At 42.6% G+C, this 57671-nt stretch carries 51 protein-coding genes, 3 tRNA genes, 1 rRNA gene and 1 other annotated feature (1 of these 56 cut by a window edge); of the genes, 14 read left to right on the top strand and 41 right to left on the bottom strand.

The window, feature by feature from the left end; all coding sequences use genetic code 11:
• Positions 1-1019, bottom strand: partial view of a family 43 glycosylhydrolase gene (locus tag A5878_RS03440; protein WP_167823073.1) — the 5' portion only. The gene continues 652 nt to the left of window position 1, outside the view; 1019 of the gene's 1671 nt are visible here — the first part of the coding sequence; it begins with the start codon at positions 1017-1019; the stop codon falls past the left edge of the window.
• 199 nt (positions 1020-1218) lie between these two features.
• On the opposite strand from A5878_RS03440, the gene A5878_RS03435 reads away from it, so the two are divergent.
• The 3 genes from A5878_RS03435 (at position 1219) to A5878_RS03425 (ending at position 4755) form a co-directional block, all read left to right on the top strand.
• Positions 1219-2118, top strand: a complete 900-nt coding sequence (locus A5878_RS03435; RefSeq protein ID WP_086294601.1) for an AraC family transcriptional regulator — start codon at positions 1219-1221, stop codon at positions 2116-2118.
• Positions 2119-2372: 254 nt separating this feature from the next.
• Complete coding sequence (locus A5878_RS03430) at positions 2373-3581, top strand: MFS transporter (protein ID WP_086294600.1); 1209 nt, start codon at positions 2373-2375, stop codon at positions 3579-3581.
• A gap of 1 nt (position 3582) precedes the next feature.
• A complete protein-coding gene (locus A5878_RS03425) occupies positions 3583-4755 on the top strand; it encodes a glycoside hydrolase family 5 protein (protein ID WP_086294599.1) in 1173 nt (390 codons plus the stop codon).
• A gap of 80 nt (positions 4756-4835) precedes the next feature.
• Here the strand turns inward: A5878_RS03425 and A5878_RS03420 are convergent, their stop codons facing one another.
• The 3 genes from A5878_RS03420 to A5878_RS03405 all read right to left on the bottom strand — a co-directional run bounded on the left by A5878_RS03420 (position 4836) and on the right by A5878_RS03405 (position 7234).
• The gene (locus tag A5878_RS03420) at positions 4836-5546 is read right to left on the bottom strand and encodes an MgtC/SapB family protein (RefSeq protein WP_086294598.1); all 711 of its coding nucleotides are present in this window, start codon (positions 5544-5546) and stop codon (positions 4836-4838) included.
• Positions 5547-5776: 230 nt separating this feature from the next.
• Positions 5777-6478 carry a glucosamine-6-phosphate deaminase gene (gene nagB, locus A5878_RS03410; RefSeq protein WP_008377071.1) on the bottom strand — a complete coding sequence of 234 codons (702 nt, stop codon included), beginning with the start codon at positions 6476-6478 and terminating at the stop codon, positions 5777-5779.
• Between the two features lie 153 nt (positions 6479-6631).
• Positions 6632-7234, bottom strand: a complete 603-nt coding sequence (locus A5878_RS03405) for a LysM domain-containing protein (protein WP_074536355.1) — start codon at positions 7232-7234, stop codon at positions 6632-6634.
• 234 nt (positions 7235-7468) lie between these two features.
• On the opposite strand from A5878_RS03405, the gene A5878_RS03395 reads away from it, so the two are divergent.
• Positions 7469-7858 carry a DUF1093 domain-containing protein gene (locus A5878_RS03395; protein WP_086294597.1) on the top strand — a complete coding sequence of 130 codons (390 nt, stop codon included), beginning with the start codon at positions 7469-7471 and terminating at the stop codon, positions 7856-7858.
• Between the two features lie 317 nt (positions 7859-8175).
• Here the strand turns inward: A5878_RS03395 and glnA are convergent, their stop codons facing one another.
• The 6 genes from glnA to A5878_RS03360 all read right to left on the bottom strand — a co-directional run bounded on the left by glnA (position 8176) and on the right by A5878_RS03360 (position 13893).
• The gene (gene glnA / locus A5878_RS03390) at positions 8176-9516 is read right to left on the bottom strand and encodes a type I glutamate--ammonia ligase (protein WP_005225167.1); all 1341 of its coding nucleotides are present in this window, start codon (positions 9514-9516) and stop codon (positions 8176-8178) included.
• 59 nt (positions 9517-9575) lie between these two features.
• Complete coding sequence (locus A5878_RS03385; RefSeq protein ID WP_005225166.1) at positions 9576-9956, bottom strand: MerR family transcriptional regulator; 381 nt, start codon at positions 9954-9956, stop codon at positions 9576-9578.
• A 290-nt stretch (positions 9957-10246) separates the two neighbouring features.
• Positions 10247-11491, bottom strand: coding sequence for a GTPase HflX (gene hflX, locus A5878_RS03380; protein WP_008377064.1), 1245 nt, complete (start codon positions 11489-11491; stop codon positions 10247-10249).
• On the bottom strand, positions 11488-12405 hold the full coding sequence (gene miaA / locus A5878_RS03375; RefSeq protein WP_086294596.1) for a tRNA (adenosine(37)-N6)-dimethylallyltransferase MiaA: 918 nt from the start codon (positions 12403-12405) through the stop codon (positions 11488-11490). Before miaA ends, hflX begins: the two co-directional genes overlap by 4 nt.
• A complete protein-coding gene (locus tag A5878_RS03370) occupies positions 12402-13151 on the bottom strand; it encodes a glycerophosphodiester phosphodiesterase (protein ID WP_086294595.1) in 750 nt (249 codons plus the stop codon). Before A5878_RS03370 ends, miaA begins: the two co-directional genes overlap by 4 nt.
• Positions 13152-13374: 223 nt before the next feature.
• Positions 13375-13893 (bottom strand): hypothetical protein, encoded by a 519-nt coding sequence (locus A5878_RS03360; protein ID WP_005231097.1) that lies wholly within the window; start codon positions 13891-13893, stop codon positions 13375-13377.
• A gap of 175 nt (positions 13894-14068) precedes the next feature.
• Here A5878_RS03360 and clpP point away from each other — a divergent pair, with 175 nt between their 5' ends.
• Positions 14069-14659: an ATP-dependent Clp endopeptidase proteolytic subunit ClpP gene (clpP, locus tag A5878_RS03355; RefSeq protein WP_005225161.1), complete on the top strand. Its 591-nt coding sequence runs from the start codon at positions 14069-14071 to the stop codon at positions 14657-14659.
• A gap of 62 nt (positions 14660-14721) precedes the next feature.
• On the opposite strand, the gene A5878_RS03350 is transcribed toward clpP, so the two are convergent.
• The 3 genes from A5878_RS03350 to A5878_RS03340 all read right to left on the bottom strand — a co-directional run bounded on the left by A5878_RS03350 (position 14722) and on the right by A5878_RS03340 (position 18865).
• The gene (locus tag A5878_RS03350) at positions 14722-15315 is read right to left on the bottom strand and encodes a gamma carbonic anhydrase family protein (protein ID WP_256925760.1); all 594 of its coding nucleotides are present in this window, start codon (positions 15313-15315) and stop codon (positions 14722-14724) included.
• Between the two features lie 62 nt (positions 15316-15377).
• A complete protein-coding gene (locus tag A5878_RS03345) occupies positions 15378-17135 on the bottom strand; it encodes an ABC transporter ATP-binding protein (RefSeq protein ID WP_086294594.1) in 1758 nt (585 codons plus the stop codon).
• Positions 17132-18865, bottom strand: a complete 1734-nt coding sequence (locus A5878_RS03340) for an ABC transporter ATP-binding protein (RefSeq protein WP_010747462.1) — start codon at positions 18863-18865, stop codon at positions 17132-17134. Before A5878_RS03340 ends, A5878_RS03345 begins: the two co-directional genes overlap by 4 nt.
• Before the next feature lie 401 nt (positions 18866-19266).
• On the opposite strand from A5878_RS03340, the gene A5878_RS03335 reads away from it, so the two are divergent.
• Positions 19267-19479 carry a DNA-directed RNA polymerase subunit epsilon gene (locus tag A5878_RS03335; protein WP_005225157.1) on the top strand — a complete coding sequence of 71 codons (213 nt, stop codon included), beginning with the start codon at positions 19267-19269 and terminating at the stop codon, positions 19477-19479.
• Between the two features lies 1 nt (position 19480).
• On the top strand, positions 19481-21160 hold the full coding sequence (gene rnjA / locus A5878_RS03330; protein ID WP_086294593.1) for a ribonuclease J1: 1680 nt from the start codon (positions 19481-19483) through the stop codon (positions 21158-21160).
• A gap of 144 nt (positions 21161-21304) precedes the next feature.
• Here rnjA and A5878_RS03325 read toward each other — a convergent pair whose 3' ends face one another.
• The 10 genes from A5878_RS03325 to ezrA form a co-directional block, all read right to left on the bottom strand.
• Positions 21305-21505 (bottom strand): cold-shock protein, encoded by a 201-nt coding sequence (locus A5878_RS03325; protein ID WP_005225155.1) that lies wholly within the window; start codon positions 21503-21505, stop codon positions 21305-21307.
• 199 nt (positions 21506-21704) lie between these two features.
• Entirely contained in the window at positions 21705-22397 is a 693-nt protein-coding gene (gene radC / locus A5878_RS03320; protein ID WP_010747461.1) for a DNA repair protein RadC, read from the bottom strand.
• Between the two features lie 81 nt (positions 22398-22478).
• On the bottom strand, positions 22479-23153 hold the full coding sequence (locus tag A5878_RS03315) for an HAD family phosphatase (protein ID WP_086294592.1): 675 nt from the start codon (positions 23151-23153) through the stop codon (positions 22479-22481).
• On the bottom strand, positions 23146-24459 hold the full coding sequence (locus tag A5878_RS03310; protein ID WP_086294591.1) for a folylpolyglutamate synthase/dihydrofolate synthase family protein: 1314 nt from the start codon (positions 24457-24459) through the stop codon (positions 23146-23148). The genes A5878_RS03315 and A5878_RS03310 overlap by 8 nt, the downstream gene beginning before the upstream one ends.
• Before the next feature lie 147 nt (positions 24460-24606).
• The gene (locus A5878_RS03305) at positions 24607-27252 is read right to left on the bottom strand and encodes a valine--tRNA ligase (protein WP_086294590.1); all 2646 of its coding nucleotides are present in this window, start codon (positions 27250-27252) and stop codon (positions 24607-24609) included.
• Between the two features lie 434 nt (positions 27253-27686).
• Positions 27687-27921 (bottom strand) — a binding site (T-box leader).
• Between the two features lie 57 nt (positions 27922-27978).
• Complete coding sequence (tpx, locus tag A5878_RS03295) at positions 27979-28470, bottom strand: thiol peroxidase (RefSeq protein WP_010747457.1); 492 nt, start codon at positions 28468-28470, stop codon at positions 27979-27981.
• Between the two features lie 65 nt (positions 28471-28535).
• The gene (locus tag A5878_RS03290) at positions 28536-29189 is read right to left on the bottom strand and encodes a redox-sensing transcriptional repressor Rex (RefSeq protein WP_005225148.1); all 654 of its coding nucleotides are present in this window, start codon (positions 29187-29189) and stop codon (positions 28536-28538) included.
• A gap of 154 nt (positions 29190-29343) precedes the next feature.
• Complete coding sequence (thiI, locus tag A5878_RS03285) at positions 29344-30552, bottom strand: tRNA uracil 4-sulfurtransferase ThiI (protein ID WP_086294589.1); 1209 nt, start codon at positions 30550-30552, stop codon at positions 29344-29346.
• Positions 30553-30599: 47 nt separating this feature from the next.
• The gene (locus A5878_RS03280; protein ID WP_074934654.1) at positions 30600-31742 is read right to left on the bottom strand and encodes a cysteine desulfurase family protein; all 1143 of its coding nucleotides are present in this window, start codon (positions 31740-31742) and stop codon (positions 30600-30602) included.
• A 186-nt stretch (positions 31743-31928) separates the two neighbouring features.
• Complete coding sequence (ezrA, locus tag A5878_RS03275; RefSeq protein ID WP_005225145.1) at positions 31929-33650, bottom strand: septation ring formation regulator EzrA; 1722 nt, start codon at positions 33648-33650, stop codon at positions 31929-31931.
• A gap of 358 nt (positions 33651-34008) precedes the next feature.
• On the opposite strand from ezrA, the gene A5878_RS03270 reads away from it, so the two are divergent.
• On the top strand, positions 34009-35358 hold the full coding sequence (locus A5878_RS03270) for an aspartate kinase (protein WP_005237529.1): 1350 nt from the start codon (positions 34009-34011) through the stop codon (positions 35356-35358).
• 71 nt (positions 35359-35429) lie between these two features.
• Here A5878_RS03270 and A5878_RS03265 read toward each other — a convergent pair whose 3' ends face one another.
• The 3 genes from A5878_RS03265 to A5878_RS03255 form a co-directional block, all read right to left on the bottom strand.
• Positions 35430-35960 (bottom strand): HAD family hydrolase, encoded by a 531-nt coding sequence (locus A5878_RS03265; RefSeq protein WP_086295800.1) that lies wholly within the window; start codon positions 35958-35960, stop codon positions 35430-35432.
• Between the two features lie 96 nt (positions 35961-36056).
• Positions 36057-36917, bottom strand: coding sequence for a Cof-type HAD-IIB family hydrolase (locus A5878_RS03260; protein ID WP_005225142.1), 861 nt, complete (start codon positions 36915-36917; stop codon positions 36057-36059).
• Between the two features lie 8 nt (positions 36918-36925).
• A complete protein-coding gene (locus A5878_RS03255; protein WP_016610430.1) occupies positions 36926-37756 on the bottom strand; it encodes a DUF72 domain-containing protein in 831 nt (276 codons plus the stop codon).
• Positions 37757-37844: 88 nt separating this feature from the next.
• Here A5878_RS03255 and A5878_RS03250 point away from each other — a divergent pair, with 88 nt between their 5' ends.
• The gene (locus tag A5878_RS03250; protein ID WP_005225140.1) at positions 37845-38813 is read left to right on the top strand and encodes an asparaginase; all 969 of its coding nucleotides are present in this window, start codon (positions 37845-37847) and stop codon (positions 38811-38813) included.
• A gap of 50 nt (positions 38814-38863) precedes the next feature.
• Here the strand turns inward: A5878_RS03250 and A5878_RS03245 are convergent, their stop codons facing one another.
• From A5878_RS03245 to A5878_RS03220, 6 genes are all read right to left on the bottom strand, one after another.
• A complete protein-coding gene (locus tag A5878_RS03245; protein ID WP_086294588.1) occupies positions 38864-39622 on the bottom strand; it encodes an acyl-ACP thioesterase domain-containing protein in 759 nt (252 codons plus the stop codon).
• Positions 39623-39637: 15 nt separating this feature from the next.
• A complete protein-coding gene (locus A5878_RS03240; RefSeq protein WP_086294587.1) occupies positions 39638-40468 on the bottom strand; it encodes a fructosamine kinase family protein in 831 nt (276 codons plus the stop codon).
• 16 nt (positions 40469-40484) lie between these two features.
• Positions 40485-41264 (bottom strand): tyrosine-protein phosphatase, encoded by a 780-nt coding sequence (locus A5878_RS03235; RefSeq protein WP_086294586.1) that lies wholly within the window; start codon positions 41262-41264, stop codon positions 40485-40487.
• A gap of 158 nt (positions 41265-41422) precedes the next feature.
• Positions 41423-42811 (bottom strand): L-cystine transporter, encoded by a 1389-nt coding sequence (locus tag A5878_RS03230; protein ID WP_008377011.1) that lies wholly within the window; start codon positions 42809-42811, stop codon positions 41423-41425.
• A gap of 345 nt (positions 42812-43156) precedes the next feature.
• The gene (locus A5878_RS03225; RefSeq protein WP_086294585.1) at positions 43157-44485 is read right to left on the bottom strand and encodes an aminopeptidase C; all 1329 of its coding nucleotides are present in this window, start codon (positions 44483-44485) and stop codon (positions 43157-43159) included.
• Between the two features lie 119 nt (positions 44486-44604).
• Complete coding sequence (locus tag A5878_RS03220) at positions 44605-45621, bottom strand: acyltransferase family protein (protein WP_008377006.1); 1017 nt, start codon at positions 45619-45621, stop codon at positions 44605-44607.
• Positions 45622-45785: 164 nt separating this feature from the next.
• Between A5878_RS03220 and A5878_RS03215 the strand changes: the two genes are divergently transcribed.
• Both A5878_RS03215 and A5878_RS03210 read left to right on the top strand, forming a co-directional pair.
• Positions 45786-46175, top strand: a complete 390-nt coding sequence (locus A5878_RS03215) for a GntR family transcriptional regulator (RefSeq protein WP_005225133.1) — start codon at positions 45786-45788, stop codon at positions 46173-46175.
• Positions 46172-47560 (top strand): hypothetical protein, encoded by a 1389-nt coding sequence (locus A5878_RS03210; protein WP_179190616.1) that lies wholly within the window; start codon positions 46172-46174, stop codon positions 47558-47560. The genes A5878_RS03215 and A5878_RS03210 overlap by 4 nt, the downstream gene beginning before the upstream one ends.
• Positions 47561-47653: 93 nt before the next feature.
• On the opposite strand, the gene A5878_RS03205 is transcribed toward A5878_RS03210, so the two are convergent.
• Positions 47654-47727: transfer RNA gene (locus A5878_RS03205), tRNA-Asn, on the bottom strand.
• A 193-nt stretch (positions 47728-47920) separates the two neighbouring features.
• Between A5878_RS03205 and A5878_RS03200 the strand changes: the two genes are divergently transcribed.
• A tRNA-Thr gene (locus A5878_RS03200) sits at positions 47921-47993 on the top strand.
• Between the two features lie 377 nt (positions 47994-48370).
• On the opposite strand, the gene A5878_RS03190 is transcribed toward A5878_RS03200, so the two are convergent.
• The 3 genes from A5878_RS03190 to A5878_RS03180 all read right to left on the bottom strand — a co-directional run bounded on the left by A5878_RS03190 (position 48371) and on the right by A5878_RS03180 (position 52309).
• Positions 48371-51124: an FtsX-like permease family protein gene (locus A5878_RS03190; protein ID WP_086294582.1), complete on the bottom strand. Its 2754-nt coding sequence runs from the start codon at positions 51122-51124 to the stop codon at positions 48371-48373.
• Positions 51124-51825, bottom strand: a complete 702-nt coding sequence (locus A5878_RS03185; RefSeq protein WP_086294581.1) for an ABC transporter ATP-binding protein — start codon at positions 51823-51825, stop codon at positions 51124-51126. The genes A5878_RS03190 and A5878_RS03185 overlap by 1 nt, the downstream gene beginning before the upstream one ends.
• A gap of 70 nt (positions 51826-51895) precedes the next feature.
• The gene (locus tag A5878_RS03180) at positions 51896-52309 is read right to left on the bottom strand and encodes an Rrf2 family transcriptional regulator (protein ID WP_086294580.1); all 414 of its coding nucleotides are present in this window, start codon (positions 52307-52309) and stop codon (positions 51896-51898) included.
• 511 nt (positions 52310-52820) lie between these two features.
• On the opposite strand from A5878_RS03180, the gene A5878_RS03175 reads away from it, so the two are divergent.
• On the top strand, positions 52821-53666 hold the full coding sequence (locus A5878_RS03175; protein ID WP_086294579.1) for a helix-turn-helix domain-containing protein: 846 nt from the start codon (positions 52821-52823) through the stop codon (positions 53664-53666).
• Positions 53667-54970: 1304 nt separating this feature from the next.
• Here A5878_RS03175 and A5878_RS03165 read toward each other — a convergent pair.
• On the bottom strand, positions 54971-55405 hold the full coding sequence (locus A5878_RS03165) for a universal stress protein (RefSeq protein WP_005225130.1): 435 nt from the start codon (positions 55403-55405) through the stop codon (positions 54971-54973).
• A 394-nt stretch (positions 55406-55799) separates the two neighbouring features.
• Here A5878_RS03165 and A5878_RS03160 point away from each other — a divergent pair, with 394 nt between their 5' ends.
• Positions 55800-56156, top strand: a complete 357-nt coding sequence (locus A5878_RS03160; protein ID WP_086294577.1) for an iron-sulfur cluster biosynthesis family protein — start codon at positions 55800-55802, stop codon at positions 56154-56156.
• A 48-nt stretch (positions 56157-56204) separates the two neighbouring features.
• On the opposite strand, the gene A5878_RS03155 is transcribed toward A5878_RS03160, so the two are convergent.
• The 4 genes from A5878_RS03155 to A5878_RS17615 all read right to left on the bottom strand — a co-directional run.
• On the bottom strand, positions 56205-56855 hold the full coding sequence (locus A5878_RS03155; RefSeq protein WP_086294576.1) for an HAD hydrolase-like protein: 651 nt from the start codon (positions 56853-56855) through the stop codon (positions 56205-56207).
• 168 nt (positions 56856-57023) lie between these two features.
• Positions 57024-57097, bottom strand: a tRNA-Asn gene (locus tag A5878_RS03150).
• Positions 57098-57108: 11 nt separating this feature from the next.
• Positions 57109-57224, bottom strand: a 5S ribosomal RNA gene (gene rrf, locus A5878_RS03145).
• Positions 57225-57483: 259 nt separating this feature from the next.
• A partial coding sequence (locus tag A5878_RS17615) for a hypothetical protein (protein ID WP_218776194.1) occupies positions 57484-57671 on the bottom strand: 188 nt, incomplete at its 5' end.

Raw genomic sequence — 57671 nt, 5'->3', positions numbered from 1 at the left:
GGTTCATTGTCAATTGGAACACCAGCTAATCCTTTAAAAGTCATTTTTGCCAAATTGCTTCCATCTTCCAATTCCAACCAATTGTCCTCGGTCCAGTGCATCCTTTGAATAGAAGCTTCTCTTCCAAGAGGATTCAACAGCTGCCCCTCTAAGGGTCTTGCCATTAAATGAGCCATGAACCATTCATCAGTATGGGTATGGACGAGCGAACCATGTCCTGCTTTTTGCATCACTGAATGAGGATTGACCATTTCAAAATGCCCAGCATCAGGGTCCCCCAAAGAAAACAGATGCCTTGGAGAAGAAGTAAGGATCGGTTCGCCTGAAGGATGCGCTTCATAAGGGCCAAAAATAGTTTCTGCGCGACCGACTTCCACACCATGAGCATAGCCCGTGCCTCCAGATGCCAGCAATAAAAAGTACGCCCCTTGATGCTTGTAGATTTGGGGTGCTTCCGCACACCCTCTGGTGGTGAACCCTTGCGTTACGCGATGCCAAGGGGACAGTAATTTACCTGAAGGCAAGTCGATCTCTGCAAGAACAATATGTCCCGGCGCTTGATAACCTTCTCTTGTTTCCCATTCCAAAATCGTTAAATAATGCCGCCCATTCTCGTCATGAAACAGCGCTGGATCAAAGCCAATTGAGGTAAAATAAATCGGTTCTGACCATGGTCCTCGGATGTCAGTCGCCCAAATGGCATAGGAATCAGCATTAAATTCACGTCCTGCCATGTTGACCATATGTGAATACGCCAGCCAAAATCGTTTTGTTTGTGGATCATAAGATAAATGCGGTGCCCAAATACCAGCTGGTGTATTGGTTCCACGTAAATTCACTTCTTCATTGTTCAAGGCATAGCCAACAAGTTGCCAATTCGCAAGATCCTTTGATTCGAAAAGTTGAATCGCAGGTGTCCAATGGAAGGTTGAAGTTGCGATATAATAACGCTCATCCACACAAATGATAGAGGGATCAGGCGCCATTCCAGGAATAACTGGATTTTTGATGATTGTCATAAGCTTCCTTCCTATTCTTAACTTTTTATTCGTTTTGCAACCAAACGACAGTTTTTTTATCATCGTTTGCAGGCGAATGCGATAAATTGAAACCGTTTTATTTGGTTGCTACATTTATCTTACGAAACTTTTAGGGTAGAATGAATATCAAAAAAAAGCCAATACTTACCATTTTTCATTTTTAAGGAGGTCGTTCTGAATGAACCCAACACCTAAATGGCTAGAACAGCTGGTCAAATTACCCGATATCGATATCAATTTAAAAACCTTTGGTGGACACAAGCAACGTGTTTCCCAAGGATGGTGTGCACCACAAGAGACCCACTTTGCTTTTGAGATCATGATGATCATTGATGGAGAGCAGCGAACAATTTTTGAAGGCAGGCAGTTTGATTTTGTGGCAAATGATGTGATCCTGATACCGCCTGGTACCGCTCATGAAAATACTTGTCTCGTAGCAGAAGGTTTAGAGTATTTTTGTATGCATTTCGATCTTGATGATCCTGAGATTCAGCAACAGTTGTTGATGTATTGTCCTTTACTATTAAAAAAGACGAATCCCGCCTACCAAGCGATCGTTGCGATCCTTCAGCAATACATTGCGTTTTTGGCAAGCGGATACTTTGGAATGAAAGAAAAAATCGCCATTGAGATCTTACTGTTAGAACTGATGCGTGCCTTACTAGACTATATCGAAGATGAAAAAAATCAGTTAGCGCATACAGATAACACTTCCCTTGTTTTAGCAAAAGCGATCGCTGAAGCGATCCAACAAAATTTTCGTACGTACACACAAAGCCCAACGGAAGAAAACAAAGCCTTGCTTTCCATGAGTTATACAGCCAATTCATTGAACATTAGTAATAGTACGATGCTGACGGTTTTCAAAAAAGTTTATGCTAGTAGTCCAAAACAGTACTTAGATCAATTACGTTTCAACCAGGCAAAATTCTATCTCCATCAACCCAAATTGACCATCGCCGAAATCGCTGAGATCATTGGCTATCAAAATGCCGCCCACTTTACGAGACAATTCAAAAAATGGGCAAACATATCGCCGAATAAATACCGTAAGCTCCAGTTAGAAGCAGCAAAATAAGTAATCGACAAATAATGATTCGAGAAAAGCGACTGCTACTTCTTCCTCTGAGGATGCAAAAAAAGCTTTTTTTTCGCATAATAAATGAAAAATGGTAAATTTTCCCTTTTTTTTGATATTTCAAGTCCTGTCTGCATTCTTTATGATTAATACCAAGAAATCGTTTGCAGGAATAAAAACAGTTAGTTGCAAAAGAGCAAGATGAGTGGGTATTCTCAGCACACTTGCTTTGCACTACATTAAGGGGAATATGTATGATTTCAGAAAATTCAATGTCAATCAAAAGTCGGTTGCCGTTAAAAATCGGAATTTTGAGTCTTTCATTGGTCGTACAAGCTGCTGGTGCAGTAGCAGCAGCCGTACCTTTTATTATGAACGATTTTTCTGACCGAACCACCGCACAAGTCCAATCTATTTTGACACTGCCCTCAATGGCAATCTTGATTTTCATTCTGCTAAGTTCATGGTTTATCAAAGCACTTGGCAAAAAGCGAACGGTCTGTTTAGGCTTGATGATCGCTTTAGTCGGTGGCATCTTACCGGCATTTACAATGAACTTTGGCTTGATTTTATTTGCCCGTATTTTGTTTGGCGCAGGTCTGGGACTCTTTAACTCAATGACCGTCTCCTTGATCGGCGACAACTTTACAGGTGCCGAGCAAAAAAATTTATTAGGTATTCAATCAGCCGTGATGACTTTAGGGAATAGCCTAGCGACGTTCGCTGCGGGCCTACTGTTAGCGATCTCGTGGCAAGCTTCATTCTTAGTGTACTTGGTCATCTTACCGATTCTCTTTCTTTTTCTTTTCGGTTACCGCAACGTCAATGAAAAGCCAGTAGAAACAACGCAGCCATCAACCACCGCTACAAAAAGAAGAAAGCTGCCATTAAGCGTAACTTTAGGTATTTTGACTCTCTTTTTATTCTTCATTAGTTTGATGGTCGTCATTACTTCTTCTGCATTACTGATTCATGAAATGGCGCTGACGAATCAAGGATTTCTTTCCACCGCATTAGCGATCGCCGGTATTTTTAGCAGCTTGGTCGCATTAGCATTTGGTCAAATCACCAAATTATTAAAGCGCTTTACGCCAGTTGTCGTCATCAGTTTCGCAATGGTTGGTTTTTTCACGATAACCTTTGCACCTACGATGACCGTCTTTTTCATTGGTCTATTAGTGGTTTATCTTGCCAATCTTGTCGTTCCTTATGTATACAGTGTCATTCTTAGCGATGTAGATCCAGAAGCCAATAACTTAGTTGTTTCTTTGGCAATGGTCGCTTGTAATCTTGGTGCTTTTTCCTCCCCCTATGTCATAAACTTTATCAGTCAACTACTTGGCATGACAACGGCAGTCATGCAAGTCAGAATCGCTGCCGGAATCATGGCTATCATTGCTCTGATTTTTCTATTTCTCGCTTTCAACAAAACGACCACACCTATTAGTAAGGAGGAACTATAAGATGGAACAAAAACTTAGAGGCGTCAACCTAGGCGGTTGGCTTGTATTAGAAAAATGGATGGCACCTAGTCTCTTTCAAGGAACACCTGCCGATGACGAGTATTATTTAGCCTATGATCTACCAGAAGCTGAATACCAAGCACGGTTGTTGATTCATCGTGAAACATTCATCACTGAAGCTGATTTCTTGCGCATTTCAGCAGCTGGCTTCAATACCGTTCGAATACCTGTCCCTTATTTTATTTTTGGTGATCGTGCCCCCTTTATTGGCTGTATCGACTATTTGGATAAAGCCTTCGCTTGGGCGAAGGCTTATGACCTAAAAATCTTGATCGATCTTCATACCGCACCCTTCAGCCAAAATGGTTTTGACAATGGTGGTCTCTCGGGTGTAGTCAGATGGGCACAAATGCCCGAAGAAGTGGCATTCGAATTAACGGTCTTGGAACGTTTGGCGCAAAGATATGCAGATCACGAAGCATTGTGGGGCATTGAAGTATTAAACGAACCGATCACAGATGGTGAAGTATGGCACAGCATGAATCCCATGGATCGTTTTCCACCTCGTGATCTTGCGTTAGTAAAAGGTAGCGCACCAATCTCTTTAGACTTTTTGAAAACTTTTTATCAAGATGCCTATCGAAGAATGCGCAACTATTTAAGCAATGACAAAGTGATCGTCTTTCATGACGGCTTCCAATTGCATGCTTGGAAAGAGTTTTTCGCCCAAAACGATTTTCACAATGTCATGTTAGATACGCACCAATACGTTATGATGGCAGAAATGGCCGGCACAGAGCAATCCTTGGAAGCCTACGTGTCTTTCATTGATGGCTTAGCCAAAGAGATCGCCACGGTTGCACAATATGTCGAGGTTTTTGTTGGAGAGTGGTCCTTGTTCAACTCCTATGCTGTTGGTACAGATACCAAAGGCGGCATCAATCCAATACAAGAAGAATTCAGCAGTAACCGTAGTTTGACAAAAAGTGAATTAGAAGAAGTTTATCAAACTTTGTGGCGTGCTTCAATCACAGCTTGGAACCAAGGAGCCGGACATATGTACTGGACCTATAAGTTATCCATCGATACGATCAATGAGCCTGCTTGGTATGGCTGGGATTCCTGGGATGCTAGTCGCGCTATGGCAAAAAACTGGATCGATCCACGTTTCTAAAACAGAACAAAAAAGCGAGATTGGAACGAAGCAAACGATACCTGTTTGCGTTACGTTTCAATCTCGCTTTTTTGTTGCTTTTAAGCAATATCCACCAAGCGGATCTTCGTGACATTTTTGTAGACAGACAATTCTTCGATCACTTCAGAAAAGCCTAGCCCTCGCGGGAGATCAATCGTATAAATGTTGGTATAAATGCGATAGTCTTCCATGAATTTGACATCAAAATTGACATCTTCGATCACGATATTTTTCTTTTGGAAGTACTCCGTCAAAAACTCTTTGGTCTCGGTGCGATGGATGTACTGGATCTCTAATTTTTTTGCTGTTGGTACGCGGACGATCCGCTTAACGATCGTCAATGCAAAGAAGATCCCGATAAAACTGCTTAATGCGATGGTGTAAAAGCCCATCCCGATGGCAATTCCTAAACCGGCGATCGCCCATAAGGAAGCAGCCGTCGTCAACCCCGTCACCGAGCGCTTCGTCACAATGATCGTTCCGGCGCCTAGAAAACCGACCCCGCTGACGACTTGTGCGATCAATCGTGCTTCGTCTGAGCGAATCACGCCTGCTAAATCTGGATGATTCAGCGCATCTCGCATGGCACCTGTGGCGATCTCCACTTGGATCAAGGCAATGACACAAGCCCCCATACAAACCAAGATATGGGTTCTAAGACCAGCTGGTCGGCTTTTGTATTGCCGCTCGTACCCAATCGCTCCTCCCATGATCATTGCCAGCAGCAATCTCAGCGCTACTTCAGGAATGGATAAATGCATATCAACCATTTGCATCCCTCTTTTCTTCGTATTCTCTCTTTTAACTATAGCATCTCTGATGGAAAAAAGGAAAAAACATCGCTAGAGCGGCCAAATAAAAAAAGCCTCCTCAGAAATAAGCAAGATAGATCCGAACCATCGCTCGCAGCTGCGCTGGCATTACTGCACAAGCGCAGGGGGAAGCTGCAAGGATGGCGCGTTTTCCTTCTGACTTATTTCTGAAAAGGGCTGATTTTGTTTTACAGGTTGCTGGCAGCAGCCTCATCGATGATCACGATCACGTCATCATGCTTTTGTAAAACTGAAGCTGGTAATTCGTTGGTTACGGGTCCTTCGATCATTTTTTGGATCGCATCCGCTTTGACTTCGCCAAATGCCATCAAAATGATCTTTTTGCTTTGCATGATTGAACCGATCCCCATGGAAATTGCCGTCGTTGGGACGTCTTCGACTTTATCAAAATAGCGTTTGTTGGCATTGATGGTTGATTCAGTCAAATCAACGACTGAGGTCGTTCCTTCAAAGGATGCACCAGGTTCGTTGAAGCCGATATGTCCGTTTTGACCAATACCCAAGATTTGGATATCAACTGGGTGATCCGCAATCACGCCATCGTAGCGTTGACATTCCGCTTCTAAATCTTCCGCTTTGCCGTTTGGTACGAAGGTTTCTTTGAATGGTTTTTTGTTGAATAAATGTGCATTCATGAAGTAACGATAGCTTTGTTCGTCTTCGCCGCCTAATCCAACATATTCATCTAAGTTGACTGAAGTCATTTCTGAAAAATCAACTTCACTGGCAGTCATTTCTGCATAAAGGGTTTCTGGCGTGCTTCCTGTTGCTAAGCCTAGGACCTTGGCGCCATTTGCCATACCTTCTTGAATCAATTCAAAAGCTTTCTTTCCGCCTTGAGCAGCATCTTTAACGCGAATAATTTCCATGATCAGCGCTCCGTTTCTATTTGGTATAGTCCAATAATACCACAGGTTGTGTTTGATTACAATAATTAGTCTAGACCAGATGACGATTTTTTCTCGCCAATCAAAAAAAGACGAGCTCTAAAATGCGCTCGTCTCTACTCGTATTCTACTTGCTTACCAATTCGTATAAACATCAATACCGCTATGACCGACACCTGTGTCATAGACTTTATAGGCACCTAAAGATGATTGACCAGTCGATCCTTTCGGTTGATTATCACTGGCAACAACGATGTACCCATCGGCATCACGGATGGTTCCGTCTGATGCTACATGGCGACCAGGGATATTCAATCCGCCTCCTGGCAAGACTTTTTGTGAGTAGTACGATTCTCTCACACCATTGAAATAGTTGATCCCATCCACTGGATTCAAGACACCAGAACCAGCACCAGGAACGCTTGAACGAGTTTGACTCACGTTAGCAGTCGCTGTAGACTCACTTTTTTCTGTGCTTTCTTTCGTACTTGTTTCTTTGTTTTCTACTGATTGGCCATCGTTAGAAACCAACAATGTTTCGCCATCAAAAATCATATTTGGATTTTCGATCGAATCATTTAAAGCTAAAAGGTCTTCGACCGTTGTTTGATAAGTAGCAGCGATCCCAGATAGAGTGTCTCCTGGTTCGACAACATGGGTTTGTTCTGCTGCTGACACAACTGTTCCGCCAACGAATAAACCAAATCCTGCAACAACTGTAAATGCAAATTTTTTCAAATGAAAAAACCTCTCTTTTGATTATTTGTCCCGCGATCGGGCACAAGTAAGAGAATAACATTACAATATTGCAGGAAGGTTTCAGAAATATTTTTCATTATCACAATTGTTAAACAGAAAGTTACAGGATTTTTATTCAAAAATGCTAAACTTACAATATTGTTATCCCTTTCGATGAGTGCTTTTAGTGGCCACATGCTATAGTGATGCTAGTAATGGAAAGGAATGACACCCATGAAAAAACTACTTTTAACGCTTGGCGTTTTGATTTTAGCAGTAGGTGGCTACTTTGGCTACACGTACTATACAACAACTTATCAAGGGATAACGGCCTATGCCATCACGCCCAACAAAGTCCCAGCAAAGACCCAAACGTACAGCGATTCCGGTGAAAAAATCGATGGTTCCTTTACGTATAAGTACACGTTTGAGTTTGTTAAGAAAAACGGCGAGAAAGAACTCATGACCTATGATCTTTCTGGTGAAAATGTGAAGCCATTCGCACCAAATACCTTAGTCAAAGCAGAGATCAGTAAAACCCGTGTCATCTCGGGTCCCAATGAAGTCCCTCAATCAGAAGTCCCAGCAAAAATACTGTCTGAGCTGGAAACCTTTGACGAATAAGGACTTCTTACAAGAAACTTTCTACTTTTTAAGGTTCATTTTACTTTGACCGACTATGCTAGCTTTATACCAAAACTATTTTTCTTCCTCTTACCAGTCCTCGCCCGACTGGTATTTTTTTGATTTTTCCCAATGGTCAGGAGTTACGCTTCTTATAGACAGAACCGCTCTAGCTTCGCAATGGGTTTTTTCTCAAATTTTGATCAAGTAGCTATTGACGATCGGAAATAAATAAAACCAGAGTCAGTAGGATAAACGCTAGTTTCATCATAAAAAAACCGCTAGATTGTTTATCTCTAGCGGCTTTTTTTGCGATTTTAATAGAGTTCCAAGTATTGTTCTCTTTCCCACTCGGAGACTGTTTGGCGGAAGGCTGCCCATTCTAATCGTTTTGCTTCGACAAAGTTGGCATAGATGTGTTTGCCTAAGGCATCGATCATCACTTGGTCTTTGCGCAATGCTTTGATGGCATTGTGAATCGTTGATGGCAGATCTTCGATTTGTGCTTCTGCACGTTCTGTTTCGTTCATGATGTAGATGTTGCGGTCGACAGCTGGTGGTGGTGTCAACTCACGTCTAACGCCATCAAGTCCTGCTTGTAATAAAACAGCCATTGCTAAGTATGGGTTAGCGGATGGGTCAACTGAACGCAATTCCAAACGTGTTGACAAGCCTCTTGATTCTGGTACCCGAATCAATGGTGAACGGTTGCGTCCTGACCATGCCACGTATACAGGCGCTTCATAACCTGGCACTAAGCGTTTGTAAGAGTTGACGGTTGGGTTGCAGACAGCTGTGTAAGCACGGGCGTGTTCGATCAAACCGCCTAAGAAGTGATACGCTGTTTGGCTTAATTGCATTGGTCCTTCTTCATCAAAGAAGACATTTTCATCACCTTTGAACAAGGACATGTTGCAGTGCATGCCTGAACCGTTGATGCCAAATAATGGTTTTGGCATAAAGGTCGCATGCAAGCCGTGTTTACGAGCAATAGTTTTCACGACAAGCTTGAAGGTTTGGATGTTGTCACATGCTTCCACTGCATCCGCATATTTAAAGTCGATCTCGTGTTGCCCTGGTGCCACCTCATGGTGAGACGCTTCAACTTCAAAGCCAAGGCTTTCTAATTCTAATACGATATCGCGACGGCAGTTTTCCCCTAGATCGGTTGGGGCAAAATCGAAATAGCCGCCTTTGTCGTTTAATTCAGTTGTGATTTCGCCTGCTTCATCTAATTTGAATAGGAAAAATTCGGGTTCTGGTCCAAGATTGAAAGAAGTAAAACCAAGGGATTGCATGTCAGCTAATGCCCGTTTTAAGTTGCCGCGAGGGTCGCCTGCAAATGGGGTGCCATCTGGATTGTAGATATCACAGATCAAACGAGCCACTTTGCCATGTTCACTTTCCCAAGGGAAGATCATCCAGGTGGACAAATCAGGATACAGATACATGTCACTTTCTTCAATACGGACAAATCCTTCAATAGAAGAACCGTCAAACATCATTTTGTTTTCCAGTACTTTATCTAATTGACTTACAGGTACTTCAACGTTCTTGTTTGTTCCTAAAATATCAGTAAACATCAAGCGTAAAAAGCGCACGTTCTCATCCTTTACGATTTGTTTGATGTCTTCGGCAGTTCTTTCAAATTTTGGCATAGTATCCCTTCCTTTTTCCCAATTCTTATTTTATATCACAGCAATGATCTACAAGTGCTCTACATTCGTGGACCTTTTTGCTGGTATGGCTGTTGTTGATTCAATCCACCTTGAGCCAAGAGTTCATCATAAAAAATTCGACGAACATCTTCATCGGTCAGCGGCGGTTTGTTCTTCGCTTCTTTTTCTTTGGCAACTTTCATTTCATAAACTCGTTTGATCCCAGCCATGTTCAGTCCATCGGAAAGATAGTCTTTAATCTCTAGCAAGGTATCAATATCATTCAGCGAATACATGCGTCGATTGCCATCGCTGCGTTCCGGGTGGATCAATTCTTGTTCTTCGTAATAACGAATTTGACGGGCGGTGAGATCGGTCAATTTCATGACTGTTCCGATAGGAAAGACTGACATTGAGCGCCGCAATTCTTTTTCCCGCATAACTTGGCTCCCCTCCGTTTCAATGATGCTGCGTAACTTTATGGAAACTATACCAATTCTTTTTTTGCGTGTCAACCCCTCATGTTAGAAAAAGTGACATGAATGCAAATTTTTTTGATTTTTCCACTGAGCCCTTGATTTGATCGCATGTTCAAGCAGTCCTTTTTCTGGAAGAAATGGTGCCTTAGCCAAAAATGTTCGGGTTTTGCACTTGAAGGAAGTCAAACCACTTATACTTCCATAATTTTGTCACCACAAAAAAAACGGTGCATCGGCTGCACCGCTTCTGTTTATTCTTGTTCTTGCGCCATTCTGCGTAGTGGATAGGTATCCTCCAGCGCAAATCCTTTGATATGATAGGTCTGTGTTGCTTCATCGAAGGCATTGCTCAACACCAGCGACTCCCGTTTTAAACGATTCAGCGCATTGCCTTCATCGGCTTGCAACACCAGATGATAAGGCTGCATGATCTGCATCAATTCCATTTTGATCGCCTGAGTCAAGCGTTCTTTGCCTTTGGTACTTTTTGCTGAGATCAAGACATTGGGAAATAACGTTGGGACAAACTGATCGGCGTCGATGCGATCCGCCTTATTGTAGACCGTCAACATCGGTAATTGGGTCAAAGAAAGTTCCTCCATTAATTTTAAGACCGTCTCCTCTTGCTGGACCCGTTCTTCGGAACTGGCATCGACGACATGCAGCAAGAAGTCCATGTTTTGACTTTCCTCCAGTGTGGAATGAAACGCATCGATCAATTGAGTCGGCAATTCTTGGATAAAACCAACCGTATCGGTAATAGTGACTTCGAATCCTTCTGGCATCCGCCAGCGTTTCGTCAAAGGATCGAGTGTCGCAAACAACTGGTCTTGTTCATAGGTATCCGCACTGGTCAAAATATTCAAAATAGTTGATTTTCCAGCATTGGTATAACCAATCAAGCCCATTTGAAAGACTTGGCTGTCTTTGCGCTTTTGGCGTGTCCGGTCTCGATGGGCGGCCACTTCCTTCAATTCCCGTTTGATGATGGTAATGCGGTTGCGGATGTGTCGACGATCGGTCTCCAGCTTGGTTTCCCCTGGCCCTCTCGTTCCGATTCCGCCCCCTAGCCGAGACATGTTCTTTCCTTGCCCTATCAAGCGTGGAAGCAAATAATCCAGCTGCGCCAATTCTACTTGCAGCTTTCCTTCTTTGGAACGGGCACGCATCGCAAAAATATCAAGGATCAGCTGGACGCGATCAATCACTGGCACTTCTAGCGCATCACCGATCAACTGGCTTTGCCTTGGTGTCAGTTCATGATTGAAGATCACTAGATCTGCTTCATGTGCTTCTGCCAACTGCTGCAATTCCACAACTTTCCCCTTGCCGATCACGGTTTGTCGATCGACTTGCTGCCGTTTTTGCACCAGTGAAAAAACAACTTCACCATTGGCGGTTTTTGTTAAGCTTTTCAACTCTTTCATTGACGAATCAAAATGAAGATAGTTTTTCTCCGTTTCTACTCCGACAAGAATCACACGTTCTTGGCTCATCTTTTCTCCTCCAACCATTGGTCGATTTCTGTTTCAAGGATACGTTGTTCTTCAGGTTGTCTCACTAAATCAATCCATCGGGGCTGTGCACGGTTATTGAACCACGTCAGCTGCCGCTTGGCGTAGCGGCGTGAGTTTTGTTTGATTTGCTCAATGGTCTCCTCCAATGTGGCCTGCCCGTGAAAATAGGGCAAAAATTCCTTGTAACCGATCCCTTTGGCGGCTTGCGTTTCTGGATACTGCAAAACAGCTTTTGCTTCTTCGATCAAGCCTTGATCCATCATTAAGTCCACTCGCTGATTGATTCGCTGGTATAACAATGCTCGCTCAGTGGTTAAACCGATCATGAAGAAATCGTACAAAACTTGCGGTGTTTCTTTTGGTGCAGCGATACTTTCGCCAGTCGTTTCAAAAACCTCCAACGCACGAATCACTTTCCGCTCATTGTTGTAGTGGATCTTCGCTGCTGCCAAGGGGTCGACCGCCTGCAACTTTTGCCATAGAGCTTCTTTGCCGATGGCTGCTGCTTCTTGTTCATAGCGCTGACGAATCGTTGGGTCGCCTTCTTCTGCCCCTAAACGAAAATCATACAAAAGCGCTTGGATGTATAGCCCTGTCCCCCCCACAACGATCGGCAGTTTTCCTTGCTGCTGGATCGTCTCAATGGCTTCACGCCCCATTTGCTGGAAATCAGCGGCAGTGTACGTTTCCGTCATTGCACGAATATCGATCAAATGATGAGGAATCCCTGCCATTTCTTCCTTCGTCACTTTGGCGGTACCGATATCTAACTGACGGTAAATTTGCATGGAATCCCCGCTGATGATCTCCCCTTGGTATTTTTGGGCTAACTGGATACTCAAGGCGGTTTTGCCAACTGCGGTCGGTCCCACGATCACTAAGACTTTTTTCATCCTTTTGTTTCCTCACGGACCTGTTGCACAATTGCCCGAGCTTTTTCTGGAAAGTCGGTGATGATCCCCGTCAACCCCAGAGCCAAGCAGGTGCGAATCGCCGCTTCTTCGTTGACAGTCCACGGACGGATCGCGATCGGAAAATCAGTTAAGACCGTTGCTGTCTCTTGGACCCAGCGATAGGCAGGATGAATTCCTTCGATATACGGTCGGCTGAGCGCCAACGGTGGTTTGTCTTCACCGCGTCCCATAATAAAATCAAGGGTCGCATCCGGTTCGATCGCATGCATCCGATCTAAGGTCTCGATATTGAAGGAACAATACCAATGAGTAAAGGGCCATTCTTGGCTATTCAATAAGTCGGATACTTTGGCTTCGATTCCTTCATACTCATAATGATCGGTTTTTAATTCGATCGTCAAAATGCCACGATAATTCTTCGCTGCAAGTAAATCCAACACTTCTTTTAGCGTGGGGACTTTGGCGGCTTGGAATTCCTCAGAAAACCAGCTGCCAGCATTGAGTTCTTTTAGTTCAGCAACCGTCAGGTCACAGATCCGACCTTTGCCGTTGGTCGTTCGATCAACCGTTTCATCATGCATGACGATTAAGCCGCCATCTTTTGATAGATGTACATCTAACTCAATGATATCAGCTTTGACCCGCACCGCTTCCGCAAATGCTGGTAGCGTGTTTTCAGGTCGGTTGCCGCTACTCCCGCGGTGGGCAACGATTTGTACCATCATTCTTTCACTCCATTCTCACTCTTTATTTTACCATGGAATCTGTTAGAACCAAAAAGCCTCTGTTTGTTTCGATCCTCTTAATGAATAATAGCGCTTTGTTTCGGTCAAAGAAAAACACCCTTACTATGATCGCAGTAAGAGTGTGTGTGATCAGTTAAAAAAGCGCAACCGTCGATACTCTGGTTTGGTTGCCTTAACCAAGGAAAACGGCTGACCAGTAGAATCAAATCGTTTTTGAAAAATAGGTCAACGGTTCGCTCGTCATGTTTTTCATTTGGGTTTTACGCTCATTGACCATTTCAACCAATTGATCAAGGAAATTTTCCATAATGATCCGACCGCCTTTATAGGTATACCCACCGATTTTAACAGTTTCCTCTGGGGATAAAATCACCCGACGTGTTCCGATTTTTTTGAAAAATTCTTCCAAGAAAAAATTCGGTAGATAAAAACTGTTTTGCGCCGCAAAAGATTGTAGATAGGCAAAATCATCGATGGTGATATAACAGTCGTCAAAGGCATCAAAGCTGACATACTCATCCATCAGCATGACCCGTTTTTGTAGAATCTCACTGATTTTTTGATTCAATAAAACCAACGTTTCGATTTCTTTGACTTTATGCTCCAACAAACGGCGTTGTTTTTCTTTTTGTTCCTCATACCGAATGCGTAAATTAAAAATGATGGTTACTAACAATGCGCCCACTAAGACGCCGATCAAACCTGCTATTGCTACTGCCATTCTTCGATCCTTCCTCATTCCTTTTTTCATATTGTATCATATTTGAAAGTTTCGCAAAAAAGATAACGAACTTTTTATTTGACCTTTCTTGACCTAATCGGTATACTATCTCTTAGATATTGCGAAAACTTTATGCTAAACTATATCTATAACGATTTTTAGGAGGACTATCACTATGAATTTAATTCCTACAGTCATTGAACAATCATCTCGCGGTGAAAGAGCGTATGACATCTATTCTCGTCTATTAAAAGACCGGATCATTATGTTGAGTGGTCAAGTAACCGATGACTTAGCAAACTCGATCATTGCTCAGCTTTTATTCTTGGACGCGCAAGATTCTGAAAAAGACATCTACTTGTACATCAACTCGCCTGGCGGAAGCGTTACTGCTGGTCTAGCGATCTTTGATACGATGAACTTTATCAAAGCCGATGTCCAAACCATCGTTATGGGGATGGCTGCTTCTATGGGTTCATTCTTATTGACCGCTGGTGAAAAAGGCAAACGCTTTGCGTTACCAAATGCAGAAATCATGATTCACCAACCATTAGGTGGCGCACAAGGACAAGCAACTGAGATCGAAATTGCTGCCCGCCACATTTTGGCAACCCGCGAACGTCTGAACAAAATCTTGTCAGAACGTACTGGTCAACCAATCGAAGTGATTGAACGCGACACCGATCGCGACAACTTCATGACCGCACAAGAAGCCAAAGATTACGGTTTGATCGACGAGATCATGGAATCAAACAAATTGAAATAAGCTTGCATAAAAAAAGGTGTACGAGGCAATTCGTACACCTTTTTGCGTCTTTTGGTTTGGCGTCAGACTTCACCATATTCCCCCTGTTGGTAAGCATACCCATTTTCCACGTAATGCGTGATGTTTGCCTGATTTTTGGCGATCTCTTCTTTTGTCAACGGGCGGATCACTCGTGCAGGACGACCAAACGCCAACACATTGGGCGGAATGACGGTTCCTTCCGTTACTAACGAACCAGCACCTAACAAGCTATTTTCACCGATCACTGCATGATTCAAAACAATCGAGCTCATGCCGATCAGCGCCCCTTTTTTGATGGTACAGCCATGAAGCATACACTGATGCCCAACAGTCACATCGTCTTCCACGATCGTCGGGGCATCGTGATCAACGTGAATGATCGTTCCATCTTGAATATTGGTACGCGCGCCGATTTCGATGCGATTGGCATCGCCTCGAATCACTGCTTGAAACCAGACCGTACTCTCTTTTCCTAGAGTCACGTTTCCTACGATCGTCGCATTTTTTGCCACAAAACAAGGTGTTCCTTGCAACGAGGCTGGCGAAACTATTTTGTGGGTTTCATTCCCTGATTGTTCTTTGTCCATCAACTTCTCCTTCCAATCCATAAACGGATCTGCGCTTTCTTTTTTCACTATAGCACCACCCTTGCGACAATGCAAAAAGAGCGCCAGTCAGACTGGACGCTCTTTTGGGTTTACTCGGCTTCTTCTGAAAATTGGCTTTGGTACAGTTGACTATAAAAGCCGCCAGCTGCCAACAAGGTCTCGTGATTGCCTTTTTCAATGATCGACCCTTGATCCATCACTAAGATCAGATCTGCTTCACGAATCGTTGACAAACGATGGGCGATCACAAAGCTGGTACGACCTTCCATCACTTTATCCATTGCTTTTTGAATCAGCGCTTCTAAGCGGGTATCCACCGAACTGGTGGCTTCATCGAGAATCAAAATCTTCGGATCAGAGATGACTGCCCGAGCGATGGTCAACAATTGTTTTTGCCCCAAGGAGACATTGTCGCCTTCAGAATTGATGATCATCTCGTAGCCATCTGGCATCGTACGAATGAAGTGATCCACATTGGCGGTTTTCGCTGCATCAACGACTTCATAATCGGTGGCATCTAATTTCCCAAAGCGAATGTTATCGCCGATCGTGCCTTCATACAACCACGCATCTTGTAAAACCATCCCAAACAGTGAGCGGACATCGTGACGTTCCATCTTTTTCGTGTCGATGCCGTCGATCTTGATAGCCCCTTCATTGACATCATAAAAACGCATCAACAAATTGATCAAGGTCGTTTTCCCAGCACCTGTTGGTCCCACGATCGCCACAGTTTGCCCAGCTTTGACTTCAAAGTTCAAGTCTTTGATCAATGGTTTTTTCGGATCATAGGCAAAGCCGACATGTTCAAAGGTCACGTCGCCTCTGATTTGTTCCGGCAATTGGATATCGGTTCGATTGACTGGCTCTTCTTCCTCATCTAAGATTTCAAAGACCCGTTTTGCTGCTGCTGAGGCACTTTGCAAGACGGAAGACAGCTGGGTAATGTTCCCCATTGGCTGACTGACTTGCCAAATGTATTGAATGAACGCTTGCAGCTGACCAACAACGATCACGCCGCTGATCACGTAAAAGCTCCCCATGACTGCCATTGCGATATAGGTAAAGTAAGCGGTCATTTGCACCAGCGGCATCATCAAGCCTGACACAAAGGCAGAACGAAAGCCGTAATAGCGCAACTGGTGGTTAACGTTTTTAAACCCTTCAAGTGTTTGCTTTTCCCGTCCATACACTTTCAACACACTGAATCCAGTCATGTTTTCTTGTACGTAGCCGTTCAGATCCCCTAACGCATTTTGCATGCCTTGGAAGTCTTTTTGCGACTTTTTGACGATCGTGCGAGAAATCAATAAGGAGGCTGGGATCATGATCAATGAAACCAATGCCATGTAGGTATTGATGTAAAACATCATGGAAACCGCCATAACGATTCCTAAGAAGGCATTGACGATCCCGATCAAGGCTTGTTGCATCGCACCGCTGACGGCATCCACGTCATTGGTCACCCGTGACAAGATATTCCCTTGTTGGTTGCGGTCGAAGTAAGAAACGGGCAAACGATTGATTTTTTCTTCAATGTCTTGCCGCAGATCTCGCATCGCAGATTGGACAACGTTGGTGATCAGCAGCCCTGACATCAATTGTGAGAAACAGTAACCGACACCAACGACTGCGATCCAGATCAAGCAAAGGATCACGTAATCAAAATTAACGCCTTCGCCTGCAGCGATGTTGCGGCTGATCTCTGTCGTCGGTAATCCAGAAACATACGGCATTGCCGCATTGAAGCCGACGGTTGCAACAGTAAACAGCAAGACTAGGATAAATTGTACTTTGTACGGTTTGATGTAAGCACCTAACCGTTTTAAAGAAGAGATTGCTTTCATTGTGCCAACTCCTCCTCTGATAATTGTGACGCCGCAATGTCGTAGTATACTGGACAAGTTTGCAGCAGTTCTTTGTGGGTGCCGATGCCAACCACATCGCCTTCGTTCAAGACGACGATCTTATCGGCATTCATGATCGTTCCTACTCGTTGAGCAACGATCAAAACGGTCGATTCTGTGGTTTCTTTTTTCAAGCGTGCCCGCAATTTTGCATCCGTTTGGTAATCCAATGCAGAAAAACTATCATCAAAAATATAGATCTCTGGTTGGCGGATCACCGCACGGGCAATCGCTAGGCGTTGTTTTTGTCCGCCAGAGAAGTTGGTTCCGCCTTCTGCCAAGTGAGCATCAAAGCCATCTGGTGTGCGAGAAATGAAATCTGCCGCTTGCGCAATCTCGGCTGCTCGTTCCAGCTCTGCTTGCGTGGCATCTTCTTTCCCATAGCGTAGGTTTTCTGCGATCGTCCCTGTAAATAGCAACGCTTTTTGAGGGATAAACCCGATCTTGTTGCGCAACGTCGTTAAGCTGTAATCCCGAACGTCAACACCATCCACCAAAACTTGGCCTTCACTGACGTCGTAAAAACGTGGGATCAATTGGATCAAGGTTGATTTTCCACTTCCAGTACTACCGATAAACGCCACGGTTTCCCCTGGTGAAGCGGTAAAGCTAACATTACGGATCACTGGACTTTGAGCATGTCCTGGATAAGCAAAGGTAACATTTTTGAATTCCAAGAAGCCTTTCGTCTTAGTTTCTGTCACTGGCTGTTCTGGCTCTTTGATTTCAGAAGTCGCATCTAACGCTTCTTGGATTCGACGAGCAGAAACCGCCGCTCGTGGATACATCGTAAAGACAGTCGCAAACAGCATGAAAGAAAACAGCGCATGGAAGATGTATTCGATAAATGCAATCAAGTCACCGACCTGCAGTTGCCCTTGATCGATTTGAATACTTCCCGTCCAAATAATCAAAATCATCACGATATTGAATAAGAAGAAAAAGCCCGGTTGTGCCGTTGCCATCAAGCGAAACAAGCTGCGAGAACTAGAAGCATAGGCTTGGTTGACTTTGCCAAAGCGTTTTTCTTCAAATTTTTCATTGACGAAGGCACGGATCACTCGTAAACCAGAGAGATTTTCCCGCAAGATGCCATTGATTTTATCTAGATTGGCTTGTTGTTTGGTGGATAAGGGTTCCGAGATTTTGGCAATGGCGATGACGGCCATCAACAATATCGGCAATGCCCCCAAAACATACAACCCTAGTTGTGTACTTGTCCGCATGACCATGTACAAGCTGACCACAAACATCATGGGTGTCATCAAACCCGTCCGTAAGATGCTTTGCATAAACAGCATGATTTGATACGCATCATTGGTCACACGGGTGATCAATGATGAAACCCCGATTTTTTCATATTCGGTATGTGAATAGCCTTGGACTTTTTCAAAAAGATCGTCACGAATATCTGCCACAATGTTAGTGGTGATACGTGACGTGAAATAGCCTAACAAAATGTTCATCGTGATCCCCACAATGGTGATTGCGATCATCGCCGCACCCATTTTCCATATGTAGTCGCGATCACCAGCGGCGATCCCTTTGTCGATCATTCTTGCCAATAACGTCGGCAAACCTAATTCAATCAAAATAAAACCAAAAACACAGATGAAATTAAAAACCAGCAGTTTCTTGTTTCTCATCGTGTAGTGCCACATTAATTTCAAAAAATCCCCTCCTTTTTTACTTCATTACTTCTACTATAGCATAGGAATATTCTTATTGTAATGCACTTTCAACGAAAAAAAGCAAACTTCAGCGATCGTCCTTTCATTTTCTTTCAGTAAGCCTTTTCAAAATGACGTGTTTCTATACTTATTCGTTTTTCTGTGATAAACTAGGGATACTTGTAGTGGAACGACTTACAAACCCGGTGAATTTTTTATGACGACATTTGGAAAGCAAAGACGAGGCTTTCTCTTTTTTCTCACAACGATTGTCTGAAAAAAGCATGCAGCGGCTCTCGAAGCCTTCTTTTCAGGTCACTTTATTCGGACCTCGATTTTGTGATGCAGCGAATTCATCAACCAAATAGACTACTGCGAAAAGCAGATAAAGGAGAAAAGATATGATTTACAAAATTTATTACCAAGAAACAAAAGACCGCAACCCAAAGAGAGAACAAACCCACTCTTTGTACATTGAAGCAGACGATGCAGTGATCGCACGCCGTCTGGTTGAACAAAATACCCCATACAACATCGAGTTCGTTCAAGAACTAGATGAAAAACATTTAGCTTACGAAAAAGAAAACGCTGATTTCAAATTAGCGGAGTTTTAAGATGAAAGTTTCGCTGAAAAATAATGAGACCGGCGTATTCGGCGTCGGTGGACTTGGCGAAATCGGAAAAAACTGTTATGGGGTTCAATTCCAAGATGAGATCATCTTAATTGACGCGGGAATCAAATTCCCCGAAGATGAACTGCTTGGGATCGACTATGTCATTTCCGATTATAGCTACATCGTTCAAAATTTACCGAAAGTCAAAGGCTTGATCGTCACTCATGGTCACGAAGACCATATTGGCGGAATCCCTTACTTGTTGCGGGAAGCCAATATCCCGATCTATGCGGGACCCTTGGCACTTGCTTTGATCACCAACAAATTAGATGAGCATGGCTTATTGCGAGACGCAGAATTACACGAAATCAATGAAGATACGGTGATTCGTTTCCGTAAAACATCCATCAGCTTCTTCCGAACGACCCACAGTATCCCAGATGCTTTAGGTGTCGTTGTCAAAACGCCTTCTGGCAATATCGTCGCAACTGGCGATTTCAAGTTTGACTTTACGCCTGTGGGCGAACCAGCAAACTTGCACAAAATGGCAAAAATTGGTGAAGAAGGCGTCCTTTGCCTCCTTTCCGATAGTACCAATGCAGAGATTCCGACCTTTACCAAATCAGAAAAAACGATCGGCAGCTCGATCCAAAAGATTTTTGAAAAAATCGATGGTCGGATCATTTTTGCCAGCTTTGCCTCCAACATTTTCCGTCTCCAACAAGCTGCAGATGCGGCGGTTGCGACTGGACGTAAAATCGCCGTTTTTGGACGCAGTATGGAAAATGCAATCGTCAACGGACAGCGCCTTGGCTATATCAAGGTGCCAGATGGAACCTTTGTGGAATCTCATGAGATCAACCGTTTGCCTGCAAACGAAACCATGATCCTTTGTACGGGTTCTCAAGGAGAGCCGATGGCTGCTTTGAGTCGGATTGCCAACGGGACTCACCGTCAAATCCAAATTCACCCAGATGATACCGTGATTTTCTCAAGCTCACCAATCCCAGGAAATACCACGAGTGTCAATCAGCTGATCAACTTGCTGTTGGAAGCTGGCGCAAACGTGATCCATGGCAAATTGAACAACATCCATACTTCTGGTCACGGTGGCCAAGAAGAACAAAAACTGATGTTGCGTCTAATGAAGCCAAAATTCTTTATGCCTGTCCACGGGGAATTTCGGATGCTGAACATCCACACCCAGCTGGCACAAGATGTCGGTGTACCAAAAGAAAATTGTTTCATTATGGAAAATGGTGACATGTTGGCCTTAACGGCGGATACCGCTCGCTTGGCTGGTCATTTCAATGCCAATGATGTTTATGTCGACGGCAGTGGTATCGGTGATATCGGAAATGTCGTCTTACGGGATCGTCGCATTCTTTCAGAAGAAGGCCTCGTCTTAGCTGTCGCGACAGTCGATGTGGCGAGGAAAGAAGTCCTTGCTGGACCAGATATCCTTTCTCGTGGGTTTGTTTATATGCGGGAATCTGGCGAGATGATCAACGAAGCACAGCAGATCCTCTTCCGTGTATTGCGGGAAGTCTTGAACCAACCAGACCCAACAGAACACAAATTAAGAGAAGCGATGTCTTCGGCGTTACAGCCATTCCTATTTGAAAAAACTGAGCGTCATCCAATGATCCTTTCGATGATCATGACGCCAGACGATTTATAGTCTCACATGCGAGGGTAGTTCTCAGGTTACTGAGAACTACCCTTTTTCCTTTCCGTTATAAAAAGCAAAAAAAAGACCATCGAATCGATGGTCTTTTGGGGTTTTTGATTTCAAAGTGCTCTTACTGGCAGTTTGTTTGAAAGCTTACGCTTTGTTTACGTTAACTGCTTGAGGTCCACGATCAGAATCTTCCACGTCGAAAGTTACTGCTTGACCTTCTTCTAAAGTTTTGAATCCTTCACCTTGGATCGCTGAAAAGTGTACAAATACGTCTGTACCGTCTTCGCGAGAGATAAAACCAAACCCTTTTTCAGCATTGAACCATTTTACTGTACCTTGTTCCATTAAAAAAAACCTCCTCGTGCATAAGCACTTAATTGTGTGTAACATTGCATTTGTGCGATAGAGGCCTAACGTGCGTTTCAACATCTATTCAGCAAACAAAATTACAATAATATTTTACACTTGCCCGTATTTTTTTGCAAGACAGACGATTAGACAATTCACCTTTATTTTTAATAATGTTCGCAAACTCGGCTTATTTTCACACGTCTTCCTGTTGCCACAGCCCCTCTTCTCGCAAACTGACATAGGCATTGTCGCCAATAATCAAATGATCCAGTATGTCGATCCCCATCAAGTCTCCGCACTTGATCAAGCGGCGTGTAAACAGCAGATCTGCCTCTGAGGCTTGGGGACTGCCGCTGGGATGGTTGTGGACGACGATCACTCGGGCGGCACTGTAGCGTACCGCCCAATGAAAAATCTCCCGTGGGTGAGCGATCGACTGATTCAACGATCCGATGAAGATCGTTTTTTTCTGAATGATCTCATTTTTCGTATTCAAATATAGTCCTAGTAAATGCTCTTGACGACAATCCTTCAACTCTTGGATCAACTGATGGGCGATCGCCATACTAGAGTTGACCTTACCGTACTTTGGTTGAGCGGAGCGCTGGATTCGCACACCTAATTCAACCATCGCTTTGATCTCGATGGCTTTGATTTGTCCGACGCCGCGAATTTCTTGTAATTCATCGATCGTCGCTTGCTTTAATTCATACAATTCTTGAAAACGATTCAAGACACTGGCCGCTAACTCGAGGACATTCAGAGGACGTGAGCCAGTTCGCAGCAAAATGGCCAATAATTCTTGATTCGAAAGGGCATCCACTCCATATTCTACTAAACGCTCTCGGGGAAACGAACTTTGGGGAATCATTGTTTCATTGATCATAAAAAACTCCTTTGCGTCGGTCTAATAAAAGATACGCAAAGGAGAGAGTATTTCATGAATCAGGTGCGCAAAAAATCACAGTTAGATTGAAAAGGCGGTTTCTAGAAAATCTGGGACATCCTCTAGTGATGATAAGACTTTCAAGACTTTTTCTTCAATGATGGTCGTCGGCGCGATCAAATCGGGAATCATAATGACTGAGATCCCCGCCCCATGAGCAGCATGAATACCGTTAGCCGAATCTTCAAGGATCACCAATTCTTCTTTTGGTACCGCCAATAATGCGTGGGCTTTTTCAAAAATCTCAGGATCTGGTTTTGCTCGTGTGACATCATCAAAGCAGACGATCTCAGGAAATTCCGCCGTTAAGCCTGCTGCTTCCAGCAAGGTATCGATCACTTTGCGCTGGTTACTAGACGCCAACACTCGGGGAATCTTTTTCTCATCAAGATAATGCAATAACTCGTGGATGCCCGGCTTCAATTCAGCCTCGCCCCGTTGGAACATTTCCAGCGTTTGCTGAAAAGCCGCTTGGATAAAGTCTTCAATCATTTGATGCCCAAAGGCTTCGTCGAACCGCTCATGGTAAGCTGCCCAGACTTCTTCATCCGAGACCCCCACATAAGCTAAATACAACTCTTTTGTATAGGGAATCCCCATTTGATCCGCCACGATTTGAGTAGCCTGGTAATAGAGCAGCTCCGTGTCAAAAATCAAGCCGTCCATATCGAAAATCACACCACGTAACTTAGCCATTTCTTCCTCCTATTGCCAACAACAATTCACGAACTTCTGAAACAAAATACAAGGATCCTGTCACCAGCAGTAAATCTTCATTGGTCATTTTTTCTAATAATTCTGCCAAGCCAAACTGCCATAAAGAAACGGTTGAGATTCGTTTTTCATCGAGTTCCTGATAGCCGTCTGCTAAATGCAATGCTTTAGGAAAATCAAAGGTCGTTAAATAAATCTCGGCTTGCGGAATTGCCAGCAATTGCTGAAGCATCTCATTGACGTTTTTGGTTTCTAAGGCTGAGAACAGCACATGGATGCGATAGTCGCTGAACTCTTCTTTCATCGTATCCGCCAAGCGAGCCATGGCATGCACGTTATGGGCGCCATCGATGATCACTAGTGGTTCACTGCTGATTCGTTCCATTCGGGCGGGCCAATAGGCTTTTCTTAGCCCATTGCGAATCTCTTTGGCTGAAAATGGCAGCTGCCGCAGGTCGCAATACAGGCTATACAATTGAATCGCAACACCGGCATTTTCTGGTTGATGGCGGCCTAACATCGGCGTTTTCAAGCCTTTGATTTTGCCATGCTCATTTTCAAAATCAAACAATTCGCCCCACTCTTCATCAGGATGACGATAGGTCACACGGTACTCTTGCCCTGCATGATACGCAGGTGCCTGTGCTTCTGCAGCTTTCAAATCGATCACCGAAAGCGCACTTTCAACGATATTGCCAGTCACAAGGGGAATTTGTGGTTTAATGATCCCCGCCTTATGGGCAGCGATTTTTTCAATGGTATCGCCTAAGACATCCATATGATCCATGCCGATCGTCGTGATCGCCGTCAACATTGGGGAAATAACGTTGGTACTATCTAAAAGTCCCCCTAGGCCAACTTCCATTATCGCAACATCGACGTTTTTTTCTTCAAAATAGCCTAACGCCATGGCAGTAATGATTTCAAACTGAGTGATGCCCGTCAAGGTTTCATCACGATCGATTTCAGCAACCAGCGGCTGGATTTTCTCCACCCAAGCAACCAAATCCTCATCTGATATAAATTGTCCGTTGATTTCGATCCGTTCATTGAACGCTTCAATGTGCGGGGAAGTAAAAGTCCCCACTTGCTGCCCAGCTTCTTCTAAAAGACTGCGCAAATAGCTGACGGTTGATCCTTTGCCATTCGTGCCGGCGATATGGATCATGGTTATGTTTTTTTCAGGATTGCCCATTCGTTTTAATAATGCTTCGACACGCATCAATCCGGGTCTTTGCCCAAATGCCAAACGCGAATGGATCCACGCTGTTGCTTCTTCGCTTGTCATCTCCTTCACCTCGCTCTTATTTTATCAAAAATCCCACAGCTTTCCCAATTTCTTTCCTTTAAACGAGAAATTTGTTTGACGGTTTCTATTGATTACGCAAAAACAAGCATCTACAAGAGATGCTTGTTTGCAGACAGTCGACGCTTCCTATTGAATCGTGCGCAATTGCTCGATCCGTTCTTGGACTGCTTTTTGTTTTTCAAGATAATCGGCTTCTTTGCTGCGTTCTTGTGCTACGACTTCCTCTGGTGCATTGGCAACGAAGCGTTCATTCGCCAGTTTGCCTTGTACCCGTTGAACTTCTTGGGTGAACTTCGCTAGTTCTTTCTCCAAACGCGCGATTTCTTCTTCAATGTTGATCAACCCAGCTAATGGCAAGTAGATCGTCGCACCTGATAGGATAGCTGACATCGCCAATTCAGGGGCTTGTAAGCTGTTAGAGATTTCTAGTTCTTCTGGATTACAGAAGCGTTCGATATAGTTTTTGTTGGCGATCAAGAATTCTTCGATCTCAGGCTCATTTGCTTGGATCAGCAAAGTGATTGGTTTCGAAAGTGGTGTGTTTACTTCTGCACGGATGTTTCGAACCGAACGAATCAATTCTTTCAACACTTCCATCCCTTGCGCCGCTTTTTCATCGGACCATTCTGGTGCCACTTGTGGATACTCAGCAACAACTAATGATTCCCCTGTATGCGGCAGTTTGCTCCAGATTTCTTCTGTAACAAATGGCATGATTGGGTGCAACAAGCGTAAAATTTGATCAAGAACATGGACTAAGATGCTCTTATTGACTTGTTTCGCTGCTTCATTGTCACCGTATAAGGTTTCTTTCGACATTTCAATGTACCAGTCACAGAAGTCATCCCAGATAAAGTTGTATAATTGACGACCCGCTTCCCCAAATTCGAAGCGTTCAAAAAGGTCAGTGACTTTTTCAATCGTTTCATTCAAGCGCGTCAAGATCCAACGATCCGCCACTGATTTTTCACCAGAAAAATCAATGTCTTCGGCAGTCATTTCGCTGACATTCATCAAGACGAAACGGGAAGCATTCCAAATTTTATTGATGAAGTTCCAAGCGGCATCCATTTTCTCATAGCTGAAACGCACGTCTTGCCCCGGTGCAGAGCCATTTGATAAGAACCAACGCAATGCATCGGCACCATATTGTTCAATGACTTCCATCGGATCGATCCCGTTTCCAAGAGACTTACTCATTTTGCGACCTTGTTCATCACGGATTAATCCGTGGATCAAGACATTTTCAAATGGTCGTTTGCCAGTAAATTCCAAGCTTTGGAAGATCATACGGCTTACCCAAAATGCGATAATGTCATAGCCAGTCACTAATGTATTGGTTGGGAAGTAGCGTTGGAAATCTTCATTGTTTTCATCTGGCCACCCCATTGTTGAAAACGGCCATAAAGCAGAACTAAACCAGGTATCCAATACGTCTGGATCTTGCTGCCAATTTTCGGCATCCGCTGGCGCTTCAAGTCCTACATACATTTCTCCCGTTTCTTTGTGGTACCAAGCTGGGATTTGATGGCCCCACCACAACTGACGAGAGATCACCCAGTCATGGACATTTTCCATCCAACGTAAGAATGTTTGGTTGAAACGTGGCGGATAAAAGTCCACCGCATCGTCGGTTTCTTGGTTGTCGATGGCTTGTTTTGCTAATGGCTCCATTTTTACGAACCATTGTGTCGACAAACGAGGTTCGACTACTACGCCTGTCCGTTCTGAGTGCCCTACGCTATGAACCATTTTTTCGATTTTGATCAGACGACCTAACGCCTCTAAGTCTTTCACGATTTGCTTACGAGCAGCAAAACGATCCATTCCTGCATAGGTACCTGCTAAGTCATTCATTGTTCCGTCATCATTCATGACATTGACCCGCGGAAGGTCATGGCGGTTACCGACCTCGAAGTCATTCGGGTCATGGGCAGGAGTGATTTTTACGACCCCTGTTCCAAATTCTTGGTCCACGTACTCATCTGCGATGATTGGGATCTCTTTATTGACCAAAGGCAAAATCACTTTTTTACCAATCAATGCTTGATAACGTTCATCTTCTGGATGAACCGCGACTGCTGTATCCCCCAGCATCGTTTCTGGACGAGTCGTTGCGATCTCCACCACACCGCTGCCATCTGCTAATTCGTAAGACATATGGTAAAAAGCACCTTCGATGTCTTTGTGGATCACTTCAATATCAGATAATGCCGTGCGGGCTTGCGGATCCCAGTTGATGATGTACTCGCCACGATAGATCAAGCCTTTTTCATATAGCGTCACGAAAACTTTACGAACCGCTTCGGATAATCCATCATCTAACGTGAATCGTTCACGGCTATAGTCTAGGGATAAGCCTAGTTTCGCCCATTGTTCCCGAATGTGACCGGCATATTCTTCTTTCCAATCCCATACTTGTTCAACGAATTTTTCCCGACCAAGGTCATAGCGAGAAATTCCTTGTTCCCGCAGCTTTTCTTCTACTTTGGCTTGGGTAGCGATCCCGGCATGGTCCATTCCTGGTAGCCATAAGGTGTCATACCCTTGCATCCGTTTTTGACGAATGATGATGTCTTGTAACGTGGTATCCCAGGCATGACCTAAGTGCAATTTTCCTGTTACATTTGGTGGTGGAATCACGATAGAATAAGGTTTTGCTTCTTTGTTGCCGCTTGGTTTAAAACGGTCATGTTCTAGCCAATCTTGGTAGCGCCCCGCTTCTACTTCTTGGGGATTGTACTTGGTGGATAGATTTTCAGTTTCTGTCATAGTTGGTCCTCCTAAAGTTACGTTTTTTAGACGTAATGGTTGGTGTGGTTTTTTTGTGCCTGTTGCTGGGTAAAGCGTGACAATGTTTGAATCGTTCAGGATTAGTGCCGTGGTAGAGATGATTATCAGCTGTTTATTGACGCCTCGCTTGTTATTCGTAAAAAAAACGTTGCTTACAGAGGTCAAGGCACACTTCCGTGATCCGCTATTGTGTCTTAGGGCTTTTGGCAAACGATCTGGCTCGCTTCGTGAACCAATTTTGATGACTTCGAGTACTGTTCATCATCTGCTCTGTCCCACTTTGTGGGCCACTCATTGTGATTCCTAGTATGGTTACTACGCTCCCTACGGTCGCCTAGTACTGTTCATCATCTGCTCTGTCCCTTGTGGGCCAGTCGCAGTGATTCACAGCAAAAAGCGCCCTAATGCCAAGGCATTAGGGCGCTGATACGCGGTACCACCTAAATTGCAGATTGCTCTGCCACTTTGACGTGAGGTAACGTTCACGACGCGCTTGATCTTACTGTGCGGCTTTGTCTGCAAGAAACAAACCGTGGTTCGGATCAAAGACCTTCAAGCTACCTTTTCAGTGTCTGGGGAAGTCTTGCACCGACCGACTTCTCTCTGACCGCCAGGGTCACTGATACTCCTCTTGAACATTGTCTTGCTATCATAGATTCTTGTTTCATCTTGCTACATTCTACAATGAACTTTTTTGAAAGTCAATCAGAGGTTTGCTTTCGCAGCATCAATGGCTGCTTGATAATCCGGTTCGTGGGAGATCTCAGGCACGATCTCAACGTGTTGGATCACGCCTTCACGGTCTAAAACGAAAATTGCTCGGGCAAAATGACCGAAGTCTGGGATCATGATTTGATAGGCCTCACCGAAGGTATTCGCCGGATCATGAAGCATGATCATGTCAACACCTTCTTGGCCGCACCATTGCGCTTGTTCTTCTTTTGTATTGTTAGAGATCGTGACAAAATGGATGTCATCCAATTGACTTGCCTCTTGGTTGAAACGCTTGGTCTGCAATGCACAGACGCGTGTCACGATATCGGGAACCACGCTGATGATCGTTGGTTTTCCTAAAAAATCAGTCAGTGTGTATTCCTTGTCCTCTAAACTTTTCAAGCGAAAATCAGCTGCTTTATCCCCTACTTTTGGTTGGTTGCCAGGCATCTCATAAACCGTTTCTTTGCGTGTAACTTGCATAACATCTCTCCTATAGCATTTTCTCCCAGTATAAGAAAGATTGTCAAAAAACGAAAAGGATTTGCTCAGACTTTCGATTTTTGCGAGTAGGTCGTATCAAAAAAGATCAATGTTTGCAATTCTGTCGTCAAATCAATGTATTGGATATTGACGTCTTTTGGCACGATGACGGGATCAGGGGCAAAATTTAAAATCGCTGTGATCCCAGCATCCACGATCGCATCGATCGCCATTTGTGAATAACGACTAGGAACGGTCGAAATCGCTACGGTGATCCCTTTTTCTGCTACGACTTCAGCCAATTGATCCATTCCATAGACATAACGCCCACTAATGGTCTGACCAATCATTTCTGGATCATTGTCAAAAACCGCGACCACGGAAAGATTTTCATTTCTGCGAAAATTGTTGTTGGCTAACGCTTTTCCTAAATTTCCATAACCAATCAAGGCGATTTTTTTCTCTTCATTGGTTTCTAAGATATAGCTCAATACCTCAATCAGATAAGGAACATCATAGCCATAGCCACTTCTGCCCAATTCTCCTAGATGAGAAAAATCTCGGCGGATCGTGGCTGAAGGAACTTGCGTGATTTCTGCAAACTCTTTCGATTTGATTCGCTGAATACCAGAGGCATCCAGTAATTTTAAGTGTCGTAAATAAGCTGGCAAACGTTTTGCCGTCGCTTTCGGAAGTTTTTTATCTCTTAATGCTTCCATCCTATCCACCCTCCTTGTTAAATGATTCACATATTGAGTGTAGCATGTTCCATTTTCAATAGCAAGAAAATATTCACAAACTCTCTCACTCGATGAAAAACGACCACAAATGTTCAAAAACAGTTGTGGTCGTAGCATTAAAATCGGGGTTTTATTATAAAAATTCAGCGAATTCCGTTGCTGCTTTCTCTTGATTTGCCGTGATTGCTTCCAGTTTCAACCCAGCCATCGCACGTTCCATCATCCCTTCGATATCGAGACGTTCTTCATATTGGTGGACCTTATCCAGTCTTGGGCGCGTCTTTGGTTGAGGAGGTGCAAAGATTGTGCAGCAATCCTCAAATGGCTGAACTGATAATTCAAAGGTATCAATGGCTTCGGCAACTTCAATGATTTCCAATTTGTCCATCGTTGCCACTGGGCGCACGATCGGCGTATTGGTTACTTCATTGATGGCGACCATGCTATGCAAAGTTTGTGAAGCCACTTGTCCTAATGATTCACCATTTAAGATGATCAAGCCATGACGAGCTTCCCGAATCGCATCCGTCAAACGCAGCATCATCCGACGGGTGATGGTCATCCAATAGCCTTGTGGCACACGATTTTTGATTTCTTCTTGGATTTCTGTAAACGGAACTTCGATAAACTGGATGCTTCCCACATAAGGCACAAGCTTCTTCGTTAAATCTTTGGCTTTTTGCAACGCTTGTTCACTCGTATAAGGAGGACTTGCAAAATGGACCGCTTCGATCTCAACGCCGCGTTTCATGGCAAAGTAGCCTGCAACTGGCGAATCGATACCGCCAGAAAGCATCAACATTCCCTTTCCACTGGTGCCCACTGGCAGCCCAGCGGCTCCTTGGATCGTTTCATAAGACAAATAAGCGCCATCGATCCGTATTTCTACACGCAAATTGATGTCTGGTTTTTTCATTTGGACTTTGATATCAGGAAAACGGTCGATCACCGCATTCCCTAAGGTCAAATTCAACTGGTTGCTATCTTGCACAAACGAATGATCACTGCGCTTGGCTGTGATTTTGAAGGTCTCAACGCCCGTATAGATCTCTGCCATGACGTCTTGAACGGCTTTCTTTAATACTTCGATATCTTTTTCGACCCGAATGCTGGGGGAAAAGTTTTGAATCCCAAAGACTTTTTGCAGCTTAGGAATGATCTCTTGGCTGTTTTCACCGTTCAATAGCAAGTGCATGCGATCTCGCTCGGCATGAACTTTGACATGGGGATAATCTGCTAAGGTACGTTTGACGTTTGAAGCTAATTGCATAATAAAACTACGACGATTTTTGCCCTTTGTTGACAGTTCGCCATAACGAACCATGATTTCTGAATAATTCACGAGAAAACTCCTTTGATTTGGATTGATTTTATAGTGGTCTGTCGTGCTTAATTGATTTTCGAAAATTTTTGGTACAACTGGTGGAAGACGATCAGAAACTGCTCGACTTCTGCCATTGTATTGCTCTCATCTAAACTGATACGAACAGCCGATGTTGCTAACTGTTCTGGAACGTGCATCGCATGAAGCGTACTGCTGGCCATCTTTTTACGGGAGGAACAAGCGCTCGTCGTCGAAAGATAGATCTGCTTTTCTTCAAAGGCATGGACTAAGACTTCTCCTCGGATCCCTTTTAATGAAAAACAAAGTATGTGCGGCGCAAACCCTTCTGTGCCAGAAAAAAGCGTGACTTTCTCGTACCCAGCCAGTGCTTCTTGCAAATAGCCTTTTAATAATTGAACATGGTTCGGCTTTTCAGCCTTTTGTTCTGTCGCTAAACGTAGGGCTTTTGCCATAGCAACGATTGCTGGTACATTTTCGGTGCCGCTGCGCTGGTTTTGCTCTTGCCCACCGCCGGTCATCAATGGCGCCAGCTTACGGCCTTGTTTCCAATAGATAAAGCCTGCGCCACGAGGTCCATGAAATTTATGCGCAGAGAACACGGCAAAATCGACCCGCTCATTGAACCATTGTTCTTGCGGCACCTTTGTGATGGCTTGGACGGCATCTACATGGAAATGGATCGTTGGATGGTCCGCTAGCACAGCTGCGATCTCATGGATCGGTTGGATCGACCCTACCTCATTATTGACCGCCATCACCGAAACCAAAATCGTTTCTTTGCGAATCATGTTTGCTAATTCTGACACGTTGACAAAGCCTTGCGCATCAACAGGTACCACACTGACCTCAAATCCTAATTCGGCTAATTGAGCCGCTGTTTCACTGACGGCAGGGTGTTCAATACTGGAAATAATCAGGTGATTCCCATAGGCTTTTTTCGCTAAAGCAGACCCTTTGATGACCCAGTTGTCTCCTTCAGTTCCCCCACTGGTAAATGCGATCTCTTTGGAAGAAACGTTTAACAGATCGGCGATCTGCTGACGAGATTGCTGCAGCAGGCGATTGGCTTGATTTCCTAAATCATGCAGGCTTGAGGGATTGCCGATGATTCGCTGACTGACTTGGACATATGTATTTAAAGCTTGTGGATAAATAGCGGTTGTTGCACTGTTGTCAAAATAGATCAATGATAGGACCCTTTCTCTAAAAAAATTCTTTCCCATTATAACTGCTCTTGGGCTGAGTTTCAAGGTGACTCGCTGGCTTTGGCTTTTTTTAAAGGAAACTTTTCCTTCCTTCGTAAGCGGTACTCATGCAGCGAGCCATTCTTTCCATGAAAAAAGCCAGTCAGTTTTTCACTGCTGGCTTTCGTATTATACTAAGTCGCGGTTATTGAAGTAGAAGTTTTCGATCCGTTTGAAGGCACCTGGTTCTACTCGTTCCAACGCTGTGCCGATTTCATCTAGCGCATCTTGATAGCGATATTCTTTACTAAACAAGTAAAGTGATTTGTCGATCGCTGCCTTGATATCTGGATGAGAATGACGATAGCGGTTGGCATATTGCATCATTTGCTCAGTCAATGCCGCAGCATCCACTAAGTCTTTTGTTTGTTCATCTAAAAGATCAAGATCTTCTTCACAGACAGAAACCAATTTATTGATTTCTTGCATGTTGATGCGAATCTTGTTCAATTCTTTGCCTAGTTCTTCCACCCGATCCGTTGCCACGAAGAAGAATTCTAAATACTCGCCTGGCAAACCAGGTAAGCGTTGTTTCTCAACAAACCGTTTCAAGTTGCGTAGACGGAATTCGAAGCTTTCCACTTTTTCTTGTGCAACTTTTTCGCCACGACGTAATTCCGCAAGAGAATCATCGATTTCAACTTGCTGGCTTTCCACATCATCCAAAATCTTGTAGGCATCTTTGTAGAAGCTTTGCACTTCTGAATAAGGAATCTCATGTTTTTCCAATTTCGGTAAGTACTCGTTGTTGCGGCGAGCCAATTCGTCCACTTCGGTTTGGAAGCCGCGGACGCGACCCAATTCATTATGATTCAAAGTATAGCTTTGCGCCGTATGATCCAACTCGATCAACAACTGACGGTTGTTCTTCGTTGCGTGGTCAATGTAGTCTTCGATGATCTGACGATTTTTCATGACATATTTCTTGGCATTGATCTCACGTTCCATCACCGTATACAAGGCATCGATATCACTTGCAGTATCACGGCTTGCCACTTCAACGGAAGCGACTTCTGTTTTCGCTAGATCGTTCATGGAGTTTTCAACCCGTTTTTTCACACGATTGATTTCTTCTTGGAAGTTTGCTTCTGGGAACACATATTTTTGTTCTAATAATTTTTTATAACCTTCTTGGATTTCTTTCAACTGATCAGGGAAGGTACGATTTAATTCTTCGTACGCCGCTGGGATCCGTTTCATTAGGTCTTCCACTTCATAGGTGTGTTTTTCCGCTTGGTCTAACACTTCCCGTGCTTCCACAGGATCGCCTGAAGTATTTAAGGTAACAAATTGGGTGAACTCAATTTCAATGTTTTTGATTTGTTTTTGCAGCTCATTGTAAGCAGGACCGAATTCTTCGCCTTGATCCCGCAGCTTCTTCTTCAAGTCTTCGTAAACGTCCAGCGCTTTTTGGACTTCCAGTGAATTTCGTTCTTCACTTTCTCGTAATTCTTTCAGGCCTGCGCGAATCTCTTCCACTTGGCGTTCCATCTCGTCCATGGTCGCTTCGGCTTGGACGATCGCCCCTTTTGCTTTAAAAAAGCGGATGCGTTCGTTCAGCTCTTCCACTTCAAAGATTTGACTTTCAAGTTCAGCAAAAGATTTTGTGGAGATATCTGTCCATTGTTGGTTCCACTCACGGAAGGTGTTTTGACTTTGACCAACCAAGTGCATTCTTTTTACTTCATCGACTTCTTCGATCACCGGCAAGTCAAACAGATTTTCTTTGCGTTTTTCCAAGTCATTCAGCTTTTCTTGGTTTTTCTTCCGCATGAAAAAGCCAATTGCATACAAGACCGCTGCGATGATGATGATGGCAATGACAATTCCAAAGATGATATTAGTTCCCATTTTGTGGTTCCTCCAATTTTCAAATATACATGTTTCGTCTAAAACCTGCTGATCAGCAGATTGATTGATAAGTTCGTTGAGTATAAAAAGGACAGATAGTCCCTTTATAAAAAAGCATCTACGCTAGATTATAGCATAAAGAAAAAAATCAAGCATTAGATTGAGGCAAAAAAGATCGACTTTTTTCGCATCGAATAAAATAAATCACGGCTTTTCCAGCGATAATGAAAACAAATCGTGAAATTTACATCAACAAGTGACTTTTTTTCTGATTTTTCCGATTTTTTTCAAGAAACCGCTTGATTTCTCCCTATTGAAACTGTACTCTAGTAAAAAGCTTGAACAGGAGTAATGTCAAATGAAAGTAGCGAAATTCGGAGGCAGTTCCCTTGCCTCAGCCGAACAAGTCGAAAAAGTTGTTGCGATAATTGAAAGTGATCCTAAAAGACGGTTTGTTGTTGTTTCAGCGCCTGGTAAGCGTTCCAGCGACGATCAGAAAGTCACCGATCTGTTACTAGCAGTCTGTACCCGTCTGTGTGCTCAAGAAGAAATCACTGATTTAATAGAAGAAATCTATGCCCGCTATACAGCGATCGCTGCCCCCTTTGGGATCGAACAAGTCCATTTAGATCGCATCTGGCAATCTTTGGCGGCTTTTCAAACGCTGCCTACCCAAGACAATCCGCATCTTTATGATACAGTCTTGGCAAGCGGCGAAGACAACAATGCCAAATTGATCGCAGGGATTTTACAAAGCCGTGGGTTAGCTGCTCGCTACATGAATCCGCAAGAACTTGGGTTGCTGGTGACGGATGAACCTCAAAACGCCCGTATCTTGAACAAGTCGTACGCCAAGATCGCACAATGGCGCGACAGTCCTGAAATCTTAGTGATTCCTGGCTTCTTTGGCTACACAGAAGCCGGCGAGATCTGTACCTTCTCTCGAGGAGGATCAGATATTTCTGGTGCCATCGTGGCGGCTGGTCTGCAAGTAGAATTGTACGAAAACTTTACCGATGTCGATGGGATTTTTTCTGCTCATCCAGGCTATGTTCATCATCCAGAGTCCATCAAAGAAGTGACCTACCGAGAAATGCGAGAGCTGTCTTATGCAGGCTTTACTGTGTTGCACGATGAGGCGTTGATGCCTTCATACCATGCGAAAATTCCCGTGGTGATCAAAAACACCAATAATCCAAGTCATCCTGGTACCTTGATCACCAACCAGAGAGACAATTTAGATCAGCCCGTGATCGGCGTTGCCAGTGACGAAGGCTTTTGTATGATCTATATTCGCAAATACTTGATGAACCGCGAAGTTGGGTTCACGTTACGGGTCTTAGAGATTTTCCGTGAATTTGATTTAAATTATGAACATATGCCTTCAGGAATCGATGATATCTCGATCATTATGCGCTCCAACCAGTTGAATCCAGTATTGGAAGAAGAACTGCTACGCAAGATCGCCTACGAGATCGATCCCGATGAACTGCGAATGACCCACGATCTATCCATGGTCGTCGTCGTTGGTGAAGGAATGCGTCAACGAGTCGGGATCACTGCCGACAGTACCGCTGCCCTTGCGCGGAAAAATATCAACTTAGAGATGATCAACCAAGGGTCCTCTGAGGTCAGCATCATGTTCGGTATCCACAAAGAACAAGAAAAAGCCGCTGTCAGAACCCTTTACTACACTTTCTTTGATTAAACCAAACGTGCCAGTTGCACCACTCCTTTTGCTGATAAGCAATCGGAACGGGCAACTGGCACGTTTGGTTTTTATTCTGACGATTCTTGAGCTTGCGCTTGTTTTTGTGCCAATTGGCGGTTGATTTCTGCCTTGATTCGCGGTTCAGGAGCAAACCGTTCTTCCCAATCGCTCGGCTTCATGACTTTGTGGGTCTCAGGATCATAATGGGGCTGCCCATCTGGAAAAAGTTTCCCCATGTTGGCTTCATGAACGATAGCCAAGATCGGCGCTGGATCGACCCCTAACAGTGAAAACGAGCCATAGGTAAAATACAGCAGATCACAAAGCGCATCGACTTGTTCTACTAGAGAATCACTGACAGGCTGTTGTTTGGTAGCCAGCTTGGCTTGGGCTTGATCGATCGCTTGATGCAAATGCTCCAGACCTGCTTGAAAGGTCTCTTCGTCATTGTTGCTGGCAGCATAAAGGAACTCAACTAATTCTTCAATTTTAAAACCAGCACGAAACTGGGCTTTTTCCGCTGAAAAAGCTTGTGGATATGGCGGTCGCGTTGGATCAAAGGTTTTATGAAACTCTTCCGTCATTTCAAATGGACTCATTTTGCTCGCTTCTTTCTGCTTTTTCTCATGGTTCTGTTTCATGGTTCTGCGCTGTCTTCTACGTTGCTTCATAGATTGGCTACTTGCTTATTTTTTTCATTCCCTGGCTTGGGCATCCTCGGCAATAATGCCAAAATGGATCAAGGCTTTCTTGATGCCGTCATGATCGTTAGTATCCGTCACAAAGTCAGCACTGGCTTTAGTGATGGGCTGGGCATTGCCCATCGCAACCCCGATCCCCACGCCTTCTAACATTTCCACATCATTAAAATGATCCCCAAATGCCATCGCTTCTTCCATCGCGATCCCTTCATAGGCCAAAAACTCTTTGATGCCTTTGATTTTCGAACCGTTTTTCGGCACGATGTCAACAGAATAGGCATTGGATCGCTTAAAATCACATTGCGGCAGCTTGGACCGTAATTTTTCGCGCTCTGATTCAGGGCTCAGCATAATGCACTGATAGATAGGCTCTCGTAAAATATCCAACGATTCATAGCGTTTGGCGTTGCGATTGGGACTAAAACGCTGCAAGACTTTCTTTAAAAAACCGACGGGAAATTTTTTCGGTACATAGCGTAAGTAGCGCTGCATGACGGGTGATTGGCTTAAGCGGATCGTCAAGCTGCCAGCCACTTGGGTTTCTCCGCCAAACATGACTTGACGGTAATTTTCATCTGCGTATTCTACGATCGCTTCCAGCGTTTGTTTTGGAAAAGGTTTAGCATAAATCAAGTTTTCCTTCGTGTAGACATATTGGCCGTTATAGGTGATAAACATGTCTAACGACAAGTAATCGATCACCTTCTCTAAATCAACCGGACCACGTCCGGTGGCAATGCCGCAGAGGACGCCATTGGCTTGGGCTTGTTTGATGGCTTCACGGGTACTGGCAAGCGCCTTGCCGTTGCTGGCAATCAGCGTGCCATCAATATCAAAAAAGATTGCTTTTATCATATGACTCCTCAAAATAATTTCAACTGATTAGGATTTAATGCTTCGTAATCGATCTGCAGCGCATCGATCAATGCGCGGGCATTGTCAGCGGCATCACGACCGGCATTATTATTGAAGACCACTGCGACTTCTTTGGCATTGGCTTCGATGGCTTGGACTGCGTGTTTTAACTCCGTTAGTTCGGCTTGGTCATAGCGATACAAGGTCCGCAGATTTTTGGCATCTGGTCCTGTCGCTGTCCAGCCGCTGTCGTTGCGTCCGTGAAAACGGCACAAGACAAACGCGGGATTGGTCACGGTTGGATCAAGGGGAATGGTAGTCGATAGCTTTTTCGGCTGATCAACAACTACTAAAGAAAACTGTTTGCGCTTCATATAATCGATCATTCCAGGATACAGTTTCGGCTGATACCAGCTGCTGTCTCTCAGCTCGATCGCCACTGGGTAGCCCGCAAACCATTCTCGCACTTGGTCTAAATAGGCGACATTTTCTTTCGTACATTTAAAGCTGTTGGGAAACTGCGCCAATAGGCAAAAGAGTTTGCCTGCTTCTACCATTGGCGCGATCGCTTCTTTATAAAGCTGCAGTGCTTCGGTCATGGTCAACTGATCTGGCAAATCCCCTTGGGTGGTCACACTTTGATGGACTTTCAACACAAAGCGGAAATTTTCGGGAATCTGGGTCAACCAGTTGCGCACGTCTTTTTCTTTTGGCAAAAAATGATAGGTGGTATCCAGCTCAACTAACGGAAAATAACGGGCATACTCAAATAATTTCGAGTTTTTTCTTTGCACGAGACTGCCATGTTCACTAAATGTGGTACAACCAATTCGAATCATTTTTTCCCATCGCTCCTTGTTTTCTTATTTTAATAGTATACAATAGTTTTGAGTTAAGAGTAAATAAATCATTGCAGGTGATGAAAAAATGAAACGAATTCTCGTGTTGCACACTGGCGGCACCATCGCCATGAAAGAAGACACCCTGACAGGCGGCGTCAGTCCTGATGTCAGCAATCCGCTGATGGATGCACCGATCCACATTGACGACGATGTTGAATTGATCGTCGAAGACATTTTTAATATTCCCAGTCCTCATATGACCCCAAAAGAAATGTTGCAGTTGAAAGAACGTATCCAGCTGGCGCATTTAAGCGGTGTCGATGGGGTCGTGATCACTCACGGAACCGATACGCTGGAAGAAACAGCCTTCTTTTTAGATACCACAATCGGCGGTCAGTTACCGATCGTGGTGACTGGCGCCATGCGCTCAAGTAATGAAATCGGCAGTGACGGACTTTATAACTTTGAAAGTGCGATTCGGGTGGCGAAATCACCTGATGCCTTAGGAAAAGGCGTCTTAGTCGTGATGAACGATGAGATCCATTCCGCACGTTATGTTACGAAGACCCACACCACCAATATTGCGACATTCCGCACCCCGACATTAGGTCCGATCGGCTTAGTCACAAAGCACCGTATCTTGTTCATGCAAGAGCTGTTAAATAACCGCCATTTGGATGTTGATCGTGTCGATGGTCTGTTTCCGATCGTCAAAGCCTATGCTGGGATGACTGGGGAATTGTTCGATGCTTTAGCCGACTCGCTGATCGATGGACTAGTGATCGAAGCTTTAGGCGCTGGCAATCTGCCGCCGCAAACCATAGAGCCTTTGAAAAAACTGATCGCTAGAAACATTCCAGTCGTCTTAGTTTCTCGCTGCTTCAACGGCGTTGCCGAGCCGGTCTATGACTACTTAGGCGGCGGGATCGAATTGCAGGCTCTTGGGGTGATTTTCTGCAATAGCATCAATAGCCAAAAAGCCCGCATCAAATTGCTGATAGCGAAAAACCGTGGGTTGACCATGGATGAACTGCCTGATTTCATGGAGAATTAACCAAACAAAAACCCTTTTGCCATTCCGCTAATGGAGGCAAAAGGGTTGTTTTATTTTTCTTGCCAAGTAAAGATGGCTTCGCAGTAAGTATCCTCACCGATCTTGATCTCGTGGATCGTTTGCAGCGGCATAGCCTCGCCGGCTTCATCGACTGTCTTCTCATTGATTTGAAAATGGCTTTCGATCAAATGGCCGTAAGCCACTTCCCGATCAAAACGGATCGTCACTTGTGTCACTTCATGTTTTGTTAAAAACTCATAGCCTAAGACGTCCATCAGCCAATTGAAATACATGGCATTGTTGACATGCTGATTGCTATCAATATCGTAGAAACGCACCCGATACGGCAAAAATGGTCCTTGCGTGATAGGGGTGATCTTCGGGTAGCGTTTGATTCGCTTGATTTTTTCACTGCCAAAAGGCGCCACGATCTCATCTGGTACACTGCTGACTTTGCGCGTCTCAGGGTCCATCAACGCAAAAACCGCCTCGATTTTGACCAGTTCCGTTCCGTCTTCTGCCAATAACCAGAAGTAACGGTAGCAGAAAAATTTATTGTATTCTCTCGCCTGGGTCGCCACTTGGATCTGCTCCCCTACGCGCGGCAAACGAGTCACCGTTATGTGATAGCTGGTGATGATCCAGGTCAAGCCATAACTAGCGATGACTTCTGGTCCGCGGTTTAACGCCGCACTTTGTTCTTCTGATGTCTTGATGGCGATGCCTAGCATGGCTGGAAACGTCATCGTTTGGTTGACATCACATTCATAATACGCCACTTCATGCGTGGTTTGATACTTTACTGCCATAGTTCTAATTGCCTCCTAAAAACGACTCAATAGTTCATCGACACTTGGTCCATAGCTTTCGCCAAATTGATTCAAATGGACCAATAAATAATACAATTGATACACTGGCAGTCGCTCTTGCCAATCCTCATCTAATGGATAGACTTCTTGATAGCCTTCCAAAAATTCCTGACGAAAACCACCGAAGAGCTGGGACATCGCAATATCCATTTCTCGATCCCCATAAGCGACTGCTGGATCAAGAAACACTGGTTCTCCTTGCTGATCAAATAGCACATTCCCCCGCCAAAAATCACCGTGTAATAAAGCAGGTGTGACGCTGCGATCACGCCAATTCTCATGCAAAAATTCTTTCAAACGCAGATAAGCGGCTTCCCGTTTGACATGCCAGCGATTACCCAGCTTCGCTAATTCGACTTGCACATCCAAACGGCAGACTGTGTAAAAATCAAGCCAATCGGTGGTTTTCGGATTGACTTGCGGCAAAAAGCCGATGTAATTGTCTTCGTAAAACCCAAAAGACTCCTGCGTCTGCTGATGAAGCCGAGCCAAGCTTTGACCTAAGCGTCGCTGCTGTCCTTCCCCACCATCGATCCATTCCATCAATAAAAATGCCCTCTCTTCGGTCTGACCGAGATGTTCGATTTTTGGCACCCGCACGAAAGGGGCTAATTCAGCTAAGCCGTTGATCTCTGCTTGAAAGAACACCGATGAAACATGAGGATGGGTCTTTAAAAAATAGCGATTTTCTGCTGTAGTGAAACGATACGTTTGATTGACATCCCCACCACTGATGGGCGTCAGCGAGCCGGTCATCCCGATTGCTGCGAACAATGCTTCCTCCATACGGATCTCCCTTTCTTTACTCAGTCAGTTGGGCATTCAAATACGCTTGCTCTTCTTTCGTCAGCCCTAGTCCCTGCAGGAGATACTGATCGACCGAACCGAAGTGCTGATTGATCGCAGCCAAGCTTTCATCAAGAAAACTCTCTTTGGCACTCATCAAAACCGTAATCGCCGTTAACAGCTCTTGCGGCAAATGCTGGGTCATTGGGGCAAATTTTTCTTTTAGCATTGGGGCTAAATAGCGATTGGTCGCTAAATAATCTTCTTTGATCGTCGCTGGTGCCACCGCCAACACATGCAGCAATAAAAAGGCGCCAAAGCCTGTGCGATCTTTGCCGGCGGTACAGTGGAACAAGGTTGCTCCTTCGCCTTCCGCATTGTCGATCACATGATCAAAGAACTGCCGATATTGTTGGCGGGCATAGTCGCTTTCAACAAAGTGACGGTAGACTTTTTTCATCTGCTCTTCGGCATCTTCCCCATCTTCCAAGCGTTGCTTCAAGCTTTCTGGCGACAAGGAAACCATCGTTTCGTCTTCTTTAAAAATAGGTAAAAAAAGCTGCTTTGCTGTGGCGATCGGTCGATCAGATTGTGCATTGGCTTCAGCGATGGAGCGAAAATCAATGACCTGATTGACCCCATAGTTTGCCAGTACTGCTTGATCTGAAGCAGTCAATTCATTGATCGCCGCACTGCGGATCAATTTTTTTCGTTTGATCGTCGTGCCGTTTGTCGTTTGATAGCCGCCAAGTTCTCTGACGTTTGCTGCTCGTTCTAGTTGAATCAATTGTGTCATTGCTTATCCCTCCCGCGATGTTCTAGTTAAAAGTATAGCAGAAACTTCGCTATTAAGGGCACTGAAACCTAGATTTTTCTATGAGCTGAGCTTTAACGGACAAAAAAAAGAAAGACCACACGCAGTCTTTCTTTGCTTTCGCTTGTTACAAAATGTTTCTATTCGGCTTCGATCACGGCGGCAGAATCATCTAAGATCGAACGATCCAGTTCGTTGATACGGCTGCTGGTCACCATTCCTGCAACCATACTGTCGCTGACATTAACGAGTGTCCGTGCCATATCGATCAATGGTTCAACAGAAATAACTAAGCCTACGATGGCAATCGGCAAGTTCATTGAGCCTAAGACGATCAATGAAGCAAAGGTTGCGCCACCGCCGACACCAGCAACGCCGAATGAGCTGATCGTAACTACTGCAACTAGCAGTAGGATAAACTGCCAATCAAAGACATTGATCCCAACCGTTGGTGCAACGATCGTTGCCAACATCGCTGGATACACACCCGCACAGCCGTTTTGACCAATCGATAACCCAAAGCTGCCTGCAAAGTTAGCTGTGGCTTCATCAACACCTAACGCTTTGGTTTGGGTTTCGATGTTCAATGGCAAAGCTCCCGCACTTGAACGAGAAGTAAAGGCAAAGCTTAAGACTGGAAAGGCCTTTTTGAAATACGTTACTGGATTGACCCGAACAGCGATCAGCAATAATGAATGAACGAGTAAGACCAAAATCAAAGCCGCATAAGAGGCGATGATAAATTTTCCTAAGTTCAAGATGGCTTCAAAATCACTTGAAGCTAATACATTTGTCATCAATGCCAAAACGCCATAAGGTGTCAGGCGCAAAACTAACGTGACGATACGCATCACGATTTTATATAAGCTGTCCATCAAATTCGCAAAAGTTTCCGCTTCTTTCGGTGATTTACGTTTGACACCAAGAAAGGCGATCCCAACAAAGGCTGAGAAAATCACGACCCCGATCGTACTTGTCGAACGAGTACCCGCAAAATCGGCGAAGACATTGCTTGGGATGAAGGAAACGATTTGTTGTGGGATCGATAGGTCTTGGACTTGTGTCGAACGTTCCGCTAATTCTGCGATCCGCGCTGTTTCCGTTGCCCCTTCGGTAAAGCTGGCACCGTCAAGACCAAAGACCATGACCATCACGATCCCGATCAAGGCAGCGATCGCCGTTGTCCCTAGCAAAGTCGCAAGAACCGTAAAACTGATCTTCTTGATTTTTTCGCTTTCTTTCATCTTAGTGAAAGCACCAACGATCGAAACGAAGATCAAGGGCATGATCAGCATTTGCAAGAGAGCTACATAGCCGCTACCGACCATCGTGATCCAGTCAAGAGCTTGCGTGACAACGTCAGAGCCTGTCCCAAAAATCAGCTGCAGCACGCCACCAAAAACGATCCCGACGAACAAAGCCGCAAAGACCCGCGTAGAAAACTTCAGGTGACGTTTTTGCAATAAGTAGAACCCATAAATAAGGGCAGCAAAAAGTAGAACAACAATAATAGTTAACAGATTTGTCATTTGAATCCTCCTTTTGTTCAATAAACATGACAAAGTCTGTCAGAGGAAGTAAAGGTTCCCAGTGACCATTCTTCAACAGTTCACTCTAATGAGACGTGTGGCATCATTAGTGACTATTCCATTTTAAAGAAGTTTGCTTCATCTTACAATAAATAAGTTCCCACTTTTCTAGGATGGTACCGCTTTTTTGTCAGAAAATAAAAAAAGAACCGTTGCCGCAACCCCACACTGTTAGGATTTCTACTTTCCTAACAGTTGGATTGCGGCAACTGGTTCGTTATTTTTTCATTTCGACTTTTTGAAAAATTTCAGAGAATATTCAGGCAATCATTAGAAATTGCTGTCTTACGCCAATGCCCCCATTGGGTCCCAAGGTGCTAAGACTGTTGGTTCTGCTTCAAAGGCAGCCAATTGTTCTGCTGTCAGGAACTCTTTGCGAACCACGATTTGATAGGTGTATTCATCCATCCACGCATCGCTCATAACGAAGAAGCCATTCGTTCCGACTTTTTCACCCCAGCTGTTTTCGACTTTCCATTTGGTTGATTCGCCGTCGATCAAGTCAACGCCAGTCAAGACCATCGCGTGGGTCATTAAGCTTTCGCCAAAATCTAAGCGTTCTGCTTTGGTCATCGTAAAGTCGATGTCAAATAGGTCGTTGATATCATACGCATCTAATGCCATGATCCCAGTATCTCTGGTAGAAGATTGACCGACATCACAACCGAACCATACGGACTCCCCTTGTTCCAATTGAGCGATCGCTAATTTTTTGAAGGTCGGCATATCGACGTTCAAGTATTTGACTTCTTTGCCGCCAACCACGTTCCCTAGCATTTCTACGGTATACGATTGATTGTAAGGCTTGTCGGCAGTTGGTGCGTTGATGATGCTGACATAATCGTCAAGGTCCACCCCGACATATTTTTCATAAAAGCTTTGCGGTGTTAAGTTGCGATCAATGTGATAGTTTTTGTCTTCATCACGGTATTCAAAATCAAAGGTTTCTGGCGGTGTGCCTAAAGAAGTCGCTAAGAAACGATAAATGTCTTCCAACATCGCTTCTTTGGCTGTTTGGATGTCTTCAGCTGTTTTGCCTTCAGCCACTAGCTGACGCAAAGCAACCGCATCTTTACGCAGTTTTTTGTTCAAATAATTGTTTAGATCACGAGAATTAGAAGAGTTGCTGCTTTCTGGCATGACTGTTTTTGGCACGACGCCATATTTTTGGAAAATGGAAACGATCATGTCCCATTGCCCACCATCTTGTTGTGGTGTTTGCAATAAGAAAGCAACTTTGCGACTTGTTAAAGGTTCGTTAGCAGTTGCTAAAATATTTTCATAGAAATAGTTGGCTTTTTCGTATTTGTCCCAAAAGAAGGTATGGTTTTGCGACAATTCAAATTCTTTTAATTTGAAATCATTCAACATCTTATGACGGAATGTATTCAATGCGGCAAACATCCAGCAGCGGCCTGATTGTTTTTGGTTTGAGACTTTCCCGGTTGTCACATCAACTGAAAAAACTGGCACATTGTTGACTTTTGCTGACACGTTTTCCGCAGAAGCGGTGATCCCATTTTTCACAACACTCCGTTGCAGTGCCGTTTGTTTATTATTGTCTTGATACGCTTGCGCAAAGGCAGCGGTGGTCTTTTTTGAAATTTCTGACATATTTCTTCATCCTTTCACTTTCCGTTCCTTCCATTTTACGCCTCTGCCTCTCAAATAACAACCGCTCCTAGAAAAATGAAAGGATCATCTTTCTAAGAGCGGTTGCTCGTATCAAGGATTTAAAGAGTTAGCATCAAAAGCAAAAAGCCAAGTAAAACAAAGGATAGTCCTCGTTCAAATCGTGCATAAAGGAAGCGGATCGGACGACTAGCTAGCAAGATCGTCAGTAAAACACTGGCTAACACCAACGTCACAAAGCCTAATACCGACAGGTTCAAGTCGGTAATCGCTAATGCCCGCAAGCCCTTGATGAAGATCCCCTGTAAAAGATAGACCAGCAGGGTGTTTTTGCCCCACTTCGTAAAAAAGAGGTGCTCTCTAGGCACGAGGCTCAGAAAGCCGATGATCCCCATCAGCCCGATCACGAAAAAGACCGCACGCAAGGGACCGCCGAACAACGGATAGCTCAAGTAATCGTCATAAGGCTTGGAACCAAAAACCATGTACTTGTTCATCCCGTGAAAAAACGCGATAAAGGTGTAGATGATCGGTAAGAAAAGCAAACTGATAGTCCGAATCTTTGGTTTCAATAAAAAGCGCATCTCATTTTTGGGAAAATAAAACCCGATGATGAAAAACGGCAAAAAGACAAAGGTCCGCTGCAAGGTCAACACTTGATTTAAAAATGGCACGTAGCCAGCGAAGATACTCAAGCCGATACTCAGCAAGATCGCCTGCTTTTTGGACATTTTTTGAAAGATCAACAGCGAGAGCTGCCAAAAGAACATGCTAAGCAAAAACCAAAGTGCCCATTGCGGATTCAACAGTTGGATTTTTAACGACTCCCGTAGACCGATCAACCAGTAATAAACGGTGTAAAACACCTGAAAGAAGACATAAGGCAGCAAGAACTTTTTCATCAGCTCACGAAGCTTGTGTCCCTTCGTCAACGGTTTGGCAAAGTACCCAGCCAGAAAAACAAAAGCTGGCATGTGGAAAGTGAAGATAAAATAATATAGGTCATGATAAAACTTCTGATCACCGATAAAAGGCTGTAGTAAGTGACTGAAGACGACCAAGATCATCAGTAGAAATTTTGCATTATCAAAGTAAGCCGTTCTTTGCGATTGGCTCATAAAAAGTTCCTCCTCTAAGTTGTATCTGTCAAAGGATACCTGATCCATGAAACAGAACGGTAACAAGCTATTTACTTTTTTCTAACGATTCTTATTCAATTGATTACCAGTTGCTATTTTGTATACTTTATATTAATATATATAATACAAAGGAGCTGTTTTCGATGATATTTGATATTCAAACCCAAAGCAACCAACCGATCTACCAGCAGTTGCGGGAACAGATCATTGTCGGTATCGCAAAAGGCGATTTATCCGCTGGCGAATTGCTGCCATCCGTCCGTCAATTAGCCGAAGAGATCGGCATCAATACCATGACGATCTCAAAAGCCTACAATTCCCTCAAAGAAGAAGGTTTGTTAGTCACAGATCGCCGTAAAGGAACCGCCGTTGCCGCGCCACCACCGTTTACTTCTGGACAAGAAGCGGAGTATCGCCAAAACTTGCAACTGCAACTGGCAACCGCTCTCTTACACGGCAAAAGCAAGCAAGCGCTTTTAACCGATGTTCAACAACTGCTGGACCAATTTCCTGAAAGGAATGAATGCAAATGACCTATCTTTTTTCCATTATTGCTCTTGTCCTCTGCGGGACGACCGCCTTTGGTTTACGCTTGATCAGTAAACCCCACAAAAATGTTTTACTCGAAAATACCCTTGCCCCTGAGCATCTGGATGATCCTAGCGTCCACAGCTTGATCACAGAATTTCGCAAGCGTATCTTACAAATCGTTGGTACATTTAGTGTAGCAAGTCTCCTTTTTTTGTTCAATTTATCTGACTCCATCATCCTTACCCTGTTCTGGCTTTATATGGCCGCTTTGCTGGGGACAGCTTACCTGGTGCAAGTGCATTACATCGGGAAAATGCGGCAATTGATCCTTGCCAATGGATGGGAACTACCCATCGATCCGATTCGGATCGATACCAAACTCGTTCAAGCCAAAAATAAACGGATGCTGCCGTGGTATAGCCTCGTTCCAGCGGGAATTTTGTTAATGATCAGTTTGTACCAAGCATGGCACTTGCCTGATCTTTCTACAGGATACTTGATGGGCGGTGTCTCCTTAGCAATTTTTGCGCTGTTCCTCTATCTCTGGGTGATCATCAGCCGCTTACCCGTTCGCGGGATCAGCGGTGATTCAGCTATCGACCAGCACATCAATGATTTAACAAAACGCTATTGGTCCTTATTGATCGCTGTCACTTGTACCATTACACTACTCTTGTTGACTGTCCCACTGGCGTCCATGTCCGCTACTGGAGCATTCAGTACTATCCTCTTACTGCTCTTTGTTGTTTTGGTTGTTTTCTTGATCGTCTTTACCTTCTTCTTGTTGCTAGATCTGCGTAAAAAGCAAGATCAGCTCTTAGAACCAGCAGGACAACCGCGCTATTATGGTGAAGATGCTTACTGGCGATATGGTTTTTACATCAATCCTAATGATACGCGACTGTTCGTTCCTGACCGTGTTGGGATGAATATCGGCATCAATCTAGGCAAACGTAGCGGACAAATCGTCTCAGGTATCACCACTGTCTTCTTACTTGTATTAATGGTCGGTACCATCATTCCGATGTATCGCTTAGATTTCGCTCCTGATGCGATCACCGGTGAAGTGCAAGGACAAGAAGTCACCTTCGATGCACCAATGACTGGGAAAACAACGGTCTCTTTGGCAGATATAGAGACGGTGGAATTGATCGAAGCTTTGCCATCGCCTCGTGTTCGTACCATGGGTGTAGGAACCGCCAGTTACCAAATTGGTAAATTTACCGTTGCTGGTGATCCTGCCAGAATGTTCGTGGACATAAACTCGACACCTATTTTAAAAGTCACCACCAAAGATGGGCCAACCGTTTTTTACACAAATAAAAAAGCCGCCGAAACGACGGATTTATACGAGGAACTAGTACAGAAGATTTCCTTAGCGGAGTGAGTGTTCTGGAGAAAAAACTAGGGAACCCATTATCCCCAGGCTATCCACAACCAAAAAAAAAACGACCTTCCGAAACGAAGGTCGTTTTTGATACTCCGGCAGTAGGACTCGAACCTACGACATCATGATTAACAGTCATGCGCTACTACCAACTGAGCTATGCCGGAAGAATCTATCTGTACTATACCAAATAGTCAGATAATTTAGCAAGAGCAAAAATCAATTTTTTGTTTTTTTTTTCAAGAAAATCCCCTTTAAAAAAATTCCCTTCCCGCAAAGTGTTTTTCTCAAGAAATATCCGAAAATCTCATTGACAAAGCAGCGCCTTTACGGTATTCTATATCTTGTGTTAAATAACACGCCGCTTTAGCTCAGTTGGTAGAGCGCATCCATGGTAAGGATGAGGTCGACGGTTCAAGCCCGTCAAGTGGCTTTGGTAGGACAACGTTTATCGGACGTTGTCTTTTTTTTTTTTTGAATTTAGTAACGACTTTTTCAACTAGTCTGCGAAGAAAAAATTTATCGAAACGTTTGCTTGTCATCAAATAGAAAATTAATATGAATGTGATAACCATTATGGAAAAGATACTTCCTAAGCTTGAAAATAACTTGCAAATTATTATTAGTTTTCTAGAACTCAATTTTCTCAATTTTAGTATTATGGGAATATCAAACTTTAACAATTTTTTTTCATTAGTTGTACTCATTCGTCCAATTAACAAAAATATAAGAAAGCAAATCCCCCCCATTATAATTATTCCGCTCGTCAAAACCATAGTCACCTCTTAATTTAGGTTGCTGATAACAGCTTTATTCATTTGATTTCAAAGATGCCAACATATCTATTTTTCTTATTTTTGGAATCATAAGCAGACTAACCAAAAAAGTATACAATGCTATACAAGTAAAAGCATATAGAAATGGTCTCCATGATAGTTCTGTGCCAAAAATCCAGTATTCTGTTCCTATAGACTGAACGATTTCTCTAAAAATAAAAACGCCTAATACTAATCCCAATGCACTTCCCATGAAAGTTAATTGGATAATTTCTCTAAAAATGTACGTATCTGTTTCACTGTTATAAAATCCTAGTACTTTCAATGTTGCAATTTCTCGACTTCTCTCCTCGATATTTATATTTGTCACATTGTAGAGTACAACGATCGCTAACATGCTCGCTACGATTATTAAGATAATAACAATCATAGTAATACTACTTAAATTCTCTTCTAAACTTTGTTTTTTATCTTCTAATGTATCCACGTTTTTAACAACAGGCAACTTAGATAATTCTTTAGATAATTCATCACCAGAAAATTCATTCGAAACATATAGTAATCCACGATTATATAGGGGGGCTTCCTGAAATATTTCTGCAAATTTATTTTCACTAATATACAAAAAGTTGCCTTCTAAATTTTTTGAAATATCTGTCACTTCAAGTTCTTCAAAATCTGAATTTGATAATGGTTTAATTTCAATTTTGTCACCAACAGATATTCCTAAAATAGAAGCAATATTATGGGTTAATACAACACTATTTTCATCAAAGTCAATTTGATTCTGTTGATTGGATAAATGAATGAATTTTGTTAAATCAGCAGGTTCTTTAGCAGAAACCATATTAATATAGAATTTTCCGTCTGATAAACCTTTTTTGTAGATCTCGATAGATTCTTCTCGAATGAATAAATAATCTTCTACCCTATCTTTGTCAAGAAACAACTGTTCTATCTCATCGTTTATCATCTCAGATTCCGTAAAAAGAGTATCCAAATCGTAAGTCATGATTTCTTCATATTGAACAATTGGAAACTGATCTGCACTTTCTCTCAAACCAAAACCTGTTACAAGTAACGCAGCACTTCCAATAATTCCAATAATTGTCATTAACATTCTTTTCTTGTCTAAAAAAATGTTTCGTTGTGTAACCTTTTGAGTAAATGATAATTTACGCCAAATAAAAGAAATTTTTTCAAGAAAAATTCTTTTTCCCGCTGGGGGAGCTTTAGAAATCATTAATGCTGCAGCGGTTTCTTTTAAAGCTTTCCGAGTGATTATATATGTCACAAGCGTGGTGATCAATAGCATTACACCGATTGCAAGAACTGCATAATTCCACCAAAAGTTCATTTCGATGTCTGGTATGCTATAGTTAAATGAATATGCTTGCCACATAATCCACGGGAGTGTACGAAACCCTACAAATACGCCAATACTACTTCCTATAACAGAAGCTGAAAGTGAGTATCCTAAATATCTATTCATAATACGGGGATTTGAATAGCCAAATGATTTTAATGTTCCTATTAGCAACCGTTCCTCTTCAATCATTCGTGTCATTGTTGTTACTAAAACCAAAGAAGCTACTAAGAAGAAGATGATGGGAAAGATAGTAGCAAGCCCTGCCATACTTTGCGCGTCTCCTTTGTAGATTGCATACCCTTGGTTTTGATTTCTTGTTTCTATATACCACTGAGGTTGCTTAATATCTTCTAGTAATTGTTTCGAATTTTGGATAAGATTTTCAGCATCTTTAAGATCATTCTCTATTCTATTTTTTTCTTCTTCAAAACGATCAACAGCCTGTTTATATTCTTCTTCCTTTTCTTTCAATAACAAACTGCTTTGTTGAAATTCCATATCAGATAGCATTGCTTCGCTTTGACTCAGCATTTGTTTTTGATTTTCCAGTTCCCTCTTTGCATTTGCGAGTTGTTCTTCTGTTTCTATAAATGTTCGTTCAGCATCCTGTTTTTTTGAAAGAAAATCATCCTCTGCTTGCAAGACTTCTTTTTCTAGTTCCTCAAATCGCTGCATCGCTTGCTCTATACCTAGTTCTTCGATTTTATTTGCGTCAGAACGGACATTTTGATCGTATTGACTTGAAAAACTGCTATATCCTTTAGCTGATGAAAGCTTCACATAGATCTCATTTTCCACATTCTCTCCAAAACTATCTGGGGAGCCAAATAAAACAAAATCAATATTCCCACTCCCTTCTGAACTATTCCCTTGAATATTATGTGTGTATAATCCACTTTCCACTATCCCAACAATGGTAAATGTATCTGTTTTAAGTATTTCCTCCGTATCTTCTGTATCAAAAATTATTTCATCTGAAACATTGATATCACCTACTCCATCTGGCGGCAAAACAATCACTAATTCACCAATCCCTTTAGGTAATCGTCCTTCAATAAGTTGAAGTTGATTTATAGCAGCTTCTTCAGATGGTTGACTATGGACTCTGATAGTATATTGTGTTGCGTTTATACTTCCGACAGCATCTAAAACTGTTCCTAAATAATAGTTTTCGATTTCATCCATTTGTTCTATTTGCTCTATATTATTTTCTGAATAACCTAATGGCGAGACAATCCGCACATCCATTAAATTTTGTGATTCAAAATATTTATCCGCTGTATTATGCATCTCTGGAGCAACTGCTAACAAGCCAGCTAATACGCCAGCACCTAAGAAGGTAACTCCGATAAGGGATAAATACCTACCTAATGTTTGAACAATATTTCTTTTATTACTCTTTATAAGAATATTTTTCATTACCACACCACCTCATCCGCTGGCAATGGATCGACATTAATCCTTTCTTCAACTACAGTTCCACTATTCACTCTAATCACTCTATTTCCTATAGCTTCAAAAGCAGTATTATGCGTGATAATAATAACTGTTTTCCCATGGATCAAACAGGTATCTTGTAAGATTTTTAAAATTCTTTTTCCTGTTTCAAAATCTAAAGCTCCTGTCGGTTCATCACAAAGTAACAGTTGAGGATTTTTAGCAATTGCTCTAGCAATAGCTACTCTTTGCTGCTCTCCTCCCGACAATTGACTAGGAAAATTATCTAATCGATGGGATAAACCTACCTGTGTAAGAACTGATTCTTCTTCAAGTGGATTCGAGCAAATCTGAGCTGCTAGTTCAACATTTTCTCTTGTTGTCAAATTCTGAACTAAGTTATAGAACTGGAAGACAAACCCAACATTTTCTCTTCTATAACTTGTTAGTTCTTTATCATTGTATGAACCGATATCTGATCCGCCCATCCGAATTTCACCAGAGGTAATAGTATCCATACCACCTAGCATATTTAATATTGTTGTTTTACCAGCACCACTAGCACCAACAATAATTACTAATTCCCCTTTTTCAATTGAAAAATTTACGCTTTTAACAGCTTCTATCTCTACCTCACCTGACTTATACACTTTTTTTACATCAATAAATTCAATAAAACTCATCGTAAAACCTCCAATTTATCCCAACTATTTCAACCTAACACTTATTTTGATTAGTTAAAGAGAAAAAATTTTACAACAAATCTTTTAAAGAAACTTCTTTTAAATAGACTGTCGTATCATCTTCTAACTGGTTTAATGCTGCCAATCCTTTATCAAAAATTTCTTGGTATTTTCTCATACTACTGGTAAAATTTTTGGGTATTTTGAATAACGAAACGTTATTCTCTACTGAAACCAACACTTCGTATAAACTTATTTCAGAAAGATCTTTCTTTGTAGCTATTCCTCCATGAGCTCCTTCTTTTGACTCCAATAAATTAGATCGAATAAGTTTGGAGATAATTTTGATTGTCGTTGAAAGAGGAATGTTCAAGTTTTCAGCAATGATCCTTGTTGAAAGGAATTCATGACAATTTTCTTCATTGTTAATATGGATAAAAATAATGACTTCTATCGCCAATGGAAAAGAAGTTGAATAGGGCATTTTTATCACCTCTTTGATTAAACTTAGTATCTACTCCATACGTATAATAGGAATCAACTTTCTCTTTTTATGAGTTTCCTCAACATTTTTTTAATAAGACAACCAGTATCACAATACTTAATGCGCCATATTCCTCACAAAGGATTTGTGGTTTTTAACCTGCTAGTTGATATTTCCGCCTCTTTTTTATCATATTCATACACCTCCAAAACTCAACAACCATCATATCCCTCGTTAATTATAAATCCTTATTTCTTCAAAGAAAAAGTAAGTCTAGTCCCATTGTGTCGCTTTTTAGAATAACTGCTCTACTACTATTTTCTAATCTTTAAACTTCTACATTAAATTTATTGACTATTCTGACAATTGGTTTTAAAATGAAAAATAACATCAGAATACCGTACATGTAGCATTTAAACCTGATCATAGTAATAAGAATCTCTTTTAATTATGAAACAAAATATAACACCACTTAACTCAAGGAATTAAAATTGATCGATGAGGTGATAAAATGGATCATAATCAACTATTAAAAAAATTAAGAGTTGAGAGAAATTTTTCTCAAGCAGCTCTAGCTCGTAATATTTCAAATAGAAATACTCTAAGCAGCTACGAAATTGAAGGAACATCTATAAAGTTCCATATCCTCCTGCAATACTTAGACAAATTAAATGTTTCACTTGAAGAATTCGTATTTTTGAGCCATGCTGAAAAAAATGGGAAACACAAAATTGCAGAGAAACTACAGAAACTATACTATAACCAGAAATTCAACAGTTTAAATAATTACGTTGATGAACTAGAAAAACTCTACAATAGCAATAATGACTTCTATTACTTTCATTTAATTAGCCAGTACAAATTAGCCTTAGATAAATTAAATATAAGCCCTTTGAGTAATACTGAGAAAAAAAATTTAAAAAAACAATTTCAGTACTATTTAGATAAAGTAGAGACTTGGGGAAGATTCGAATCAACAATTTTTATCAATGTTATGTATCTTTTTGAAACAGATTACATATGTTTTACTCTAAAATCTATTGAAAAGAAATTTGAAACTTATAGACAACTTTTTCAGAAATATCAATTAATAGAAAAAATGTACATAAATTCATTAATCTTATTTGCAGAAAGGCGAGAAATACAATTAATGGAACAAACACTAATTTCTTTTACCGAATATATATCGAGTGATGATTTAAAAAGTAAAGTTCTGATTCTTTTTTTTGAAGGATACATCTACAAAGATAGAAATAAAATGGATGACGCTTTGGAAATATTAAAAAGATTTGATCTGGACTTCCATCATGATTTCTTGTCAACTCTATTAGAAAAACGAGATATTTTGGAGGGGTAATCTTACAGACCAAAGGATAAAAATAATAGACCAAAAATCAATAAAGTAAAACAGAGTATAGCTTTAGAGATTATCGAACTATTTCTAAACTTATATAGGAGCGAATAACTACTAACTAAGTAAACAACTGTGATAACAAAATAATCAGGATATTCTCTATACTGCATAAAAACAAGCATCACTAACAACAATACTACTGAGAATACAAGTAAATAATGCTGATTGAACTTATCCATAGTTAATCCCCCTTTTACTTCGCTTAAAGTTATGTTGTTCTCCTTAATGAAAAAGTTTTTATCTAATTCACAATCTTTATACGCATTTCATGTATGAGGCAAATATAATGAGTAATAATCTTTAAGGACTCCTCCTCTATCGTCCTCTTTTTCTATTTAGCAACAAAAAAGTTCTCTTAGTCTTGCACTCCTAATTACATAAACAATAGAATACACCACTTAGCCAACATAGAGAGAAAAAACAGGAAGCTTTAAAAGATAGTATTTCAACTCTTCTTCGTTCATCAAAGCTCTGAAAATTTTCTAATTTGATTAGAAAAAAACCTAAAACCACAAATTTTTAAAAGTGACGCACGCGACATTCTACTCATTACTTTGTGCTTTGTCTTAACCCTCCCTTTCCTCCTTCGATTTTTAATATAGGAGTGATGACAGCTTTTATATTATAAAGAGTTGTCAAACATTCTATTTCCTTATCAAAAATCACTTTCTGGATTGATAGAAAATCAAAGCCAAAGAGATGCTCTCATTCTCTTTGCTCAACTAAATCTATTTTATCAAGGATTTCTTATCCTCTTATTTTTTGCCTATTTTTTCGGCGTTTTTCATTCTGTTCACATCGACTAGACTCATTTAGCTATTTAACATCTCCTTTTCCAATTAGTAACATTTATTTTTCTGTAAAAGTTACAATAAGGATGAAAACAAAATAAAAAGCACTACTGATTTATTCAGTAGTGCTCTTTATTTTAAGGATGAGATCGACGGTTTAAGCCCGTTAAGCCGCTTCGATAGGACAACATTTTTGAACCATGTTCTTGTTTTTAGTGTTGTCATAAACTATTTCATTATCAATAAATTTTTGACTTTCTTATAGAACAAACGATATTAATTTTTCATCCTCTATGTTCTTTTCACTAAAAGCACCCATAATTCTCTTTTTTCGTTTTATAAAAGACCTTTTTCATTAATTTAACGAAAAGGTCTTTTTCTCTTCAGTCATAATAAGATATCTTGTGACCAACTTATCTTTTAAATTACCTTATCTACTTCTCGGAATTCATTGAGTTACTTCACGACCAACACCGTACATTTCGAATGATTGACGACATAATCGGTGGTTGAGCCTACGACAGCTCGGGTCAATGTACCTTTACCAGTTGCACCGATAATGATCAAATCAATCGGGTACAATTCTGTTGCTGCATGAATGATAAAGCGTTTTGGATCGCCGACTTCAACGATCACTTCAACATCTTCTACCCCATGCTGATTGGCATCATAGATTTTTTTCAACATGTCCGTTTCCACTCGCAACTTTTCTTGGTCAAAAATTTTCGCAAAAGCATAGGCACTTGTGGATAACTCAGCATTGTTGATAACAGAGAGGACATACAATTTGGCTTTGTTCATACGACAAATCGCGAGTGCTTCTTGGAACGCTTTTTCTGACTGATCCGACCCATCCAAGGCAACAAGTACATTTTGACAATTACGTAACATCCAAATCGCCTCCTTTTCTTTATTTTACCACAAAAAATGGAAGCGTTACAAAAAAGAACAAGGTCTACTCTTAAGAGACCTAAAACTTCCTTTAAGATTTGTGAAGTTCCTTACTTGTCTCTGTGATTATGCAGTAAAATGAAGAGAAGAATGATTCGAGGTGAAAGAAATGCGCTCTTTTTTCCAGGCTGCGGTCACTGTGCTCTTGTACTTAGGGCTTTTCTTGCTGATAATCGGTATTATCGCCTTTTTCTTGCTAAAACTTTAAGCTTGGTTTGTTGAAAAGCAAGTTGCTGTCACATCCCTAAGAGGAGTGATACACTTGGTTTATCAACAATTATCGAAACGAGAAACAGTTTGCTGCTCACTCGTTTCAAAAAGGAGATCATGCAAAATGGACTTACATATTACCCCTACTGCCGCTGCTCGCTTTCCAGAAGGACACGACTTATATATTCTGACGAGTAATGACGGATCGAACCAATTTTCTTCAGCAGCTGGATGCTGTATGATCGGCGAACGTTTTTTGATCACACCGATCGACGAACCGTTAGACCCATATAATGAGTTAGTCTCAAGCAATCAGTTTACTTTCTTTACATCAACCTATGATCAAATGTTCTTGACTGGTCATCTGATTCTAGATGTTCACCCAACTTCAGGAACCTTGATTTTGAAAAACGAAAGTGGCTATTTGGATACCAATCTTTTATTGGAAGCCTCTCCGCAGCTGAAACAAACGAATGCGTAACAAAAGAGCTGACAAACGCCTTGTAAGGTGCTTGTTAGCTCTTTTTCTCTATAATGAATCTGGAATCAACGCTAAGAGTTCTTGTGTCTCAGCGGCTAAAGCGATCGCACCAGCATCAAGCAATTCTTCTTTTGACCCAAAACCATATAAAACGCCGATTGCCGGTAACTGGTTTTCTTTTGCACCTAAAATATCATGCTCACGGTCGCCGATCATGATGGTTTGCTGCGCTTTTTGCTCCTTTTCGATCTCATTTAACGCGTAGCGGATAACGGCCGCTTTTTCCCCACGTTTATTCTCAAGATCCGCCCCATAGATTCCTTTGAAATAGCCATCATACTTGAGATGGGTCAGGATCTCTTTTGCAAAAACTTCTGGTTTCGACGTAGCGATATACAAATCGTGATCCTGCGCCAGCTCCTGCAATGTTTCTTCGATCAATGGATATGGTTGGACTTGAAACATGCCCGCTTGACGATAATTTTCCCGGTAGAAGGCAACGGCTTGCTGGGCAGCAGCTTCATCTAAGCCCAAGCCACGGAAGGATTCAATCAAAGGCGGCCCCACAAAGCTCCGCAGTACGTCTTGCGCTAATTGCTCTTCTCCCATTTTTTCCATCGCATATTGAATCGATCCATAGATTCCTTCACTCGAATCAATGATCGTTCCATCTAAATCAAAAAGCACTTTTTTTCTCACACCATCGTCTCCTTTTCTAATAGTATAGAAAAAAACAGCAGTACAAGCAATACTTCTTCCTTTTCGTTCTGATTTCATCTAAATAAAAAAGACGCTACCCCATCAAAGGCAACGTCTTTATTTTTGTCATTTTATGCAAAAAAAAAGATAGCAGATGCTATCAAGCAACTCCGGCAGTAGGACTCGAACCTACGACATCATGATTAACAGTCATGCGCTACTACCAACTGAGCTATGCCGGAAAAATTGAAATGCGTGGCGACGTCCTACTCTCACAAAGGGAAACCCTTCACTACAATCGGCGCTAAGAAGCTTAACTTCTGTGTTCGGCATGGTTACAGGTGTATCCTTCTTGCTATCGCCACCACACTATTCAATTGAGTAAGTTTTGCTCACTCAAAACTGGATCGAAGAAATCAAAACTCTACGAGTTTACGTGCTTTTTTCTTTTTGGTTAAGTCCTCGATCGATTAGTATCAGTCCGCTCCAACCATCACTGGCCTTCCACTTCTGACCTATCTACCTGATCATCTCTCAGGGATCTTACTTTCTTAAAGAAATGGGAAATCTCATCTTGAGGTGGGCTTCACACTTAGATGCTTTCAGCGTTTATCCCTTCCCTACATAGCTACCCAGCGATGCCTCTGGCGAGACAACTGGTACACCAGCGGTAAGTCCATCCCGGTCCTCTCGTACTAAGGACAGCTCCTCTCAAATTTCCAACGCCCGCGACGGATAGGGACCGAACTGTCTCACGACGTTCTGAACCCAGCTCGCGTGCCGCTTTAATGGGCGAACAGCCCAACCCTTGGGACC

Origin of the sequence: Enterococcus sp. 3G6_DIV0642 (assembly GCF_002140635.1) — a bacterium.
Classification (GTDB): domain Bacteria; phylum Bacillota; class Bacilli; order Lactobacillales; family Enterococcaceae; genus Enterococcus_D; species Enterococcus_D casseliflavus.
This window is presented reverse-complemented; position numbering and strand designations above follow the sequence as displayed.

Coding starts and splice junctions, on each gene's coding strand:
- A5878_RS03425 (WP_086294599.1), top strand. CDS start 3,583: ATGGAACAAAAACTTAGAGGCGTCAACCTAGGCGGTTGGCTTGTATTA.
- A5878_RS03245 (WP_086294588.1), bottom strand. CDS start 39,622: ATGGCAGTAAAGTATCAAACCACGCATGAAGTGGCGTATTATGAATGT.
- A5878_RS03335 (WP_005225157.1), top strand. CDS start 19,267: ATGATTTACAAAATTTATTACCAAGAAACAAAAGACCGCAACCCAAAG.
- A5878_RS03240 (WP_086294587.1), bottom strand. CDS start 40,468: ATGGAGGAAGCATTGTTCGCAGCAATCGGGATGACCGGCTCGCTGACG.
- A5878_RS03235 (WP_086294586.1), bottom strand. CDS start 41,264: ATGACACAATTGATTCAACTAGAACGAGCAGCAAACGTCAGAGAACTT.
- A5878_RS03185 (WP_086294581.1), bottom strand. CDS start 51,825: ATGAGTTTTATTGAATTTATTGATGTAAAAAAAGTGTATAAGTCAGGT.
- A5878_RS03370 (WP_086294595.1), bottom strand. CDS start 13,151: ATGATGGTACAAATCGTTGCCCACCGCGGGAGTAGCGGCAACCGACCT.
- A5878_RS03225 (WP_086294585.1), bottom strand. CDS start 44,485: ATGTCAGAAATTTCAAAAAAGACCACCGCTGCCTTTGCGCAAGCGTAT.
- A5878_RS03395 (WP_086294597.1), top strand. CDS start 7,469: ATGAAAAAACTACTTTTAACGCTTGGCGTTTTGATTTTAGCAGTAGGT.
- hflX (WP_008377064.1), bottom strand. CDS start 11,491: ATGAGCCAAGAACGTGTGATTCTTGTCGGAGTAGAAACGGAGAAAAAC.
- A5878_RS03360 (WP_005231097.1), bottom strand. CDS start 13,893: ATGGCAGTAGCAATAGCAGGTTTGATCGGCGTCTTAGTGGGCGCATTG.
- A5878_RS03345 (WP_086294594.1), bottom strand. CDS start 17,135: ATGAAAGCAATCTCTTCTTTAAAACGGTTAGGTGCTTACATCAAACCG.
- miaA (WP_086294596.1), bottom strand. CDS start 12,405: ATGAAAAAAGTCTTAGTGATCGTGGGACCGACCGCAGTTGGCAAAACC.
- A5878_RS03230 (WP_008377011.1), bottom strand. CDS start 42,811: ATGACAAATCTGTTAACTATTATTGTTGTTCTACTTTTTGCTGCCCTT.
- A5878_RS03385 (WP_005225166.1), bottom strand. CDS start 9,956: ATGCGGGAAAAAGAATTGCGGCGCTCAATGTCAGTCTTTCCTATCGGA.
- A5878_RS03260 (WP_005225142.1), bottom strand. CDS start 36,917: ATGATAAAAGCAATCTTTTTTGATATTGATGGCACGCTGATTGCCAGC.
- A5878_RS03180 (WP_086294580.1), bottom strand. CDS start 52,309: ATGCCCTATTCAACTTCTTTTCCATTGGCGATAGAAGTCATTATTTTT.
- A5878_RS03435 (WP_086294601.1), top strand. CDS start 1,219: ATGAACCCAACACCTAAATGGCTAGAACAGCTGGTCAAATTACCCGAT.
- A5878_RS03220 (WP_008377006.1), bottom strand. CDS start 45,621: ATGAGCCAATCGCAAAGAACGGCTTACTTTGATAATGCAAAATTTCTA.
- rnjA (WP_086294593.1), top strand. CDS start 19,481: ATGAAAGTTTCGCTGAAAAATAATGAGACCGGCGTATTCGGCGTCGGT.
- A5878_RS03215 (WP_005225133.1), top strand. CDS start 45,786: ATGATATTTGATATTCAAACCCAAAGCAACCAACCGATCTACCAGCAG.
- A5878_RS03430 (WP_086294600.1), top strand. CDS start 2,373: ATGATTTCAGAAAATTCAATGTCAATCAAAAGTCGGTTGCCGTTAAAA.
- A5878_RS03250 (WP_005225140.1), top strand. CDS start 37,845: ATGAAACGAATTCTCGTGTTGCACACTGGCGGCACCATCGCCATGAAA.
- clpP (WP_005225161.1), top strand. CDS start 14,069: ATGAATTTAATTCCTACAGTCATTGAACAATCATCTCGCGGTGAAAGA.
- A5878_RS03270 (WP_005237529.1), top strand. CDS start 34,009: ATGAAAGTAGCGAAATTCGGAGGCAGTTCCCTTGCCTCAGCCGAACAA.
- A5878_RS03210 (WP_179190616.1), top strand. CDS start 46,172: ATGACCTATCTTTTTTCCATTATTGCTCTTGTCCTCTGCGGGACGACC.
- A5878_RS03325 (WP_005225155.1), bottom strand. CDS start 21,505: ATGGAACAAGGTACAGTAAAATGGTTCAATGCTGAAAAAGGGTTTGGT.
- A5878_RS03190 (WP_086294582.1), bottom strand. CDS start 51,124: ATGAAAAATATTCTTATAAAGAGTAATAAAAGAAATATTGTTCAAACA.
- A5878_RS03160 (WP_086294577.1), top strand. CDS start 55,800: ATGGACTTACATATTACCCCTACTGCCGCTGCTCGCTTTCCAGAAGGA.
- A5878_RS03290 (WP_005225148.1), bottom strand. CDS start 29,189: ATGGAAGCATTAAGAGATAAAAAACTTCCGAAAGCGACGGCAAAACGT.
- glnA (WP_005225167.1), bottom strand. CDS start 9,516: ATGCCAAAATTTGAAAGAACTGCCGAAGACATCAAACAAATCGTAAAG.
- A5878_RS03255 (WP_016610430.1), bottom strand. CDS start 37,756: ATGATTCGAATTGGTTGTACCACATTTAGTGAACATGGCAGTCTCGTG.
- ezrA (WP_005225145.1), bottom strand. CDS start 33,650: ATGGGAACTAATATCATCTTTGGAATTGTCATTGCCATCATCATCATC.
- nagB (WP_008377071.1), bottom strand. CDS start 6,478: ATGGAAATTATTCGCGTTAAAGATGCTGCTCAAGGCGGAAAGAAAGCT.
- radC (WP_010747461.1), bottom strand. CDS start 22,397: ATGATCAATGAAACAATGATTCCCCAAAGTTCGTTTCCCCGAGAGCGT.
- A5878_RS03315 (WP_086294592.1), bottom strand. CDS start 23,153: ATGGCTAAGTTACGTGGTGTGATTTTCGATATGGACGGCTTGATTTTT.
- A5878_RS03175 (WP_086294579.1), top strand. CDS start 52,821: ATGGATCATAATCAACTATTAAAAAAATTAAGAGTTGAGAGAAATTTT.
- A5878_RS03165 (WP_005225130.1), bottom strand. CDS start 55,405: ATGTTACGTAATTGTCAAAATGTACTTGTTGCCTTGGATGGGTCGGAT.
- A5878_RS03265 (WP_086295800.1), bottom strand. CDS start 35,960: ATGAGTCCATTTGAAATGACGGAAGAGTTTCATAAAACCTTTGATCCA.
- A5878_RS03310 (WP_086294591.1), bottom strand. CDS start 24,459: ATGACAAGCGAAGAAGCAACAGCGTGGATCCATTCGCGTTTGGCATTT.
- tpx (WP_010747457.1), bottom strand. CDS start 28,470: ATGCAAGTTACACGCAAAGAAACGGTTTATGAGATGCCTGGCAACCAA.
- A5878_RS03420 (WP_086294598.1), bottom strand. CDS start 5,546: ATGGTTGATATGCATTTATCCATTCCTGAAGTAGCGCTGAGATTGCTG.
- A5878_RS03305 (WP_086294590.1), bottom strand. CDS start 27,252: ATGACAGAAACTGAAAATCTATCCACCAAGTACAATCCCCAAGAAGTA.